A 47,249-nucleotide genomic window follows, 5' to 3' on the forward strand; every position below is an offset into this window, starting at 1 on the left:
TAAAGTTATTGCGTGTATTAAAAGTTTATTGTACTAAACCCCATTATAAATTGTAAGTTTACAAATTCGGTGGCGATGGAGTAAGGGTCACACCCGTAACCATCCCGAACACGGAAGTTAAGCCTTAAATCGCCGATGGTACTGCATGGTAGACTATGTGGGAGAGTAGGACGCTGCCGGATAAAATATACAAACCCCTGAAGAATTTATTCTTCAGGGGTTTTTTATTTTGTGGAATTGAATTTTGGGCTTGGACTTGTTGTGGGCTCGTTTCTCAGGCTTCAGCTTGGGAATCAGCACTCCAATCAGCAAACTCCAATCAGCAAACTCCAATCAGCAAACTCCAATCAGCAAACTCCAATCAGCAAACTCCAATCAGCAAACTCCAATCAGCAGACTCCAATCAGCAGACTCCAATCAGCAGACTCCAATCAGCAAACCCCAATCAGCGAAACATGGGGAACCAGCAGAAAAAATCAAAAAAAGTTGAATACTATCGTTTTTTTGGTTAATATAAACAGTTACTGAAAATCAAATTAAATATCTATAAGAATAAAGAAAAACCAATGGTGCTTTTCACTTCAATTGTATGTATGATTCTTGTTTATTATTATCTTGATTCAGGGCTTGCACTGGGATTTGCAATTGCTCTTGTAATTGAGATTTTTTTTCTGATGGGTTTGTATAATGTTTTAAAAAAGACTGAAGAAAAAGCAAAATTTTTTAATCAAAAAAAATTGGATGAACTGGGTAAAACCATTAAGGAAAAAGAAAAGTACATCAATAAAATAAAAGAAATTCACCCAGATATTGATTTGCAAATAAAATCAGGCGGAGAAAAAAAAGAAACTGAAGAAGAAATAGAAGCTGAAGAAGAAACCGAAAGAGAAACACAAGAGCCTCAAACTTAAATTTTGGGAACCAGCAGACTTCGATTAGCAGGCTTTTTTGTTTCAGACATGGGTTTTCAAGCCAGAGCTTGGGAACCAGCAAAAAAAAACAGCAAAAGAGCCTAAAGCTTAAAGCTCAAGAAGAAGAGAAACATCTTTGCCTTTGGCATTGGGATCTCCCAGGTTTGAAGCAATGGTTTTGATTAAAATTATTTCAAGGTTATTTTTTAAGGCATATTTTTGGATTTCGTCCTCTGATTTTGCAGTGATATAAACTATATTTATACCTGAGTTGTTTTTTGTAAATTGGATTTCAAATAAATATTTTAACTCAAACATTGTAACCTCTTAAATATTAACAATTTTTCCTGGAGCTAAAATTGAAAAACTCAAAATTGTTAGATTTTTCTTTACAGCATTATTTTTTATTCGGCCTTATATGTCTTATAGTTTTTTCAGTTTATACAATGTTAAAACCTTATATTAATTCAATAATTTTAGGAACCTTGCTTTCATTTCTTTTTATGCCTTTGCATACTAAATTTTTGAAGTTAACTAAAGGGAAAAAAAACTTGTCTGCATTTTTATCAAGTATTTCCCTTGCGTTTTTGGTTTTGATTCCTGCAGTAATTATTCTTACAAGTATAATTTTTCAGGGAATAAATTCTTTTGATGCAATTTATAAATGGTTTGCAGCAGGAAATTTTTCAAAATACATAGAAGATTTTGAAAGTAAACTCACATATATTAAAGAATATTTTCCAGTTGTTAATAGAATGCTTCCAGATACTGCCCTTGGTAATACAGATGTTGAAAAACAGATTCTTAATTTTTTCTCAAATCTTTTAAGATGGCTTATGGGACAGGGAAGACAGATCGCAGGAAGTGTTTTAAGTATAGGGATAAGCTTTTTTATGATGATGGTTGTGTTTTTTATAATGATAAGAGATCAGGAAAAAATACTTGCAGGCTTTTTTCATATAATTCCCCTTAAACAATCCCATGAGCAAAGAATTATTGAAAAAACAAGGCTGCTTTTTAAAACAGTGATTTTAGGTAATATCTTAACTTCTCTTGTCCAGGGAATTGCCGGAGGAATTGGATTTGCAATTGTTGGATTTCCTGCATTGTTTTGGGGTGCTGCAATAGCTCTTGCTTCTTTAATTCCAATTGTAGGTACAGGTCTTATCTGGGTTCCTGCCTGTATCTTGCTTTTTATCACAGGCAAAACAGGACTTGGGATCTTTATTGTTCTGTGGTTTGTTTTAATTGTTGGTTTGTCCGACAATGTATTAAGACCGGTTTTTATGAAAAGTGACGGAGGAATGGGGCCTGTAATGATATTTTTTTCAATTCTTGGAGGAATCCATGTTTGGGGGCTTTTAGGACTTGTTTATGGACCCATGGTTTTTGGGTTTGGGTTTATCCTTCTTTATATTTATGAAATAGAATTTTATGATTATCTCAAATATCAGGATGAAAATTAATGAAACAAATTAATGTTTTATATTTGTTTGTTTTAATTTTTCTTTTTTTACCGGGATGCTCAACAGCAGAACCTGGTCTTATTGAAATTTTAAATTCTGTAAACAAAGTTTATTTATGCGGTAAAGAAGTACCTTTAGATAAAAACAATTCCAGGGAAAGACTTGAAAAAGAATTGCTTCTTATTTCCAATAATAAGCCCCAGGTTATTTTGTGGCTGAAAAGGTCGGCAAGATATTTTCCCCAAATAGAAAAAATATTAAAAGAGCAAAATTTACCAGATGATTTAAAATATGTTTCTGTAATTGAAAGTGCCTTAATACCTCATATAAGATCTCCAAAAAATGCCCTTGGTTTTTGGCAGTTTATCAGTTCAACAGGAAGTTTATATGGCTTAAAAATTGATAGATCCATTGATGAAAGATGCGATTTAGAAAAATCAACCCTTGCTGCTTCAATGTATTTTAAAGATTTGTATGAAAAATTTGAAAACTGGGAACTTGCTTTTTCAGCATACAATATAGGAGAACTTAGGATAAAAGCCGAGCTTCAAGCCCAGTCAGCAGATAATTATTATGATCTTTGGCTTCCTGAAGAAACCATGAGATATGTTTTTAGAATAATTGCCGCCAAAATTGTTTTTGAAAATAGAGATAAATTTGGTTTTTCAATGGCAAAGTCAGACTATTATAAGCCTTTTAATACTAAAGAAGTAAAACTTGAACTGGAAAACACAATTCCAGGGTCAATTCCAGCCCATGCCCTTGGTTTGTCTTTATATGAGTTTAAATTATTGAATACAAAAATTGTTGGGGATTATTTAACCCAAGGTTCTGTAGATATTAAGATCCCTGAAAATATTAAAACTAAAAAGTTTTTAAAAAAATTTGAAAAACTCAAAAACAAATGGATTGAAGAGCACACAAGATTTTATTATTCAGTACAAAAAGGCGATTCATTAATAAAAATATCAGAAGAATTTCAAGTAAGAACAAAAGATATTTTAGAATGGAATGAGCTTAATTACAGGGATTTTATTTATCCCGGCCAAAAACTCATTATAAAAACTAATTTGAAAAACTTAAAAGATTAGTCTTTTGGATTTAAATTAAATTTTACATATACAGGAAAATGATCAGAAGGATATTTGCCGTTTTCATTGTATTTTATTATTTCTTTTGAAATTGGAGATAAATTTCCGCTGTATAAAATCCAGTCAATTCTTCCTGTATTTGGAACTCCTGTAAATCCATGGAAAGTTGCAGACTGAATTGTGGAAAAAGGATCTTTAAATTCAGGGGGATTTTTAAATATAAATTGATGATAGCATTTTCCCGTAGGATCTGCATTAAAGTCACCACATAAAATTTTAGGGATTTTACTGTTTAAGCAGGACAATTTATGGCGGATTAAATCAGCACTTTTCACTTGTACTTTGTCTTTAAAATCAAAATGGGCATTTGTAATTGAAACAATTGATTGGTTTTGCCTGAAAAGTGTGGTTACAGTTTGTCTTGGCCATTGGCTTTCAGTAAACTTGCTTTCTTTATAGGGAGTATCACTTAAAAAGAAATGTTCGCTTAAAATACATTCCCAGGTTTTTTTATAAAAAACAGGAAGCTGCTGCCAGCGTGGATTGTTTTTATTGTAGATTCCAGTTACTTTATAGTCTTTTAAATTTTTTTTTAAAAATTTGAGCTGGAAATCATTAACTTCCTGAATTCCTATAAAATCAGGATTTTTTTCTTTGATAATTTTAATCACACTTTCTTTTCTGTCTTCCCATAGATTATCTGAATCTTTGGCAAGGCCAAAGCGTATATTAAAAGTCATTATTGAAAAAGATTTGACATTCATGTTTAAAAAATATCTTTATAAAGGGTTAACAATTAACAACTTTTAAGATTAGAAATAATAACAAATAAAGTAAAGGTAAAATTATGGATTTATCTGATAAGGCAAATATTGAAAATAAAGAACTGGATTTAATAAAAGGAAATGATGATTTTTTTGATAATTTAAAAGTTTTTATGGAAGAACTTAAAACTCAATTTTCATGGATTGATTTTAAAGTAAAAAAGGGCAAAAATTCTAAAATTGAATTTAATGATTTATCTTTTTACGGAGTTCCAGAGGGCCATCTTTTAGATTATTTTATAAAATTTATAAATTTACCCCAAATAAAATCTCAATCAAAAGAATTTGACCAAAATCTTTTTGTATCATCAATGTGTCCAAATTGTCCCAAAGCTTTGGATTCTTTGATTAAATTTTTAGAAAAAAACACAATAAAAACAAATATTTATTTTTGTGATCACAGTCTTTATTATTCTCAAAAATATAATGTAATGTCTGTTCCCTGTCTTTTAATAAAAAAAGATAATAAAGAAATTCAAAGACTTGTAGGCGATTTAAGTATTGATGATTTAGAAGTTGTTTTTAAAGAAAAAAATAAAGAAGAGCTAAGTTCCAAATATTTTCAAAATATAATTGAACAGGGAAATGCAGAAGAAATTGCAGAAATGATTTTATCTGAAAAAAAGGTTTTTTCAGGGTTTGTATCTTTATTTTTTGCTTCTACTATGAGTCTTAGGGTTGGTGCTGTTGTAGCTGGTGAATATTTAATTGAAAAGTCGGCAGATTTATTTGAAGAACTTATAGAAAAACTTTATGAAAACTATTTGGATTCTTCTGTTGAAATTAAAGGTGATATTTTGTATTTGCTGTCTTTATCTGAAAACAAATCCAAATGGATAAAAGAGCTTGAAAATATTAAAAAAAATGAAACAAATATCCTTTTAATTGAAATGATTGATGATTCTTTAGAAACCCTGAACAATTGATTTTGTATACAAAAGTTTAAATTCCTGACTCTTAAACCAGAAAAACCCGGGCCAAGAGTCAGATTTTGTTATAAAAGATTTTTAAGAGCATTTTCTAAATTGTCATGGGAAAACTGAAATCCGCTGTTTAAAAGATTTTCAGGCTGAGCTTTCTGGCTCATAAGAAGATTTTGTCCAAATTCCCCTGCAAAAAGTTTTATAGCAAATTCAGGAATTGATAAAAACCCAGGCCTGCCAAGTACTTTACCAAGGGTTTTGGTAAATTCTTTTTGAGTAGAAAACCCTGGAGAAGTAAAATTAAAAGCTCCATTTGCATTTTTGTTTTCAAGAAGAAAAACACAGGCATTGGCCAAATCTTTAATATGAATCCAGGGGAAAAAGTTTTTTCCAGAACCAAGAACAGGATTTAGCATAAGTTTTGCAAATGGAAGCATCTGAAGCAAGGCTCCTCCATCTTTTCCAAGAACAATTCCAAATCTCATTATACAAACCCTGGTATTTTTTTCTTTTGCTTTTAAGGCTTCTTTTTCCCAGTCAATACAAACTTTAGACAAAAAGCCATTTCCAGGTAAACTTTCTTCATTAAGAAGTTCATTATTTCTATTTCCATAATAACCTGCTGCAGAAGTGTTTATTAAAACAGTTTCCCTGTTTTCATCAATGGCATTAACAATATTTTGAGTTGTAAGAATTCTGGAATTATAAATAAGATTTTTATATTTTTTAGTCCAAAACTTAAAAATGGTTGCTCCGGCAAGATTTATTACAGCATCTGAAGTTTTTATTTCTTCTTGCCAATCTCCTTTTGCACTTGTATCAGCAGAAACATATTTATAGTTTTTAATTTCAAACTCAGGTTTTGCAATATCTATTGAAACAATTTCATAATTTTTTTTAATTAATTCATTTATAATATTTTTTCCTACAAAGCCAAAACCTCCAACAATAGTGATTTTCATTTTATTTCCTCCCATGTCGTTTAAGTTCTTTTCCTCTGAATGCTGTGATTACAGCCGCAGACAGGGCAAGAACAGCGGTTGCTGTCATGGTGAACTGAAATGCTTCAATAAAAGCAGGATTCATTTCAGGGGAATAATTGCTCAGGTTTTTTCCACCTGAGGCAGATTTAAAATAAAAATTAAACAAAGAGCCTGCCATTGCAATTCCAAGAACCATTCCAAGGTTTCTTGCAGCTGCCATAATTGCCCCTCCTGTTCCTTTTATATTTTCTGGAATGGAAGTCATAAGAGCAGCACTGTTTGGAGATACAAAAATTGAAGTTCCAATTCCTATAAGACAAAGTCTTAACACAACATCTTTAATAGATGAATCAATATCTAGAAAAACACAAAGCAATACTCCAAAAAATATAATTATCATCCCAAGGGTACAAAGAATTCTTGATCCAAGATAATCAGAAAGATTTCCAGATATTGGTGAAACAACAAAAAGAAAAGCAAAAGGTGTCATCATTATATATCCAGAGGTAGTTGAATCCAGACCTTTTGCTTTTATAAGATAAAAAGGCATGAGAAAAATAATTATAAATAAAATCATAAAAAGAATAGTACTGGATAAAGAAGTGATTGAAAGCATTCTGTTTTTAAATATTTTTAAGTTAAGTATTGGATTTTTAACATTTTTTTCATTAAATAAAAACAAAGTGAAAAATATTAAAAACACCAAAGAAAAACCTATTAATTTAAATGATTTATATCCCCATTCATAACCATGGGTAAGCACAAGAAGAAAACTTCCAATGGAAATTGCCGCAAAAAAAGAACCTTTAAAGTCAAAATCCTTGTCCTGGGTGCTTAGTTTAAAGTTTTTAAGTATAAAATACGAGCCAATGGCACCCAAAATTCCAATGGGAACATTTATAAAAAATATCATTCTCCATGAATAAAGATCTACAAACAATCCCCCAATTGCAGGACCTGAGGTAAGTCCTAAGGCAACCACCATTGCATTTATTCCAAAAACTTTTCCCCTTTCTGATTCTGGAAAGGAAAAAACAAGAAGTGCAGGAGTACAGGCCATTATCATTGCTGAAGAAAACCCCTGAAACATTCTTGAAAAAATAAGAAAATAAATATTAGTAGAAAGTCCGCACATCAACGACGACAAGGAAAAAAGCAAAAGTCCTATTATATATATTTTTTTATGACCATAAATATCTGAAAGTTTTCCACACGCCAAAAGAAAAGAAGTAATGGTCAAAAGATAAATCATCACCACCCATTCAACTATGGCAAGTCTTTCATCAAAATCATCTAAAATTGCAGGAAGAGCTATATTTACAATTGAACCATCAAGAGTAGACATAAAAACCCCAAACGCAACAAGCACAAAGGTCAGCCATTTATTACCAGAAAACTGAGATTCCATTTTATCTCCCTAAATTTTATCAGTGTAAATGGATAGATAAATTCGTGTTTAAAGTCAAACAATATAACTATTCTAAGACCCCGGGCTCGTTTTCAAGTCCCAGAGAATCTAAGTATAGTCTCGAGCTATTACCAAGCCCCAGCCCAGAAACATAAAACCAAAAAAAACATCAAATTACATTTGACAAAAATAAAATAATCCTATACGTGTTCAAGCCGTGAACATAAAATAAATAAAAAGAAATACTCAACCCAGTTCCCAGGCCACAATCCCGGGAACCTAATTACAACAAGTCAGACTGCCCAGGTAGTCTGGTTTCCAGGCTCTAGCCCGGGAATATCAAAAAAATTGAATGTAATTCAAAGGGCGGAGCTATCTAAACCCATACCAATTTTCAAACTCCAATTAGACTAGCAGGGAGAAGCTGACAGGCACATTCGGCTCATTCCCCAAGCTCTAGCTTGGGAATGTAAAAACACAACAAATCAGCCAAAGGCAGACCAGGTCCCAGCCAACACGGCAACATAAAAAAACCATGTCAAAACTAAACCAAAAATCAAATATAGATAACCAAATAAGACTTAAACTTTTAAATCTTTTAAAATCAAACCCAGAGATGTCCCAGCGGGAAATGATGAAAGAAATGAAAGTAAGCCTTGGCAAAATCAATTATTGCATTTCCAATTTAACAGAAAAGGGAATGATCAAAGTTGAAAGATTTAAAAGCTCAAAAAGAAAATCAGCCTATGCATACAAGCTTACTCCCCACGGAATTGAAGAATTGGGAAGACTTACCCTAAGCTTTTTAAAATTAAAAATTAAAGAACACGATGAGATAAAAAACGAAATAAAAAAACTGGCCGAGCAACTAGGGCAGTTTGACTATAATAGCGAAGATAAATAAGAAGTCTCATACCTTCAAAATCAGGCAAAATTGTCTTTGGAAAACAAATAAATCCAATTTAAAACCAGTAAAAATACACGGATGCCCGTAGGGGCGGATTCCATATCCGCCCTATAATTATCAGGATCCCCGTATGGACAGATTCAATCTCCGTCCAACAATTACATGGATAACAAAAAATAAAAAAAATGGGTCGCACCTAAATTTAAGCACTAGTTTCGCTTTGACCCTGATACACAAATGTTTTTCTAAAAAAAGGACTGTTTAGATGACATTAAAGAATAAAGATATCCGCTGGGAACAGCGTTTTGGAAATTATAAAAAAGCCTTGAGCCAGTTAAAAAAATTTATTGATAAGGGAGAGTTGTCAGAGCTTGAAAATCAAGGACTTGTTAAAGCCTTTGAATATACTTTTGAGCTTGCCTGGAATACATTGAAGGACTTTCTCGAATACCAGGGGCAGACTGATCTTTTTGGTTCAAGAGACACTATTAGAAAAGCCTTTAATCTAAATCTCATTGAAAATGGTGATGGCTGGATGGATATGCTGAAAAGCCGAAATCAAACATCGCATACTTATAATGAAGAGACAGCAGAAGAAATCTGTAAAGCTGTTACAGTCGTTTATTACCCACTTTTTCATCAATTGAAAAGCCGACTGGAAAATTTGCAGTCCGGCATGACTTAAGCACTGATTTTATTATGTGCTATGGACTAAAACAAACAACAATAGAATCTATTAAAAATGTATTCAGCAGATATTTGCAGGTTGAGCAGGTTATTATCTATGGTTCCAGAGCAAAGGGAAATTATAAAAATGGTTCGGATATTGATTTAACTTTAAAAGGTGATGGCCTAAGCCTGATACTCATGAATAAAATTGCCATTGAACTTGATGATCTTTTGTTACCATATACCTTTGATCTTTCAGTCTATAATCATATTGAAAATTATGATTTAACAGATCACATCCAGCGGGTTGGAAAGATTTTTTATAAGCGAAAAGAAAAAATTGGGCAGCACCGCAAGAACATCCTAAAATAATAACAAAATAACTCATGCTCGTTCCCAAGCCAGAGCTACCAGTAAAAATATTGATAATATCTTTTGAATTATGTAGGCTTGTTTAGTTATTATTAATAAAAATGAAGGGTTAATTATGAAAAATATAAAATATGTTATTTATAAAGAAGGCGAATACTATATATCCCAATGCTTGAATGTTGATGTTGCAAGTTTTGGGGAATCTATTGATGAGGCGGTTGTTTCATTAAAAGAAGCCGTTGAACTGTTTTTTGAAGATGAGATAGATTTAAGTGGATATCAGCCTATTGGTGAAATGCTTCTTGGGGAAGATACAATAAATGTATAAATTGCTTTCATCAAAAACAATTATTAAAACTTTAATAAAACATGGTTTTGTTGAAGTTTCTCAAAAGGGCAGTCATGTAAAATACAAAAGTTAAAACAGAATTGTAATTATTCCACATCCTAAGAAAGAAATACCAAGAGGTACGCTTGCATCAATTTTGCGACAATCCGGTCTTCAAAAAGAAGATTTCCTAATTGATAATTAAATACTAATTTTGATAGTTCCCAAGCCAGAGCTTGGGAACCAGCAAAGCAATGCTCTAAGACTGAAAAAGATTGATTTTTAAAGCTTTTATTTTATAAATTCAGGCACTTGTTTTGGTCCGACCCTGATACAATACAAATCAAATAATAAGTGAACAAACAAATGGAAAATTCTAAAGAAGACGATAATAAAAAGATTATTTTATCAACCATAAAGAAGTACAATAAAAAGAATCAATACATACCAATAAAAAACAATTCTATTGAAATTGAATCGAATAAAAATATATATAAACTCATAAGAATAAGTGATGAAGAGTATAGTACGCTGCGTTGTAATTCTGTTCAGATCAAAGAAGATTTTATGCATTTTATGTCTTTGAGTCGCTCAAAAGATCTTATATACCCAAGCCTTTCTAAAATGTATACAATATTAAAAGATTTGTTCGGAGAGTCAGGTGAGCACTATGATGACTGGAAATGCTCTTTTTGTTTTCCGTTTTTAATGCAGTTTAAGTATAAAGATGTTGAATTTGAATATCTTATGAAGGTTATAGATATAAAAGGAGGTATTGAAATAATTTTTTATAAGATGGCGCATGAAGATGACGAAGAATGCAAAAGAAAAGAAATAATTTACAGGAGCTTTGAAGAACTACCAGAAGATGAAATGATATATATTATGAATTATTTCGCTGGCTATATGACAGGGGTTTTTAGTAACTTTGAGCTTCTATATAATACTTTTTATTTTAAAACAATAAGCAGTTTGAATATTGTATATGGTTATAAACAGCCTGATTTTTTTGATGAAAGTTTTGAAACTGACGAAGAATATCATTCATTTGTTTGTCAAATGGAAGCAATTCAAAATAATTTAAAAAATAAACCCATAAATAATGACGAAGAGTTTGGTTTAAATAAACAAAAAGTAATTTTGAAATTGATGAAGAAAACATTTAATATAACAGAGCAAGAGCAAGATAAAATATTATCCGAGCTTCCTTCTGATACAATTGATAGAGCCTTAGATAAAATAAAATATGCAAGTAAAAAAAATGAGGTTTTAGATATTTTGCAATAAAATTATTATTAAAGTTAAAGCCTGAAACATGCACTGAAGGGACTTGTCTTCTGATTGCCTCCTGGAGATGAAAAAAGCATATTGGCGAAAATTAGAAAAATTAGCGGCAAAAAAATCTAACCGAAGACCAGAATCTTATATATGAATGATTTCAATATAAAAAACTCACATGACAAGCTTTTTAAAGATACCTGGAGCGATCTGAATAATGCAGAAAGCTTTCTTAAAAACTATCTGCCAAAAAAAGTTTTTGATCTGACAGATCTTGATTCTCTGTTATCATAGATTTTTTCAAACAGGCAAATACCATAATTTAGATACATCTCCATAACAATTGAAATTTATTAAATATTTGTAATAATAAAACAAAATTCGAGAAAAACAGGAAAATTAAAAATGCCTGAAATATGCAGATTTTTTGGAATTATAATCAGAATGTTTTATGATGAACATAATCCACCACACTTTCATGCAGAATATCAAGGGAATAAAGCTGTTTTTGATTTTCAGGGGAATATTTTAAAAGGGAATCTAAATTCAAGAACAGCGACAAAACTTGTTCGGGAATGGGTTGATATAAATATTTTTGAGCTTGAGAAAGCCTGGGATGCTGTAAGAAATTATGAAAAAATAAACAAAATAGCTCCGTTAGACTAAGGAGGATAAATATGTGGAATATGAATGATGTTGTATCAATTGAATATAAGGGCGATTATACCTTTCGAATTACTTTTGATGATAAAATATCAGGGGATATTGACTTTTCATCTTATCTTAACAAAGGCCCTGTCTTTTCATCTCTAAAAGACCTTAAGCTATTCAAACAAGCTTTTATTGATGGTGGTACTATTGCCTGGCCAAATGGTGCTGATATTGCACCGGAAAGTCTATATGAAAAATGCGAACAATCGTTTCATAATTGACATCATTTTTGTGAATCTTCAGCTCGTTCCCAAGCTCCAGCTTGGGAATGTATATTATTAAATATATCAAATTCTTAAATTAAAATAGATCTAAAATACTTTGCCGCGAATGACACGAATTTACGCAAATGGCCTTTTTTGCAAAAAGCCATAACCCAAAAACAACTTAAATTAGATTTTTTTTACAAAGCTTTTTGTAAAAAAAGCAAAAATTAGAGCAAATTAGCGAAATTAGCGGCAAAAAAAATCAGGCCGAAGGCCCTCCAAAAACAAACAAATAAAAATAAAATAAAGAAATCCGAAACCCCAATCAAAAAACAGGCTTAAAATGATCAATCCAAAAATAGCAATAATAGGCCTTGGCTATGTAGGCCTTCCCCTGGCAGTGGAATTTGGCAAAATAATTGAAACAAAAGGTTTTGATATAAACAAAAAAAGGGTAGAAGAGTTAAAAAAAGGTAAAGATTCAACCCTTGAAGTAGAACCTGAAAACCTTGCCACTGCAACCAAACTAACCTACACAAACAATCTTGAAGACTTAAAAGACTCAAATTTTTTCATAGTAACAGTTCCAACCCCGGTAGATAAAAACAAAACACCTGATCTAAGTCCTCTTGTAAGTGCAAGCCAGATGCTTGGCAAAATAATAAAGAAAAACGACATAGTAGTTTATGAATCAACAGTATATCCCGGAGCAACAGAAGAAGTCTGCATACCAGAAATTGAAAAAGTTTCAGGACTAAAATTCAATAAAGACTTTTTTGCAGGATACAGCCCCGAAAGAATAAACCCCGGAGATAAAGAACACAGAGTTACAAATATTGTAAAAGTAACTTCAGGTTCCACGCCAGAAACAGCAGAAACTGTAGACAATATTTATAAAAAAATAATCCTTGCAGGAACCCACAAAGCAAGTTCAATAAAAGTAGCAGAAGCATCCAAAGTAATTGAAAATACACAAAGAGATTTGAATATTGCACTTATTAATGAGCTTGCAATTATTTTCGATAAAATGAAAATAGATACAGAAGAAGTATTAAAAGCAGCAGGAACAAAATGGAATTTTCTTAATTTCAAACCAGGACTTGTGGGGGGCCACTGTATTGGAGTTGATCCCTATTATCTTACTTTCAAGGCACAGGAAATAGGCTATCATCCTGAAATTATTCTTGCAGGAAGAAGAATTAATGACAAAATGGGTGCTTATGTTGTGTCAAGAGTTGTTAAAGAAATGGTTAAGAAAAAAATTCATGTTCATGGTTCAAATATACTTATTATGGGCCTTACTTTTAAAGAAAACTGCCCTGATTTAAGAAACACAAAAGTTGAGGATATGATAGAGGAGTTCAAAGACTATAATGCAGAAATAGATATTTATGACCCATGGGTTGACGAAAATGAAGCTTTACATGAGTATGGACTTTCACTGACAAAAGAACTAAAAGAAAATACCTATGACACAATTATCCTTGCAGTTGCACACGATGATTTTAAAAATATGGGAATTGAAAAAATAAGACAATTTGGAAAATCTGAAAATATAATTTTTGACTTAAAACATCTTTTCCCCAAAAATGATGTGGACAGCCGTTTATAATTTTTAAAATTCATGAATCTTTTGAGGCAGCTTATAGTTTTTTTATCGGTTACTTTTTATTGGAAAAGAAGCTGATTTAACTGATTTTTTATAAAAAAAAGTGCCTGTTTTTAGAACCTATCGAAAAAATGAAAATTTTAAGAGTTATGTGAAGGTCTCAAGTCTAGAAATGTTTAAGAAAGGTAGTGCGTGTTATGGGATATGAGAATATAGAATTTGATAAGCAAAGCGTGTTTTTAGTAACAGGAGGTGCAGGTTTTATAGGTTTTAATCTATGTGAGGTCTTGTTGGATAAAGGTTATAAGGTTAAATGTCTTGATGACCTTTCAATTGGTAAAAAAGAAAATATAGATTTATTTATAGATAATCCAAATTATACCTTTATCAAAGGTGATATAAGAGATTTAAATGTTTGTATAGATGCTTGCACCGGAGTAGATTATGTTTTACATCAGGCAGCTTGGGGAAGTGTACCCAGGAGCATTGAAATGCCTTTACTTTATGAAGAAATTAATCTTAAAGGAACGCTAAATATGATGGAAGCTGCCAGACAAAAAAAAGTTAAAAAATTTGTCTATGCATCCAGCTCTTCTGTTTATGGAGATGAACCAGAACTTCCAAAGAAAGAAGGAAAAGAAGGTAATCTTTTATCTCCATATGCCTTAACTAAAATGGCAGGCGAAGAATATGGAAAGCTTTATACAAAGCTTTATGGATTAGATACTTATGGATTAAGATACTTCAATATTTTTGGTAGAAGACAAGATCCAAATGGATCTTATGCAGCAGTTATTCCAAAGTTTATTAAGCAATTGTTGAATAATGAACAACCAACAATAAACGGTGATGGCAGGCATAGTAGAGATTTTACTTATATTGAGAATGTAATAGAAGCAAATTTGAAGGCATGTAAAGCACCATCAGAAGCAGCAGGAGAAGCTTTTAATATCGCCTATGGTGGTAGAGAATATTTGATAGATGTATACAACTCCCTTTGCAAATCTCTTGGTAAAAAAATTGAGCCTTTGTTTGGCCCTGAAAGAAAAGGTGATATAAAACACAGCAATGCTGATATCTCTAAAGCTAAAGAGATGTTAGGTTATAGTCCTGATTGGAGTTTTGAAAAAGGAATTGGAGCGGCAATAGATTGGTACAAGGAAAATTTGTGAGAATTTTAAAAAGAATCTCGGAATATTATCAAAACGGAAGAAATTGAGACCACTAAAGCCCCCTGTGTCAGAATAGTTGCCACATGAGTTAAAAAACAAAATTTAAGTCATGTGGCAGAAAGTAAGAAAAATGGTAGGATATGCAAAGTACTCAGATCAGCTTAAAAAAGTTATTGTAGAAAAGTTCCTGTCAAATCCGGAAAATTCTGTTAATTTCATAGCAAGAGAAGCAGCTATTCTAGCATCAACATTAAAAAACTGGTTAAATAAATCCAATAAATTTAAAGGTTTTCCTACGAATAAGAAGAACTCAAAAAAATTAAAGCCTGAAGAAAAGTTTGATATTCTTGTTTTAACGTTCTCAATGAATGAAGTACAAAAAAGTGAATATTGCAGAAGCCATGGCTTCTATCTTGAGGAATTGAAAGAATGGAAGTCTGAATGTATAAATCTTTTAAAACAGGTTTTAAAGAGAGCGATCATAAGAAAGACCGCAGTAAAGAAAAAGAGCTTGAAAGAGAAATTAAAAGTCTAGAAAAAGAGTTGAATCGTAAAGACAAAGCCTTGCCAGAAACAGCAGCGTTATTGGTTCTTAAAAAAAGCTCAGGCAATCTGGGGGGAGTCAGAGGAAGAAAAATAAGTATTGAAAATCGAAAAAATGCTGTTTTTCTTATTAAAGAGGCTAATGCGTCCGGTGCCTCTTTAGATAAAGTCTGTGAAATATTAAATATATCAGTTCGTACTTTTAAAAGATGGCAAAAGGAGGATACCGTGAAGGAAGATCAAAGATAAGCCTCTAGATAAACTTGGAGATAATGAACGTGCCAAAATTTTAAAATATGCAACAGCCTTGATTATCAAAGCTTGTCGCCATCTCAGATAGTGTCGACTTTAGCTGATAACGGATTATATATAGCATCAGAGACAACCTTTTTACAGAATACTTAAGAAAGAAGTTCTATTGGAACACAGAGGCAAAGCAAAGCTTGTAAGTCAAGGGGAACGAAGTTATTAAAAACAGGTTAAGAAAAAATAAACTCAAATAAGTTATTCTTTAGGAGAAAAATTTTATAAAAAATTACGACATAAACTTTCCATAAAAAAGGGGTTGACCCGAAAATTTGAGAGTTATGCAAAGGTTTTTCAAAATAACTATAGGAAAATTTTTTTATGAATAAAACAATTTTATACATTATGTCCGATGTACGTTCAGGTTCTACACTTCTGGATAATATTTTTTCTAATGCACCAAACACAATTTCTGTTGGAGAATTGCATCATTTAGATTCTCATCTATATAAAGGTAAATGGGGGAAAACTTGGAATTGGACTTGCACATGTGGTAAGAGTATAATTGACTGTGAATTTTGGAAAAAAGTATTAGATAATTTAAAAGAGAAAAAAGTCAAAATTGAAAACACATCTTTAAAAAAAATAAAAAAAAATGATACTGAAACTGAAAAAAATAAAAAAAAAGAGTTTAATGAAAAAGTAATTAAACTAATAAATGAAATTTATGATGCAATATTTGAAGAAACGGATTCTGATATACTTATAGATTCTTCTAAACATATCGAACATGGTATCGAACTGTATAAAACAAACAAAAAATATAATATTAAAATAATTTATCTGAAAAGAGATATCCGTGCTGTCGTACTGTCAAAATTAAAATGGGCACAGAAATTTGGAAGGGAAAAAAGCAGTGCTTATGAAATTCTAATCAGAACTAAATTTCATGATATTTTTCTCAAACAACAAATAAAAAAAATCTTAAAGGAAGATATAATACAGATCAAATACGAAGAGTTATCTAAAAAACCACAAGAAATAATAAACAAAATTACGGAGAAATTTTTATTGCCACATTTTGAAGTTCCAGAATATATGGATCTTACAAACAGTCATACAATTGGAGGAACACCCAGTAGATTTAAAAAATCAAAAATCAAATATGATAAAAATTGGGAAAAAAGATCAAAAAAAATGCCTTTTTTCCATGTTCTTGGCAAGATAGTTGATAGTATTTTATGACACTTGCAAGCAAACTAAAAAGTGCTGCTTTCTGGCAAACTCTTCAAATTGTCATTCAGGTAGTAGCCCAATTTGCATATATTGCCACAATGGCTCGCTTGTTAAGTAAAAATGATTTTGGTTTGATGGCAATGGCAGGTAGTTTTATAGGTATTGGTACAATTTTCAGTGAAGGTGGGATGGGTGCGGCTCTTATACAACGCAAAAATATCACACAAAAACATATGAATGCGGCATTACAGGGTGGATTCGTAATTGGTTTTGCCATATTTATTATGCTCTTTTTTTCAGCTAACATAATCGCGTTATTTTTTAACCAGCCGCAATTAGAATTTTTGATAAAGGTAATTGGTGTTAATGTTGTATTACATTCAATTAGCGGAATATCTATAAGCTTGCTTGAAAAAGAATTTCAGTTTAAATATACTGCTTCAATTACTATGGTAACATCTGTTATTGGTTATACGGTAGGGATACTGTGTGGTTATCACAATTTGGGTGTGTGGTCATTGGTTGTAGCTTCTTTAACCACCACTCTATTAAGTACTATTGCTTTTTTCAGTTTTGCACCAATAAAATTTTCTTTTAAATTACATGTTAAAGAATGGAAAGAATTGTTTTCGTTCGGGTTTGGTATCATCCTTCTCAAAATAAATAACTATATGGGAAATGAAGGGATAATCTTGGTTTTAGGAAAAATTTTTACACCTGGGTTGCTTGGTGTTTTTGAAAGGGCATTCAGGATTAAAACTTTACCAAGTATGTATTTGGGGAATATTTTAGACAAGATAATGTTTCCTGCCATGTCAGAAATACAAGACGAACACGATCGTCTTTTTAGGATATATCAGAACTCTCTTGGAGTTGTTAACTCGGTTTTAATGCCTCTGGCTGTTTTTTTAGTTTTTTTTTCAAAGGAAGTCGTCTTGATAATATTGGGTAATAATTGGCTTGAGGCAGTGTTCCCATTGCAGATCATGTTCATAGTTCTTCCCTTTAGTTCATCAAGCCGTATGGCCGACTCTGTTATACGTGCTAAGGGGTTAGTATATAAAAATTCGCTACGAAAATTTATATATGTAATTTTTCTTTTAGTTACTGTTTCTATCGGTGCATATTATTTTGGTATTGTGGGGGCATCAATAGCGGTGTCCATTAGTTTTTTGTTTAATTATACTATTATGCTTGTTCTGGTCAAAAGGATATTTAATAAAGGAATTCGAGAAATTTTTTTTTCGCCTGTTTTTGCAGGGTTAAAGATATCTTTAGTGATTTTAATAATTATTTATATTTTTTCAAAAATTCTGAATGGATTAAATGAAACTCCACTGTCTAATTTTTTTATTATTTCGTTATTTACTTGTGTTCTGATAGCATTCATCGCCTGGAAGAATCCTAAAATGCTTGGCAAATATTTATGTGGTACTATAAATCAAGTATTCATAAAAACAAAAAGTTAACAGTTTTACTTGAAACCTCAATTTAAAGATAAATGAAAATATATGAAAATTTTTTTTGCTGGTGATTACGCTCCTTGCCGAAGATATGAAAACATTGTGTTAGAAAAAAGAAAATCTATTTTTGGCAATCTGATGGATGACATTCTCGAATCAGATATCTCATTCGTCAACCTTGAGACACCTCTATCTATTACTGGTAAGCCCATAAAAAAATCCGGCCCAAACATCAAAGCACATCCTGACTGCATCCATGCCTTAGCTGATGCAGGATTTTCTGTAGTGGGTCTGGCGAATAATCATATTCTGGATTTTGGAGAAAAAGGCCTGGAAGAGACCTTGAATGCGTGTCGCAAGGTTGGGGTGTCTACATGTGGTGCTGGAAAGAGTCTGCACGAAGCACAGCAGCCGTTAGTTATTGAAAAAGATGGGATTAAGGTTGGGTATATTGCTGTTGCCGAGCATGAATTCAGTATTGCTGAAAAAGAAAGTGGTGGAGCAGCACCGCTTGATCCCATAGACAATTCCCTGTTAATTGAAAATCTACGAAAAAATGTCGGCCTCTTGTTCGTTACGATTCATGGTGGCAATGAATATTTTCCTTATCCCCGACCCGGGCTGAGAAAAATTTGCAGGTTTTATGTGGAAAAAGGTGCAGATGCGGTGATTTGCCATCATGCTCATGTGCCGGGTGCTTACGAAGTATATAAGGGCAAGCCTATTGTTTATAGCTTAGGGAACCTAATATTCGATCATCCAAATCCACCTAATGGTTGGAATCAGGGATATGCTTTTCGTTTGGAGTATGTAAAAAATTCTATGACATTATCTTCTTTTAAGCTCATTCCGTATACACAATCTGTTAAACAGGGCGGTGTATTGAGAATCGCAGATAAAGAGAGAGAAAATTTTTTACAGATCATTGAAAGTTATAGAGATGTTTTAACAACTGAAAAAAAGTATGAGAATCTTTGGCTGGAATTTTGTGAAAAGAAAAGAACCAGTGCCTTGCTTAATATGTTTCTACCCTTTCGTGTTAAAGGCATTGGTAGAGTTTATGATATTCTGAAAATCGAAGATATTATTGTTCCTGAAAAATATTTATTCAAAAGACAAAATATGTTGAGATGTGAATCACATATTGAATTATTCAATACAATACTGAAAGATAAAATTGAAAATAGAAAATAATAAAAAATTAAAGTTTCCGAATTTTGGTGTTGGTGCACTATTAGCTGGGGTATATTTTTATGTGGCTATTAACTTCAGCTATTCCGATGTTTTTGGTAACGAAAGTCGATATTACTTTCTAATTTCTCAATTGCTACTTATTTATTTTCCTGTTCATTTTTTGTTTAATAACAGGCTCAAGGTGAAATTAGATTACCCATTCTTTTTTTATTTTAGTTTGTTTGTATTTTCTTTTTATTCTTGTTTTTTATTGGGTATCGCACAGTCTAATTACAATACTCTAATAGCGTTTTTTAAAGTTTTCATTATTTTTTTCATTATTTTTTATTATGTAGACAATAGAAAAAAATTTTTAATTGTCCTTTTTAGCTTATTTTTATCGGGATTTGCTCTGTATTATTTTAATAAAGAAAGTGTACTGATTTCTAAAATGCTATATGAAACTTTTGGAGATACTTCCAGTAACTCCAGACTTTACGGGACTGCAGGCAATGCCAACCAATTAACAATTTTGGCTTTTTGTGCTTTGTGGGCTTCTACGACACTTTTTTTTTATTTTAAATCAAAAATTTATAGATTTATATTTTTATCACCGCTGCCTTTTTTATTTTATTTAATTATTTTAAGTGGTTCTAAGAAGGGTCTTTTGTCAATATTGATTTTTATGGCTTTTGTTTTATTGTTTCATGTAAAAAAAATATTGTTTAGGAGAAAGATATTTAAGGAACCACTTCTGATATTTTCGTTTTATGTTTTGGTTATTTTAATAATGGTTTTAATGTTTCAATATCTTACCGAAAGTTATTATGGACAACGATTATATAGTGCTTTGACCTTAGAGTCAGTGCATGGATATGATAAAGCGAGAGCCGATCTCGGATTTGCGGCTCTTAAAATGTGGATGGAATCTCCTTTATGGGGTAAAGGTTTTGATAATTTTCGTAATCTCTCAGCTCAATATGGTGCAAAGCCGGATACTTACTCGCATTCTTCATTATTAGGACTACTCGCTAATTTAGGTGTTTTTGGTATTTTTTTTTATTTTGGGTTTTTATTTTTGTTGATTAGAAAAAGCTTACTTTTTATGAAGAATATCAAAAATAACAAAGATATAATTCTACTTAAATTTGGCACTTTTTTTATTTTGATTGTCGTATTCTTCAATTTATTCGCTGTATTATTTTTTGATAAGGTTTTAATTCCACTGCTTGCTTCATATGCGGGATATCTTTTTTCACTCAACAAGAAGAACTTTTCAATCACAAAAGATAGATAGGGTTTTATCCCCTCTTCCTGTGGCTTTAAATCGTCCATTTGTTTTTAACTTGTATATGTAAATTTAAACAAGACATTTTAGCTTGAAATATATATGTTCAGCATGAAATTTTAATATTTAGAAGGATACTTCAGTCAGATCATATAATATTTACACTACACAAGAACAGTTAATTAATATCACACCAGAATTAAAATTTTTTTAAACGAAACCCGAGCAAAATTAAAAGGTGCAGAAAGAATGTTGTTTATGGCTCTGTTGTGTTACTAATGGGAAAAGGTGGTCAAAGAAGAGCTCTTAAGGAGCTTGGATGGAACCATGATACAATTCGTAAAGGTATCAAAGAATTTCAATCTAGTATAACCTGTATTGATAATTTTTTAGGAAGAGGCCGTAAACCTTTAGAAGAAAAATTTCCATCTTTACTTGAAGATATAAAAAATATTGTTGAACCCCTGTTGCCAAACTGATCCGACATTTCGATCTACTCAGCTGTATTCGCCAATAACAGCAAAAGAAGTACGCAGGAGGCTTATTGAAGAAAAAGGATACTCCAAAGAGGCCCCATTGGTATCAACGCAATAGCAGATTCGGACCTAGGTGTTTTAAGGCTTTCAATGGATGCAAAAGTTGCAGCCAAAGTTGGGCCGTTTTCACGAGGAGGTTACAATCGTCATTGTCTTCGTGCATGTGACCATGATTTTAAGTCTGATAAATACTAAAGCTTTTTGATATATCAATCCAGCTACAGATGAGACCTTTTTCTACTTTAGTGAGAGTAATGTTACAGCAGATTTTATGGTTGATATATTTGAACATTTATGGCCAAAGATCAAAGATGATTATGATCCGCATACCATAGTATTAAATCTTGACAATGGGCCTGAAAATAACAGCAGAAGAAGTATGAAACGGCTGGTTGAATTTCCAAATAAGTATTCCGTAAATATAAGTTTAGCCTACTAACCGCCGTATCACAGCAAATATAATCCTATAGAAAGAGTCTGGGGACGATTGGAAAATCACTGGAAAGGTGAATTCCTTGATAGTGTTGAAAAAGTTTTGGGGTTGGCAAGAACTATGTCTTGGAAAGGCTGCAACCCGATTGTTAATTTTGTCCAAAAAAACTATCAAAAAGGAGTCTCCTTAACAAAAAAAGCTATGGAGATAATTGAAACAAAAATTTGTCGAATTAATGGAATAGAAAAATGGGCTGTTGATATACTTTGCTATGATTAGTTTTTTGGACTAAATTATTATAAATTTGTGCCTTATGTGGTAAATTTATATTCTCTTGTTTAAAAGTATGTAAAGGAAAGAAATTAAAATGATTGCAATTCATCACAGGGAAAGTAGCTTTTCAGAATGTTGGATAGAGTATTGCCAGAAGCATGATATTCCATTCAAGGTAGTTAATGCTTATGCTGATGATATCATAAAACAACTTGCGGATTGTGATGGGGTTATGTGGCATTGGCATCAGAATGAATATCGGGACCAGCTTTTTGCTCGACAGCTCGTATTTGCATTGGAGTCAGCAGGAAAAAAAGTGTTCCCCAATTCAAATACATCTTGGCATTTTGACGACAAAATAGGACAAAAGTATTTATTGGAAGCCCATAATTTGCCTTTGGTACCTACTCATTGTTTTTTTGATTGTGAATCAGCAATGAAATGGTTAGATAATTCAAACTTTCCTAAGGTTTTTAAGCTTAGAAACGGAGCTGGCTCAAAAAATGTACAACTTGTGAAAAATCGTGTTCAAGCTGAAAAAATATTGAAAACAGCATTTGGGAGAGGTTTTGGGAGCAGAACCAGAAAATCTATTTTGGATGAAGCCTTCTGGCGGTTTAAAAGAGACAAAGATATAATCAATCTGTTGCGGATTTTCAAAACTTTAATGTTAATTGCAAGTCATCCTGCTACAAAATCTAAACTGCAGGTCCAAAAAAATTACTTATATTTTCAAGATTTTATCCCAAACAACCAATATGATGATCGCTTGGTTGTTATTGGTGACAGGTGTTTTTGTATGAGAAGGTATTGCAGAAGTGATGATTTTCGTGCATCAGGGAGTGGTGTATTTTCCTACGAAATTGACCAATTCCCTAAAGAGTCCATTAAAATTGCATTTACAGTTGCAAAGAAAATCAGATCTCAATCATGTGCCATGGATTTCGTATATAGTGATGATGGAATGCCTATGATTGTAGAAATTTCTTATTGTTTTACTCCAGGTCGTGTTTATGAAGATTGCCATGGATACTTTGATTCAGAACTTAATTGGCACGATTTGCCTGTCAGGCCTGAGGAATTTATTTTAGAAGATTTTTTATTTGACATAGCTGAAAGTACTACTATCAAATGAAAATAGTCCTTGTTAATTCTCATCTTGGCTATGGCGGTGCAGAGAGGGTCATTACCTTGATGGCCAACTATTGGGCCGAGCAAGGACATGATGTTTACCTGATGACTCTTGCCAGGCGTGATGTGCCATGTGCATATCCTTTGCATGTGCTAGTCAATCGGGTCAGTGCCCAGGATGGGACACGACATCGATTCGTTTTGCTCAAGCTTTTTGACTTTCGTAAAAATCTGGGCCGCCTTTCCCCTGATATAGTCATTTCTTTTCAGGATGAAACCAATATCATGACCCGACTTGTATCTTTGGGACTTGATTTGCCCCTGATTATTTCAGAACGGAGTCATCCACAGTATTTGCCGCTTGCCTGGTACTGGAAACTTGCCCGTCGACTTGTATATCCTTTGTGCGATTGCCTAGTAGTTCAAACTAAGTCCATTCATGATTGGTTTATGAGCCGAAAATATGATTTGTCTATTGAAATTATTCCTAATCCTCTTTTGAATGATGATAATCGAACTGATTTTGATGCAGAAATTATTCTTGATAAGAATGCTATTATTACTGTGGGAAGGCTGACAAAAGCCAAAGGGCATGACAGGTTGCTGGAAATTTTCAAAAAGGTTTCAAGCCTCAGGCCAGACTGGAAGCTTTATATTGTTGGCGAAGGTAATCTCCGGACAAGGTTAGAAGAAAAAATTCAAGATTATGGGCTTAACGGTAAGGTTATTTTAACAGGACATGTTAAAAATCCACTGTCTCTACTTAAGCAGGCAAAGATTTTTGTGTTTACCTCATATTGGGAAGGTTTTCCCAATGCACTATGTGAGGCAATGGCTGCTGGATTACCCGTGCTCAGTTTTGATTGCCCGTCAGGTCCTGCGGATATAATTGTAAATGGTAAAAATGGAGTTTTGATCTCCAGCCAAGAGCATGGAGCGTTTGTAGAGTCGTTGATTGAGTTGATAGATTGCTCTCAAAAGGCGAATAAACTAGGTGCTAATGCCAGGCAAATCACTGCAAACCTTTCTGTCGATTCTATAATGAAAAAATGGGCCGAGATGGTTTCTAGATACATACAAAAATGAGGAATATTGTGAATTATAAAGATAAAAAAATTTTAATTATTATTCCCTCTTTTCAAAAAGGGGGCGGTGCAGAAAAGATAGCAATTATTTTGGGCAATGAGCTATCAAAAAATTACGAATTGGCTTATTTGACATTTTACAACTCAGATAGTGAGCATGAATCCTACTTTAAAAGGTTTTCATTAAATGAAAAGCCTGGGAAAGTATTTTGCTCCAAGCTGATATACGCCTTGAAAAGGATACGTTTTATAAAAAGAATTGAAAGAGAATATCATCCTGATCTGATTATTTCTTTTATGTTTGATGCGAATTTTTTCACAATGCTTTCAGTACAATATCCTAAAAAAGTTATCCTGAGTGTGCATAGTGATATTTACAGATTTGGCTACATGAAAAGAAAAATTTTGGCATTTTTGTATCGAAGGGCAGCTTATACCCACGCTATAACAAAAAAAATGGAACTGAATCTCAAAGAAAATAAAATCAATAAAACAATCGTCATTTACAATACACATGATATAAAGCATTATCAGCAACTGTCTTTGAGTAACTCAGAAATTACAATCCCGAAAGAAAAATTCGTTTTCCTGAATATAGCTAGGCTTAATTATGCGAAAGGCCAATGGCACTTACTCAAATCTTTCAGCCTTGTCGCTAAAAACTATCCAAATGCATTTTTGATTATTTTGGGGGAAGGTGTCCTCAGAAACCAATTGGAAAGGTTGAGTGACGATCTGTGCATTCGGAAAAAAGTTTTAATGGCGGGCAATGTTGATAACGTATTTCCAGTTATTAAAAAGGCGGACTGCTTTGTTTTCCCAAGCTTGTATGAAGGTCTGCCCAACGTTTTGATTGAAGCATTGGCTGTGGGTACAAAGATTGTTTCTACCGACTGCATCAGCGGGCCGAGAGAAATTATTGCTCCTGAATTAGATATCAGTGCAAAAGTCTCTTATCCTTATCAAAACGAACAAGGTGTTTTAGTCGAACCGTTTCGAAAAGAAAAAATGGATTTCAGCAAAAACATAAGCACGATTGAAAAGAAACTTGCCTCGGTTATGATGGATTTTATGAAAGATAAGCCGGTAAACGAAAAATATGCATTTGATGTCGAACGATTTTCCATCGATTCTACAGTCAGAGAATGGGATAAGTTGGCGAAAGGAATAATTTATGATTAATCTCCGTTCTTTTATCAGAAAATCACCTTTGCTATATACCTTTTATCTGTTTTTGAGATTTAAAGGGAAATATTATAAATTACCAGATAGATATACTGATATTCACATAACGGCTTTTCAAAGAAGCGGTAATACATTTGCCGCCAATCTTGTCAAAAGAGTTTTACCTGACAAAAAAATCGTTACACATATTCATACCATAGCCTCATTAAAAAAAGCTTTGAAATATGATATCCCTGTTATTGTATTGATTAGAGACCCCAAACAATCTATCCCTTCGTCTTTACTCAAAAGGATAGAGGGGGGGGGGGGGATATTAGGAAAGCATTTAATTACGACGTGAATGACTATATAGCTTATTATGGTTTTGTTTTATCAAATATTGATAAAATTAACGTGGTTTCATTTGATTTGTTAATAAACAGTCCTGAAATTTTTATTAAAACAGTTTCAAACCAACTCAAAATTCCTATTCCCGATCATGATACAATAATTAAATGTATCGATGATACATACACAAATCTGAAAAATGATAAAAGAAAAGATGGAACAAGAAATTTTAAATCTGAATATAAAGAGAGGAAAAAAAGAGAGCTTATGAGTTATATTGAAAATGATGAACGCCTCGATTTTTGTATTTCACTTTATCAAAAAGTTATCGAAAATGCCTAAAATTTTATGGAGAATTTATTGAAACCTTTAATATTATTTAATTGTACAACAAATGTTGTTGGAGGAGGGGTTAAAAATTCGGCTATTTTTATTAAACATGCCTTAATTAAAAATCAAGAAAATTTTATTTTTGCTGTATCCCCTCAAGTTAATGAAATTTTAGAAAGATGGAATATAAAAAAAAATTCCGTTTTTGTTTTAAGCAAGTCACCTGCAAAAAGTTTAAAAATGCGAAAAAAACTTTTCAATATTAGCAATAAATTTAATGTAGATTGTGTTTTTACAATGGCTGGCCCATCTTATGTTAAATTTAATAAACCTCATATTATGGGGATAAGCAACGCTTATATAACACATCCTAGCTTTCAGGCAGTTTGTATGGGAAAAACAAAAATTCAAATTGTTAGAGAATTGCTACTTATTGTTTATAGAAGTTATTATTCTTTAAAGGCGGATTTTTGGATTTTTCAAACAAATACAGCTGCCTTTGAATTTGCTAAGAAATATTTAATAGATAAGAAAAGAATAAAAGTTGTTTCTAATTCTATCGGTCTCGAATTTAATGAGTATTTTTCAAGTAAGTCTGTTAAAAAAATTGATAGTAATAGGATCAAGGTTTTTTGCCCGTCCGCTGCCTACCCGCATAAATGCCTTGATTGCATACCTGAGTTATCAAGACATTTGATAGAATTATCTCCACATATGAATTTTGAATTTATATTGACTTTAGAAAAAAACTCAGACATGTGGGAAAAAATTGAAAAAAAAGCAAATAAATATTCTGTCGCTGATAAAATAAAGAATATAGGACCTTTTAATTACGCTGATGCTTCAGGGTTATATGAAAAAGCAGATATTATATTTGTTCCAAGTATTTTAGAAACTTTTTCTGCAAGTTATCTTGAAGCTTTTTCTTCAAAAAAACCACTCATTGCAGCCGATAAAAAATTTGCAAGGGATATTTGTAAAAATGCAGCTTTATATATTAATCCGTTTGAATTAGAAGAAGCTGCATTGAAATTTATTGAAATTGCAAAAGATGAAAAGCTTCTTGAAAGTTTGACTGAACGAGGTCTTAAAGTCTTGAATGAATATAGAGATCAACAGGACAGATTTAATAAAATTTATGATTTTTTAAAAAATGTTATTCGAACTAATTAATTTCAGGAAAATAAATGCTAAAAAATAAAATATTACTGATAACAGGAGGCACAGGCTCCTTCGGAAACGCAGTTCTAAATAAATTTCTCAATACAAATATAAAAGAAATAAGAATATTCAGCCGTGATGAAAAAAAACAAGACGACATGCGCCATAAGCTTAAAAATGATAAAGTTAAATATTATATTGGTGATGTAAGAGATTACAACAGCATAAATCTTGCAATGCATAAAGTAGACTATGTTTTTCATGCGGCAGCATTAAAGCAGGTACCATCTTGTGAGTTTTATCCAATGCAGGCTGTTAAAACAAATGTTGAAGGAACAGAAAATGTTTTAAATGCTGCCATAGCAAATAAAGTTGAAAAAGTAATTGTATTGAGTACAGACAAGGCTGTTTATCCAATTAATGTTATGGGCATGACTAAAGCACTTTCCGAAAAAGTTATGATTGCACGTTCCAGAGATGCAGACAATGGCAGTTCTTTATTTTGTGCAACAAGATATGGAAATGTCATGGCATCGCGAGGTTCAGTTATTCCTTTATTTACAGAACAGGCAATAAATGGTCAGCCTCTTACTGTTACAGATCCTAATATGACAAGATTTTTAATGTCTTTGGAAGACTCCGTAGATTTGGTTCTTTTTGCCTTTCAAAATATGAATCCAGGAGACATTTTTGTTCAAAAAGCACCTGCTTCAACAGTTATTGATTTAGCCAATGCTATAAAAGAACTTTTTAATTCAAAAAGTGAAATAAAAATTATTGGAACAAGGCATGGTGAAAAATTATATGAAACTCTTTTAAGCAGGGAAGAACTTATAAAAGCTCAGGATTTGGGAGATTATTACAGAGTTCCTGCAGATACAAGAGATTTGAATTATGATAGATTTTTTGTTGATGGCGATGTTAAAACTTCCGGAAGTGAGGATTATACTTCACATAATACAACAAGGCTAAATGTAGAACAGATAAAAGAGCTTTTGCTAAAACTTGATTTTATAAAAAATAAACTTGAAGAGCTTAACAAATGATAAAAAATATTCTCATCACAGGTGCAAAAGGTTTTATTGGATCAAATCTTTTTGTGAGGCTTAAACTGGAAAAAAAATACAATATTTTTTGTTTTGATATAGAAAACAGCGAAAATGATCTTGAAGAATATATTTTAAAATCAGATTTTATTTTTCATCTTGCCGGTGTAAACAGACCTAAAAATGAAAATGAATTTACAAAAGGTAATGTAAATTTAACAGATAAAACAATTAATATTTTAGAAAATAATAATAAAAATATTCCTGTTATTATGACATCTTCTGTTCACAGCGGCTCAGATAATCCATATGGCCAGACCAAACAACAGGCTGAAAATATTTTGCTGGATTATAAATCAAAAGGTGGAAAAGTTTTAATTTACAGGCTTTCCAATGTTTTTGGCAAATGGTGCAGGCCAAATTACAATTCTGTTGTTGCTACATTTTGCTATAATATTGCAAATGGAATTGATATTCAAATCTCAAATAGAAAAAATGAAATAAATTTTATTTATATAGATGATATTATAAATGATTTAATTGAAAAAATTAATTTTGATTTTTCTGTTTTGAATAAAGATTTTTTTTATATTAAACCAGAATATAAAGTAAGCTTAGGAGAAGTTGCAGACCTTTTATATGGTTTTCATAATATAAAACAAAGCCTGATGGTTCCTGATTTTTCAAATGATTTTGTAAAAAAACTTCATGCAACATATCTTTCATATCTTCCAAAAGATAAATTTTCATCAAAAGCAAAGCTTAATGAAGATGAAAGAGGTAATTTGTTTGAACTTATAAAATCAAGGCAGTTTGGCCAGATTTTTGTCTCAACAACAAAACCCGGAATAACAAGAGGAAATCATTATCATCATACAAAAAATGAAAAATTTTGTGTTATCAGGGGAGCAGCAGAAATTAAGTTCAGGCATATTTTAGAAGATGAAGTAATAACATATAAAGTAAGTGGTGATGAGCCTGAAATTGTTGATATACCCCCAGGCTATACTCATTCAATTATAAATACGGGCAATAGCGAACTTATTACTTTGTTCTGGGCGAATGAAATGTTCAATCAAGAGAAACCTGATACTTTTTTTGAAGAAGTTTAAAATGAAAAAATTAAAAGTTTTAACTGTAGTTGGAACAAGACCTGAAATTATAAGATTATCAAGAGTTATGAAAAGACTTGATGAAGTCATAGCTGTGGATCACATTATTGTTCATACAGGTCAAAATTATGATTATGAGCTTAACGAAATTTTTTTTTCGGATTTAGAGTTAAGAAAACCTGATTATTTTTTGAATGCGGCCGGAAAAAATGCTGCGGAAACAATTGGAAATACAATAATTAATATTGATCCAGTACTTGAAAAAGAAAAACCGGACGCTTTTTTAGTACTTGGAGACACTAATAGCTGTTTATGTGCTATACCTGCCAAAAAAAGAAAAATTCCTGTTTTTCATATGGAGGCTGGCAACAGATGCTTTGACCAAAGAGTCCCTGAAGAAACAAACAGAAAAATTGTTGACCATATAAGCGATGTTAATTTGACTTACAGTGATATAGCAAGAGAATATCTTCTAGCAGAGGGGTTCCCAGCTGATCAGATAATAAAAACAGGGAGCCCCTTGTTTGAAGTAATAAATTACTACAAAGCTAAAATTGATTCATCCCAAATACTCTCAAAATTAAACCTGAATAAAAATTCTTTTTTTTTAGTTTCTGCTCACAGAGAAGAAAACATAAATAATGACAAAAACTTTCATTCTTTAGTCAAAATTTTAAATTCCATAGCAGAAAAATACAATTTACCCATCATTGTTTCAACTCACCCAAGAACCTTTAAAAGAATTAATCAAGAAAAAATTAATTTTAATAGTTTAATTACACTTTTAAAACCCCTTGGCTTTTTTGATTATGTATTTTTACAAAAAAATGCAAAAGTTGTTTTGTCTGACAGCGGAACAATTTCTGAAGAAACTTCCATATTGAATTTTTCCTCTATAAATATTAGAGATGCTCATGAAAGACCTGAAGCCATGGAAGAAGCTGTAGTAATGATGACAGGTATGAATGAAGAAAGAATACTTCAGTGCATATCTCTGCTTGATCAAGAATTTATAAATAAAAGCAATAATTTACCAATATCTGTTAAAGATTATTCAATGCCAAATGTTTCAGAAAAAGTTGTAAAAATAATATTGTCTTATACAGATTATATAAATAAAAAAGTTTGGAAGAATTATTAAGTTGAATATTTTAATTATATCTCAATATTTTTGGCCAGAAAATTTCAGAATTAATGATTTAGCAACAGATCTTGTTGAAAAAGGTCATAAAGTGACCGTTTTGACCGGTCTTCCAAATTATCCAAAAGGAAATTTTTTCAAAGGTTACGGAATTTTTAAAAAAAAATATAAAGAACAATATAAAGGTGTTGATATTTATAGGGTGCCAATTATTTCCAGGGGGAACGGTAAATTTCAAAGGCTGTTTTTAAATTATTTGTCGTTTGCATTTACAGGCAGTATAGTAGCACTATTTTTACAAAAAAAAAAATTTGATAAAATTTTTGTATTTGAAGTTTCGCCTATAACAGTAGGTATACCTGCAATTGTATTTAAAAAATTAAAAAAAATCCCTATTGTTTTTTGGGTACTTGATTTATGGCCTGAAAGTGTTGCTTCAGTTGGTGCTGTTAAATCTCAGAAGTATATTGGTTATATAAAAATTCTGGTTAAATATATTTATTCTAAATGTGATAAAATACTTGTTTCTTCAAAAGGATTTAAAAAAAGTATTGAAAATATAGAACCAAGAAAAAATATAATATCATATTTCCCAAATTTTATAGAAAAGGTTGACAGAGGAAAAGTTTTTTACCCTGAATTAAGTCAAAAAATAAATTTTCCTGAAGGTTTTAAAATAATGTATGCTGGTAATATTGGTTACGCTCAATCTTTTCCTACTATTCTTGAAGCCGCTGAAGTACTAAGAGATTATAACATTTATTGGATAATTGTTGGAGATGGCAGGTGCAGAGATTGGGTAAAAAAAAGAATTAAACAATTAGGTTTGGAAAAAAAAGTACTTTTACCAGGTTCATTCCCTCAGGACACAATGCCATTTTTTTACAGCAAATCTGATGTAATGCTTGTTTCTCTAAAAAATGAACTAAATTTTTCTTTGACTGTTCCAGGTAAAGTTCAATCATATATGGCTTTTGGTAAGCCGATAGTTGCTGCTCTTGCTGGAGAAGGTGCTAATATAATTAAGGATTCATCTAGCGGTATAACATGTCGGCCCGAAAATTCGAAAGATTTGGCAGAAACTGTTCTACAAATGTATAATCTGCCTCAAGAACAGCTTATAAAAATGGGTCAGAGTGGTAAAAAATACTGTGAAAAAAATTTTAACAGAGACTTGCTGGTTGACGAGTTAATAAATATTTTCAAACAACTTTAAAATTAGTTTCAGGGTAAAATAGTGAAAAAAATTTTAATTACAGGTTCAAACGGGTTTATAGGAAGTTATTTAAACCAAAAAATATTAACATCAGATATCTTTAAAGCTTACTGTATAGATCTTAGTAATTCATTTAAATTTAAATTTTTTTACTCTGGTGATATAAGTGACTTTGAGAAAGTAAATGGAATTGTTCGAAAAATATCTCCTGATATTATAATTCATTGTGCAGGAGTTGCTCATCAAAAATTAGGTGGGGTGGATAAAAATAAGTATTTTATGATTAACAGTGAAGCAACTTTAAACCTTGCTGGTGCTGCAGCAAAAATAAATCCAGATGTCCATTTTATATTTTTGTCTTCCATTTCAGTTTATGGAGAAAATTTTACTGATGAAAAACCAGTTATTGAGGAATCTGATTTAAATCCATCCAGTGATTATGCAAAAAGCAAGCTTGATGCTGAGATAAAGCTGATTGATTTATATAAAAAAGGTGTATTAAAAAAATTAGATATATTAAGGCTTGCTCCTGTATATGATTCTGACTGGACACTAAATCTTGATAAAAGAGTTTTTGGGCCTAAAGAGCTTTTTTATTTAAAATTTGGAAGCGGTAAGCAAAAACTTTCTGCGGTTTCAAGAAAAAATCTTGTCGATTTTATTGAATACAGAGTTAAAAATGCTGGTTCAAAAGAAGATGAGTTTTTAAATATATTTAATGTATGTGATCTTAATCCTTATTCATTTAAAGAAATAATTAATATTTTTAAAAGATCTGATTTAAAACCTGAAAGACCAGTTTTTAGAGTTCCTTTAAGTTTTGTCTGGCTAGTAACAAGACTGGCAGGGATGGTAATAAAAAGTAAAAGATCGTGGATATATTCCTGTTACGATAAAGTTGCCAAAGATCTTGTTTTTGATAATACTAAAATGCTTGAAACCGGTTTTAAACCTGAAAAAAATTTAAAAGATATATTTTTAAAATAATATGAAATATTCAATTTTATTTATTGTTCCATTTATTATCAGTTTTTTCGGTTCATGGCTTATAAAATCATACGGTTATGAGCTTGGTATAATAGATGTTCCAAGCGAGAGAAGTTCGCATGAAAAAATTATTCCAAAAGGCGGCGGAATAGGGATTTTGTGTGCTTTTATTTTAGGGGGATTTTATTTTAAAATCTCCTTATTTTTTTTAGCGCCTTCTGTTTTGTTATCTTTGGTCAGCTTTTTTGGTGACAAGTTTGATATTAAGCCAAAGATAAGACTTTTTATTCAGTTTTTGTGCAGTTTTGTTTTTTTGTTTGGGATTTTGATATCCGCAAGTTCTGATATTGTAAATTATTTTACATTTTTATTTTTTGCTGTTTTTATTGTTGGAACTGCAAACTTTTATAATTTTATGGACGGTATTAACGGTATTGCCGGTATTACCGGAGCAATAGCCTTTTTTTTTCTTGGTTTTTTTGGGTATTTAAATGATTTTCAGTTAAGTCATGTATTATTTTGTTTTTCAGTTGCTGCTGCATGTGTAGGTTTTCTTCCTTTTAATATTCCTGATGCAAAAATTTTTATGGGTGATATTGGAAGTGTTTTGCTTGGTTTTGTTTTTGCCTGCTTTGGTGTTCTTTTTTCTACTACTTTTCTTGATTTTATTTGTATCTGCGGGTTTTTATTTCTTTTTTATGCAGATGAGATTTCTACTATGTATATTAGAATAAAAGATAAAGAAAAGCTTAGTAAGCCTCACAGAAGACATTTGTATCAATTATATGCAAACGAACTTAATATTAAACATTGGAAAGTCTCTTTTGTTTTTGGTATTGTGCAGATATTAATATCCATTGCAGTTTTAGCTCTTAAACAATTTGGAATAATTCCTGTTTTATTTTTTTATGCTTTTATTTTTGGATTGTTTATTTATGTTTCAACTCTGGTTAGAAAGAAAATAAGAAACCTTGCTTTTAATTAAAATACAGAGAAAAAATGATGAAATCATGGCCGTCATATACAGAAGAAGAAGCAGAAGCAGTAAAACAAGTGCTTTTATCCAACAAGGTAAACTACTGGACAGGGGAAGAGTGCAGAAAGTTTGAGGATGAATTTGCAGCCTATTGTAACTGCAAATATGGTGTTGCACTTGCCAACGGTACGGTTGCCATAGATTTGGCCCTGAAATCTCTTGGTATTGGCCCTGGACATGAAGTTGTTGTAACACCGCGTACTTTTCTTGCTTCTGCAAGCTGTGTTGTAAATGCTGGTGCTATTCCTGTTTTTGCCGATGTTGACCTTGTTTCACAAAATATTACTCCAGAAACTATTGAAAAAGTAATAACAGATAAAACAAGAGCAATTATCTGTGTTCATGTCACTGGTTGGGCTTGTGAGATGGACGGAATTATGAATCTTGCAAAGGAATATAATCTTAATGTTATTGAAGACTGTGCACATGCACATGGAGCAAAATATAAAGGTATTCCTGTTGGAAGTTTTGGAGATGTTGCTGCCTGGTCCTTTTGTCAGGATAAAATTATGACTACAGGCGGTGAGGGCGGAATGCTTACCACAAATAATAAAGAAATATGGGAAAGGGCATGGTCATATAAAGATCACGGCAAATCATGGAAAGCTGTATATAAAAAGGATCATCCCCCCGGGTTTAAGTGGTATCATGAAGATTTCGGTACAAACTGGCGAATGACAGAAATGCAGGCTGTTTTAGGAAGGATTCAGCTTAAAAAACTTGATTCATGGGTTGAACAGAGACGAAAAAATGCTTGTTTTTTAAATGAAAGTTTTAAAGAAACAGATGGGATAAGGGTTACAATTCCTCCTGAACATATTTATCATTCTTATTATAAGTATTTCATTTTTGTTGAACCTGAAAGGTTCAGGCTTAGATGGGACAGGCACAGGATGATGATGGAAATATTAAAACACGACATTCACTGCATGAGCGGCGGAGTGTGTCCTGAAGTTTACCTTGAAAAAGCTTTTGAAAAACATGGTCTTATGCCTGAGAATAGACTTGAAAATGCAAAAGAGCTTGGAGAAACCAGTCTTATGTTTCTTGTTCATCCAACTTTATCAGAAGCTGATATGGAAGTTACAGCAGGTGTTATTAAATCTGTTACTCAAAAGTCCTTTAGATAATAATAAAAAAATCTTTTAAGTGTTATTTTTCAGGCTCCCGATTTCAAATTGGGGGCCTGTTATTTTTGTGGCAGCTTGAGTCTGCTGGTTCCTAAACTCTTGCTTGGGAACCCACGTCTTAGATAAAGTAAGGGGTCAAGTCTAGGTTTGACTCATTTGTTGGAAAAGGTGTAGGGGCTGATTCAATATCCGCCCTGTTTTTTGTTTATGAAAAGGGCAGAAATGGATTCTGCACCTACGGCGTTTCCATTAAGAATACGTATTCGTGAGTGCTTTATTGTGTAGCTTCCTAAGGGAATGCGAGGCAGGATATGACCGACGATCTTGATATTTAAAGACATAATTGTTAAAATATTTTAAATGAATACGAAATATAATGCATTATTAGTAAAAGGGTAAATAATTATGAATACTGTAAAAAAAGAAGTTATTTCATTGCTTGAGACACTTCCGGATGAATGTACAATAGAAGATATTCAATATCATTTGTATGTTGCTGGAAAAATACAGAAGGGTATTCATAGGGCTAAAACTGAAGGAACACTCAGCCAAAAAGAAGTTGAAAGGAAATTCAGCCGGTGGACTTCACAATAAGCTGGTCTCCAGAAGCTGTTGAAGATATTGAATTAATAGCAGATTACATTGCAAGAGACTCTGAATTTTATGCCCGCTCAGTTGTATCAAATATACTTAATGTTTCTCGTAGCATCCCTGAGCAACCTTTTGCTGGCAGAATTGTTCCGGAATTTAATGATAACACTATCAGGGAACGTTTTGTTTATAGTTATCGCCTGATATATACAATTGATGGTTCAATTATCACAATGATTGCTATTATTCACGGTAAAAGATTGCTTGATAATGTTCCTGATAGATTTTAAATCCCAGTTGAAGGGGAGGGGTCAAGTCTACGCTTATTTACATTCTCAAGTTGGAGCTTGGGAACAAGCCGGGCCATCCAAATTATATTTCCAAGCTGGGACGGACCATCCAAACAAATTGTTGTGATTGACAAAGGTTTGGTTTAGGGATAATTGAAACGGGTTGTGTGCAAATGATAATTTAACTTATAATAATTATAGGAATTTAAGGTTTTTTAATTAGCTAATGAATAATCTACCCGCTAATCAAAGCAATGAGCATTGTAGAGAATATTATGAAGATGAAATTTCTTTAATAGATGTTTCAAAAATAATAATTAAAAGATGGAGATGGTCTTTAGGAGCATTTCTTTGTTTTCTTCTTGGAACATTTTTTTTGCTTTTTTATCCGGGAGCCAAAATTGTTACCTTGGATTATGTCTCAATATATAAGGCTGCAGAAAGTTCACCTGGTTCTCCAATAATATCTTTAGAATCAACAGGAGAAAAAGCAGAGCTATATTATATAGGCTTGGTTGTTCAAAATTTTATTGAACAGAAAAAAGTTGAAGAGCTTCCTTTTAAAATTGAAGTAGAAACTTCAGATCCTTCAGGCTTTGTGGTTATTAAATCTTCAGCTTCTGAAAATGATAAAGAAAAATTAAATGAGATTAAAGAATCACATAAAGAACTTGTGGAATTAATTTTTAAAGAAGAATCTATTTTAATAAATCATAAAAAGGAAATTTGGGAAAGAAATCTTAAAAATGCTAAACAAGCTCTTGAAATGTTAAAAACTGCCCAAAGTTTAAATGCTGTGGAACTTTCAGCAAAATATATGGATCAGATAGTTAAGTTTGAAAACGATTTGTCAGGCTTGCGTTCAGGAGAAATTCTTCAGCTTGCCTATGGAAATAAGCCTGAAAGTAAAAAAAAGCTTATAGGAGCACTTGGTATAATGAGCGGGTTTTTTATGGCTTTGATTATTCCGTTTTTTGTTGAGTTTTTTATAAGTGTTAGGCAAAGTCTTAAGGAAGAAGAAAATAATTAAATTTAAAATTTTATTATTAAATTAATTGGGCGGTAATTTGTTTACCGCCTTTTTTTTTACTTTTTTTATTTTACAACAAAGTTTGGGTTTAAAAGGTTTTTTTTGTTATAAATAAGGCTTTTACCTGATTCAAGATTTTTAACTTCAAGTCCAGCCCCTTCACAAACACAATGACCTGCTGCTGTGTCCCATTCCATTGTTGGTCCAGTTCTTGGATAAACATGGGCAAGGCCTTCAGCAATTTTACAAAATTTAAGGGAACTTCCAGCTGATATAAAATTTACTTTTCCATGAATTTTTTCTTTTTCTTTAATAAATTTTTTTAGTTCATCATTTTGATGTGATCTTGTTGCAATTATTGTATATTCTTTTGGTTTTGTTTTTGGAGACAAAACTTTGGCAGTTTTTATAAAATCTTTTAAATTTGATTTTAAATCTTTATTTTCAGATATATTTTCAATTTTATAGGATTTTTTATCATAGCCAAAATAAAGGGTTTTAAGTACAGGAAGATAAACAACCCCTGCAATGGGTTTGTTTTTATTTATAAGAGCTATATTTACTGTAAATTCATTGTTTTTTTTCAAAAATTCTTTTGTTCCGTCAAGGGGATCTACTAAAAAATAATAGTCCCAGTTTTTTCTTTTTTCATATTCAATGTTTTTTCCCTCTTCACTTAAAAGAGGGATATTTATTTTTTGCAAATGATTTTTAATAATTTTGTCTGCTTTTTTGTCAGCTATTGTTACAGGTGAATTATCAGATTTTTTTTCTATTTCAAAATCTGATTTTGGGTCATTGTAAATTTCCATTATTTTATTGCCGGCTTTTATTGCGGCAATTATTGATTCATAAACGCAGTTTTCAATATTCAAAATATTATCTCCTGTTTATTTAAATTTATCCGTGAAGTTTTATCCCTGAAAGTTTAAGTCCAGCCTCCATAATTATTTCTGATAAAGTGGGGTGGGCATGAACAGAATTTGCAAGTTCTTCATAAGATAAATTGTTTTGAACCATTAAGGCTGCTTCTCCGCATAAATCAGAAGCATTTGGCCCTATTAAGTGAGCTCCTAAAATTTTGTTTTTATTTTTATCTGCAACAAGAATTGCCTCTCCTGAAATTTCTCCAATTGAATGGGCTTTTCCAGATGTCCTGAAAAGGACTTTTTCTGTAAAAGGTTTATATCCTTTTTCTTTTGCTGTTTCTTCAGTTTCACCTATAAATCCAATTTCCGGGGAAGTGAAAATAGCAGAAGGAATTTTTGAATAATCAAGCTTTGTAAACTTGTTTCCAGAAATTTTTTCAGCACAAATTCTTCCTTCAAAATATGCAGTGTGGGCCAGCATGGAAAAATCAGGGCCCAAAATATCTCCTATGGCATAAATGTTTTTACAAGTTGTTTCATAATTTTCATCAACAATTATATATCCTGATTCATTGGTTTTAATATCTGCTTTATCAAGTTTAAGTTTACTTGTCATTGGTGTTCTTCCTGTGCAGACTGCAATTTTTTTGCAACTAATTTCATTTGTTTTTGCTTTTGTATTGCTGGGAATTGTTTCAATTATAAAGCCTGAATCTGTATTTTCTTTAATTTTAGCAAGTGAATTTGTAAAAACCTTTATTTTTTGTTTTTTAAATTCTCTTTCAAGATTTTTAGAAATATCTTTATGAAGATTTTTTATGGGAAGAAGTCTTTGTTTTTCTTCAATTAGATATACTTTTGATCCAAGTGAAGACAAAATTGAGGCAAATTCACATCCTATTATTCCTCCTCCAATAATTGCAATTGATTCTGGAATATAATCAAGTTTTAGAAGGTCATTGCTTGATAAAATATTTTTATGGTCAAATTCAAATCCTTTAAGCTCTTTTGTTTTAGTTCCTGCTGCAATTATAAGTTTTTTAAAATTTATTTCTTTTTCTTTGGTATCAGTTTTTATATTAACAGAGTTTTTCCCTGAAATTGAAGCAAATCCATTTATAATTTCTATTTTATTGTTTTTTAAAAGAGATTCTAATCCCTTTTTTTGAATATTTATAATTTTATTTTTTCTATTTTGAAGCTTAGCCATATTAAATTTTGGGCTATTGGTTAATTCAATCCCAAAATCATCAAAATCATTTGTTTTTTTAAATAATTCAGCACTTGCCTTAAAAATTTTAGAGGGAATACAGCCTTGGTTTAAGCAGGTTCCTCCAAGGGAATCTTTTTCTATTAAAATTACTTTATTTCCAAGTTGGGAAGCTCTTATTGCTGCTATATATCCTCCCGGGCCTCCGCCAATTATAATTATATCTGACATTTTTTTCCTAGTGTTTTAAAATTAATTGATAAATTAACAAAAGTTTGAAATATCTGAATTGTTTATTCTAAATTAAAAATTAAGTAAATATTTTAGATTTTATTTATTTAAACTATAAAATTGTTTAATTCTAAAGTCAGAATAAAATTTGAGCTGATCCGGGATTTTTAAAAGGAGAAATAATGGTAAAAAAAACAAAGATAAACAGCCGCCACCATGAAATGGGAGCAAATATGGCTGAGTTTGGCGGATATGAAATGCCTTTGTGGTATAAAACAGGGGCAAGAGATGAGCATATTTCAGTTTTAAGGGCTGCAGGTATTTTTGATACTTCCCATATGGCTTTTGTAAATGTTTTAGGAACCAATGCTCTTGAGCTTTTGCAAAAAACTTTTTCAAAGGATTTAAATGCTTGTATTGGCCCAAATAAGCTTCCCATTGCAGATAAAAGATGTGTTTATGGAGTTTTTTTAAATGAAACGGGTCATGTAATTGACGATGCTATTGTTTATAAATTTGCAGATAACAATTATGCTGTTGTTGTAAATGCGGGTATGGGCCGGGAAATAGCAGCTCATCTTGAAAAATATAAAGAAAATCTTGATGTAAAAATTATAGATTATTCAGATAATCTTGGAAAATTTGATATCCAGGGGCCTTTATCAGGAATAATTGTAAAATCTTTAATTAATCATCCAAAGGAAGTTTTTGATGGTTTTGTTTATTTTTCACACAAAGGTCATTTTGATAAATCTGTTCCAACTTCCTATGAAGTAACTTTAAAAGGCAGTAATATTCCAATTCTTCTTTCAAGAACAGGTTATTCAGGAGAATTTGGTTTTGAAATTTTTGTAGACCAAAAATATTTTCTTGAAGTCTGGGATCTTTTTGTTGAAGAAGGAAGAATTTTTGAGCTTACTCCCTGCGGTTTGGCAGCCAGAGATTCATTGCGGGCTGGAGCAGGTCTTCCACTTTCACACAAAGATATTGGAAACTGGCCATATATTAATCATCCCTGGGAGTTTACCCTTCCTTTTACTGATAACAAAAAAGGTTTTGGAAAAGAATTTGTTGGAAGCAAAGTTTTATTAAATTCTGATTATAAATATCACACTTATGCTTTTGTAGGTTCTGATTTAAGAAAAGTAAATCCTGAAGATGCTGTTGTTGTAGATGAAAATAACATTGAAATAGGCAGGATTTTAACTTGTGCCACTGATTTGGGCATAGACTGGGCCAATGGCAAAATCTTTTCTATTACAAGCCCTTTGGATTCTGGAAAGCCGCCTGGGTTTAGTCCTCGGGGATTAAGATGTGGATTTGTTCATGTTGATAAAAAATTAAATTTTGGCGACAAGGTTTATCTTAAATCCAAAAAAAGAAAACTTGATGCAATTATTGTAAATGAAATAAGACCCCACAAAACTGCTAGAAGGAAAATTAGTTCTATGCCTTAGGGGGATTTGGGTAATGGGCAGAGCCAGAGCTTGGGAACCAGCAGGCTTTGATTCAAGTATATGAAATAACAGAGTTTGTTTGCCCAGATTCATAGGGCTAGCAAATTAATCATCAGACTTCATACCTTAAAGGAGAAAAAAAATGAAAGAAATAAATGAACTTAATCTGCCTGAAAACATATTTTATACAGATCAGCATGAGTGGGTTGAAACAGGTGAAGTGGTAAAAGTTGGAGTTTCAGATTATGCCCAGGATCAGCTCGGAGATATTGTTTTTGTTGAGCTTCCTGAAGTAGGTGATTCTTTTGAAAAAGGTGATGAATGCGCAACTCTTGAATCTGTAAAAGCTGTTTCTGAGATTTATTGTCCGGTTTCCGGTGAAGTTGTTGAAATAAATGAGGCTTTAGAAGATGAACCAGGTCTTATAAATGAAGATCCCTATGAAAAAGGCTGGATGTTTAAAGTAAAAGTTGAAGGTTCCATTGACGGACTTATGGACAAAGCCGCTTATCTTGCCATGCTTAAAGGAGAGTAAATAATGCATTACATCCCACATACCAAAGAGGATGTTGAAAAAATGCTTGCTTCCATTGGAGCAAAAACTGAAGATGATGTTTTTAAGGGGATTCCTTCAAATCTTAGAAGAAAATCTCCCTTAAATCTTGATGAGCCCATGAGCGAGTGGGAAATCATTGACAAGATGAGAAAAATTTCATCTGAAATGATCCCTTCATCTGAAAAAACTATTTTCATGGGAGCAGGAAGTTATTTGCACAATATTCCTTCAGTTGTGCCTTATCTTGTTTCAAGGTCAGAGTTTACAACTGCATATACACCGTATCAGCCGGAAGTAAGTCAGGGAACTTTGCAGGCAATTTATGAATATCAGACTTTTACTTCTAATCTTCTGGGAATGGATATTGCCAATGCTTCTATGTATGACGGTGCAACTTCTCTTGCTGAAGCACTTTTAATGTCTTTAAGAATTAAAAAAAAGACATCAAAAATTGTAATTTCAGAAGCTGTTAATCCATTTTATAAAAAAGTTGTTGAAACATATTTTGAGCCCACAGAATTTGAAATAATTTATCTTCCTTTTGATGAAAATGGAAAAACAGATATTTCAAAACTTTCAAATTCAAAAGACATTGCCGGATTTGCTGTTCAGTCACCAAATTTTTTTGGAATAATTGAAGACAACGAAAAAATTTCTGAAATATGTGAAAAAAATAAAATCCTTTTTGTTTCATGTTTTAGTGAGCCTTTTGCTTTTGGGCTTTATAAGCCTTCCGGAGTTTACGGAGCAGATATTGTCTGCGGTGAAGGACAAAGTATGGGAATTCCCCAGTCTTTTGGAGGGCCGGGTCTTGGAATGTTTGCTGCCAAAGAAAAATATATGCGTCAAATGCCAGGTCGCCTTTGCGGACAAACTGTTGATAAAAACGGAAAAAGGGGATTTGTTCTTACAATTTCCACAAGGGAGCAGCATATAAGAAGGGAAAAAGCAACTTCAAATATTTGCTCCAATCAGGGACTTTGTGCTCTTACTTCTGCTGTATTCATGTCCTGTCTTGGAAAAACCGGTTTAAAAGAAATTGCTAAAATAAATCATAATAATGCTTCCTGGTTAAGAAAAAAACTTATTGAGCTTGGATTTGAGGACAAATTTAAAAACTCAGCTTTTTTCAATGAATTTGTATTAAAAGCTCCAATTGGTTTTGAAAATGTCTGGGAAAAACTTTGTGAAAAGCAAATTGTCTGCGGTCTTCCAATTTCTAAGTTTTTCAATGATTTTGAAAATAGTTATTTGTTTTGCGTAACTGAAGCTTTTTCAAAGGAAAATATGGAAAATCTTCTTGAAAATATTAAAAAGGAGGTAGGCAATGATTAATGATAAGCTTACCGGACTTGTGCTTGACGAGCCTTTATTGTGGGAAAAGGGAAGTAAAGGAAGAATTGGTATTTCTATTCCAAAACAGGAAATTGAAGCTTCTAAACCAGACCCAAATCTTATTTGGGACGGGCCTGATTTTCCAGAACTTTCAGAAGTTGATGTTGTAAGGCATTTTACAAGACTTTCAACCTGGAATTTTGGAGTTGATTCAGGAATGTATCCCCTTGGTTCATGCACAATGAAATACAATCCAAAGCTCAATGAAAAAACAGCTTCAATGGAAGGTTTTTCAAGTTCCCATCCTCTTTTGCCTGAAAATCTTTGCCAGGGTACATTAAGGCTTATCTATGACCTTGAAAGGCTTTTGTGCGAAATTACAGGTCTTGATGTGTTTACTCTACAGCCTGCTGCCGGAGCCCAGGGTGAGTTGTGCGGAATGTTAGTGTTTAATGCCTATCATAAAAAAATGGGTAAAAGGCGGAAAAAAATTATAATTCCAGATACCGCACATGGAACAAACCCTGCTTCTTGTGCTTTATGCGGATTTGATACCATTGGTCTTGTTTCAGGAGCTGATGGTATTTTGCATCCGGACGCTGTAAGAGAAATTATGGATGAAGACACAGCAGGAATAATGATTACAAATCCCAATACCCTTGGTCTTTTTGAGGAAAATATTAAAGAGATTGCTGAAATTGTCCATGAAAAAGGCGGTCTTGTTTATTGTGACGGAGCAAACATGAATGCAATCATGGGTGCTGTGAGCATGAGAGAAATTGGAGTTGATGTTATTCATTTAAATCTTCACAAAACTTTTTCCACACCACATGGAGGCGGAGGTCCTGGAGCTGGTCCTGTTGGAGTTGTAAAAGAACTTGAAGAATTTCTTCCTGTTCCAAGGGTGGAAAAAAACGGTGATAAGTTTATATTTAACTCTGATTTTCCTTATTCTATTGGAAAGCTTCATGCTTTTCACGGAAACTACGGGGTTCTTATCAAGGCTTACACCTATATTCTTTCCATGGGTAAAGAGCTTTTTGATGCAAGCACAAAAGCTGTGTTAAATGCAAACTATATAAAAGAAAATTTAAAAGATATTTATCATCTTCCATACAAAAAACCTTGTATGCATGAATGTGTTTTTACAGATAAAAACTTTGAAGAATACAAAGTAACAACACTTGATATTGCAAAAAGACTTCTTGATTTTGGATTCCATCCTCCAACAATTTATTTTCCCCTTGTTGTTAACGGGGCAATAATGATTGAGCCTACAGAATCAGAATCAAAAGAAGAAATAGATAAATTTATAAAAGTAATGAAGCAGATTGCAAAGGAAGCAAAAGAAAATCCTGATATTTTGCATAGTGCTCCAAATAATACCAAAGTTGGCAGACTTGACGAAACCCTTGCAGCAAGAAAACCAAAGCTAAAAGGTTAATGAAAAAAGAACTTGTATTTTTAGACATGGGGAGGACTTTTTATAAGTATTCCCTTTTGTTTCAGGAAAAAATTGTTGAAGAAAAAATAAAGAATTTCTTATCAAAAGATTTTCTTCTTTTTACAGAACATGAGCCTGTGATTACCCTTGGTAAAAGGGGAGGGAAAGAGTTTGTTTTAAGGGAAAAACCTTTTTTAAAGAAAAATAATGTAAGTATTATTGAGACTTCAAGGGGTGGACTTGCAACATGTCATTTACCTGGTCAGGCTGTTTTTTATCCCATTTTAAATCTTAGAGGTTTAAATATAGGAGTAAGAGAATATTCCAGTAAATTAATGGATACAATTGAGGATTTTTTAAAAAAATATAAAGTTAAATCTTTTAGAACTGAAAATTATCCCGGAGTTTTTGTTAATAATAAAAAGATTGCAAGTATTGGTCTTTCCATAAAAAAAAATATTTGTTTTCATGGATTAAGCATTAATATTAATAATGACAATTCTCTTTTTGACTGTATTGTTGCCTGCGGTTTGAAAAATGTGGTGATGACAAGACTTTGTGATGAAACAGATATGGAAATAAATATGGATAAGGTAAAAACTGATTTTTTGGATTCTTTTGTTAAAGTTTTTGAATTTGAAATTTTCCATTAAACTGATTATTTTCTAGGTTTGCAGTTGAGTATATAAAAAAAATTTTAGGAAAGAATAATGTCCCAAACCTATTCAAGAAAAATATTAAAAGACCAGGGTATCAGGGTTTCAAAACCAAAATGGCTTAGAAAACCCCTTCCTTCAGGGCCTGAATATGAAAAAATACAGTCACTTTTAAAAAAAGGCGGACTTCACACTGTATGCTCACAGGCAAAATGTCCAAATCAGTTTGAGTGCTATTCAAAGGGAACAGCAACTTTTCTTATTCTTGGGGAAAAGTGTACAAGAAATTGTAAGTTTTGTGCAATTGAACAGTCTTTTAACGAGGCTGTTGATAAAGACGAGCCAAAAAAAGTTGCAAATGCTGCAAAGGAAATGGACCTTAAATATGTTGTTGTAACTTCAGTTACACGAGATGACCTTGAAGACGGCGGAGCATTTCTTTTTGCAGAAGTTATTTGTGAACTTAAAAAAAATATTAAAAATGTTTTTGTAGAAGTTCTTATCCCTGATTTCAAGGGAAATGAAAAAGCTCTTGATATAGTTTTAAATGCCAATCCTGATGTTTTGAATCACAATGTTGAAACATCAAAAAATATTTATGAAAAAGCAAGACCCATGGCAGATTATGAGCAGTCTTTAAAGGTTTTGTCATATTGTAAAAACAAAAGACCTGATATTTATGTTAAGTCCGGACTTATGACAGGTCTTGGGGAAACAAGGGAAGAACTTGATAAAACAATAAAAGATATAAAAAATTCAGGAGCTGATTTTATAACAATAGGACAATATTTACAGCCTTCCCTAAATCATCTTTTAGTTGAAAAATTTTATTCTCCCCAGGAATTTGAAGATATAAGAAAATTTTGTGAAAATCTTGGTTTTAAAGGGGTTGCTTCCGGACCTTTTGTCAGAAGTTCTTATAAGGCTTTTGAGATGTTTGGTTTGAATAAATAGTTGGTGTTTGTCTTGGACTCGTTCCTAGGTTCTGATTTGGACTGGAGCTCGTTAGAGGCTCGTTCCCAAGCTCTGATTTGTGCTGGAATTTATTAGGGGCTCGTTCCCAAGCTCCAGCTTGGGAATGTAAATATTTGAAATAACAGATTTTATTGACACAGACTCATAAAGCAAGCTAATTAGCCAGCAAGCTTTTTTATCTGGGATATGGGTTCCCAAGCAATGAGCTTGGGAACCAGCAGGCTTCGAGTTTGATTTAGATTCATACTTATTCGAGGGCTCGTTCCCAGGCTCTGATTTGGACTGGAACTCGTTAGGGGCTCGTTCCCAAGCTCCAGCTTGGGAATGTAAATATTTGAAATAACAGATTTTATTGACACAGATTCATAAAGCAAGCTAATTAGCCAGCAAGCTTTTTTGTCTGAGACGAGGGTTCCCAAGCAAGGAGCTTGGGAACCAGCAGGCTTCGAGTTTGATTTAGATTCATACTTATTCGAGGGCTCGTTCCCAGGCTCTGATTTGGACTGGAACTCGTTAGGGGCTCGTTCCCAAGCTCCAGCTTGGTAATATAAGCTCATGAAATAATAGAATTTATTTGCAGATATTTATAAAATGCGTTAATTAATCATCAGGCTTTTTTTATTTGAGAGGTGGATTCCCAAGCAGGAATTAAAAAAAAACATAAAATTAAAAAGATAAAAATGGGCAGAACAAGATATAAAATTTACGAACCAGAAAAACCGTATTTTATAACATTTACAATTTTAAACTGGCTTCCTGTTTTCACAAGAAAAGAAAGTGTGGAAGTTTTAATCAACAGCCTTAAATATCTTAAGGAATCAGATGAACTAAAACTTTATGCTTATGTAATTCTTGAAAATCATCTTCATCTGGTTTTGAAAAGTAAAGATCTTGTTTTAACGGTTCAAAAGTTTAAAAGCTATACTGCAAAAGAAATAATAAATCTTTTAAAAAAATCAGGTGCATCAACCCTTTTGGAACAATTTGCTTTAAATAAAAAAAATCATAAAAAAGAAAGCAAGTATCAGATTTGGGAGGAAGGTTATGCTCCAAAGCTGATTCAGGGTGAAGAAATGATGAGAAATAAAATTGAATATATTCATAACAATCCTGTGAAACGCGGATTTGTTGATGAGCCTTGGTACTGGCGCTATAGCAGTGCTAGAAATTATAGGGGAATGGATGGGCTCATTGATGTTGAGATGGATTGGTATTGATTTTGGTTCGCTGGAGCTGGCTTGGGGTTGGTTTCAAGCTTTGTAGGTTCGTACTCATTTTGAGCTCATACCCGTTTTTTTGGGCTCGTTCCCAAGCTCCAACTTGGGAATGTAAGTATATGAAAGAACAGAGTTTATTTATATAGATTCATAGAATGAGTTGATTAGCCAAGAGACTTTTTTTGTTTGAAACATAGGTTCCCAAGCCAGAGCGTGGGAACTAGCAAAAAAAGAGTTTGGGCTTGGGAACCAGTAGAAAAACTCCTGCATAACCGGCATCAAGATCTTTTTCATGCTTTTCTATAACAAGATTAACATGTTCCCTGAGCTCATGTTTCAGTTTTTCGGGTATTGGAACAGTACGGTCTTTCTTTCCTTTTCCATCATGAACAGTCAGAATCATTGCATCAAAATTAAAATCCTGAGCTCTTAGCTTCATGCACTCCGACAGC

General features: G+C 32.2%; 51 protein-coding genes, 1 rRNA gene and 1 pseudogene. 46 read left to right on the top strand and 7 right to left on the bottom strand.

Features of this window, described 5'->3' with window-relative positions; all coding sequences use genetic code 11:
• The first annotated feature begins 65 nt into the window (after positions 1-65).
• Both rrf and RBR53_10875 read left to right on the top strand, forming a co-directional pair.
• Positions 66-182 (top strand): 5S ribosomal RNA (rrf, locus tag RBR53_10870).
• A gap of 384 nt (positions 183-566) precedes the next feature.
• Positions 567-911 carry a hypothetical protein gene (locus RBR53_10875; GenBank protein ID MDY0133156.1) on the top strand — a complete coding sequence of 115 codons (345 nt, stop codon included), beginning with the start codon at positions 567-569 and terminating at the stop codon, positions 909-911.
• A gap of 108 nt (positions 912-1,019) precedes the next feature.
• Here RBR53_10875 and RBR53_10880 read toward each other — a convergent pair whose 3' ends face one another.
• Positions 1,020-1,229, bottom strand: a complete 210-nt coding sequence (locus RBR53_10880) for a hypothetical protein (protein MDY0133157.1) — start codon at positions 1,227-1,229, stop codon at positions 1,020-1,022.
• Positions 1,230-1,285: 56 nt separating this feature from the next.
• On the opposite strand from RBR53_10880, the gene RBR53_10885 reads away from it, so the two are divergent.
• Together RBR53_10885 and RBR53_10890 are read left to right on the top strand one after the other, a co-directional pair.
• A complete protein-coding gene (locus RBR53_10885) occupies positions 1,286-2,377 on the top strand; it encodes an AI-2E family transporter (protein MDY0133158.1) in 1,092 nt (363 codons plus the stop codon).
• The gene (locus RBR53_10890; protein MDY0133159.1) at positions 2,377-3,468 is read left to right on the top strand and encodes a transglycosylase SLT domain-containing protein; all 1,092 of its coding nucleotides are present in this window, start codon (positions 2,377-2,379) and stop codon (positions 3,466-3,468) included. Before RBR53_10885 ends, RBR53_10890 begins: the two co-directional genes overlap by 1 nt.
• Here RBR53_10890 and RBR53_10895 read toward each other — a convergent pair.
• Entirely contained in the window at positions 3,465-4,232 is a 768-nt protein-coding gene (locus tag RBR53_10895) for an endonuclease/exonuclease/phosphatase family protein (protein MDY0133160.1), read from the bottom strand. The genes RBR53_10890 and RBR53_10895 overlap by 4 nt on opposite strands.
• 83 nt (positions 4,233-4,315) lie before the next feature.
• On the opposite strand from RBR53_10895, the gene RBR53_10900 reads away from it, so the two are divergent.
• Entirely contained in the window at positions 4,316-5,218 is a 903-nt protein-coding gene (locus tag RBR53_10900; protein MDY0133161.1) for a thioredoxin family protein, read from the top strand.
• A 68-nt stretch (positions 5,219-5,286) separates the two neighbouring features.
• Here the strand turns inward: RBR53_10900 and RBR53_10905 are convergent, their stop codons facing one another.
• Positions 5,287-6,177 (bottom strand): TIGR01777 family oxidoreductase, encoded by an 891-nt coding sequence (locus RBR53_10905; protein MDY0133162.1) that lies wholly within the window; start codon positions 6,175-6,177, stop codon positions 5,287-5,289.
• A gap of 1 nt (position 6,178) precedes the next feature.
• The gene (locus tag RBR53_10910) at positions 6,179-7,606 is read right to left on the bottom strand and encodes an MFS transporter (protein ID MDY0133163.1); all 1,428 of its coding nucleotides are present in this window, start codon (positions 7,604-7,606) and stop codon (positions 6,179-6,181) included.
• A gap of 535 nt (positions 7,607-8,141) precedes the next feature.
• On the opposite strand from RBR53_10910, the gene RBR53_10915 reads away from it, so the two are divergent.
• From RBR53_10915 to RBR53_11080, 34 genes and pseudogenes are all read left to right on the top strand, one after another.
• The gene (locus RBR53_10915; GenBank protein MDY0133164.1) at positions 8,142-8,510 is read left to right on the top strand and encodes a MarR family EPS-associated transcriptional regulator; all 369 of its coding nucleotides are present in this window, start codon (positions 8,142-8,144) and stop codon (positions 8,508-8,510) included.
• A gap of 268 nt (positions 8,511-8,778) precedes the next feature.
• Positions 8,779-9,198 (top strand): nucleotidyltransferase substrate binding protein, encoded by a 420-nt coding sequence (locus tag RBR53_10920; protein ID MDY0133165.1) that lies wholly within the window; start codon positions 8,779-8,781, stop codon positions 9,196-9,198.
• Positions 9,199-9,212: 14 nt separating this feature from the next.
• Positions 9,213-9,554: a nucleotidyltransferase domain-containing protein gene (locus RBR53_10925; protein MDY0133166.1), complete on the top strand. Its 342-nt coding sequence runs from the start codon at positions 9,213-9,215 to the stop codon at positions 9,552-9,554.
• A 115-nt stretch (positions 9,555-9,669) separates the two neighbouring features.
• Positions 9,670-9,882 (top strand): type II toxin-antitoxin system HicB family antitoxin, encoded by a 213-nt coding sequence (locus RBR53_10930; protein MDY0133167.1) that lies wholly within the window; start codon positions 9,670-9,672, stop codon positions 9,880-9,882.
• A 366-nt stretch (positions 9,883-10,248) separates the two neighbouring features.
• Positions 10,249-11,169 (top strand): hypothetical protein, encoded by a 921-nt coding sequence (locus RBR53_10935; protein ID MDY0133168.1) that lies wholly within the window; start codon positions 10,249-10,251, stop codon positions 11,167-11,169.
• A 141-nt stretch (positions 11,170-11,310) separates the two neighbouring features.
• On the top strand, positions 11,311-11,454 hold the full coding sequence (locus tag RBR53_10940) for an Rpn family recombination-promoting nuclease/putative transposase (GenBank protein MDY0133169.1): 144 nt from the start codon (positions 11,311-11,313) through the stop codon (positions 11,452-11,454).
• A gap of 111 nt (positions 11,455-11,565) precedes the next feature.
• A complete protein-coding gene (locus tag RBR53_10945; protein MDY0133170.1) occupies positions 11,566-11,826 on the top strand; it encodes a DUF4160 domain-containing protein in 261 nt (86 codons plus the stop codon).
• Between the two features lie 11 nt (positions 11,827-11,837).
• Complete coding sequence (locus RBR53_10950; GenBank protein MDY0133171.1) at positions 11,838-12,092, top strand: DUF2442 domain-containing protein; 255 nt, start codon at positions 11,838-11,840, stop codon at positions 12,090-12,092.
• A 328-nt stretch (positions 12,093-12,420) separates the two neighbouring features.
• Positions 12,421-13,689 (top strand): Vi polysaccharide biosynthesis UDP-N-acetylglucosamine C-6 dehydrogenase TviB, encoded by a 1,269-nt coding sequence (gene tviB, locus RBR53_10955; protein ID MDY0133172.1) that lies wholly within the window; start codon positions 12,421-12,423, stop codon positions 13,687-13,689.
• A 194-nt stretch (positions 13,690-13,883) separates the two neighbouring features.
• Positions 13,884-14,858, top strand: a complete 975-nt coding sequence (locus RBR53_10960) for an SDR family oxidoreductase (protein ID MDY0133173.1) — start codon at positions 13,884-13,886, stop codon at positions 14,856-14,858.
• A 130-nt stretch (positions 14,859-14,988) separates the two neighbouring features.
• The gene (locus RBR53_10965; protein MDY0133174.1) at positions 14,989-15,393 is read left to right on the top strand and encodes a hypothetical protein; all 405 of its coding nucleotides are present in this window, start codon (positions 14,989-14,991) and stop codon (positions 15,391-15,393) included.
• 8 nt (positions 15,394-15,401) lie between these two features.
• Positions 15,402-15,650 carry a helix-turn-helix domain-containing protein gene (locus RBR53_10970; protein ID MDY0133175.1) on the top strand — a complete coding sequence of 83 codons (249 nt, stop codon included), beginning with the start codon at positions 15,402-15,404 and terminating at the stop codon, positions 15,648-15,650.
• 378 nt (positions 15,651-16,028) lie between these two features.
• Positions 16,029-16,892, top strand: a complete 864-nt coding sequence (locus RBR53_10975; protein ID MDY0133176.1) for a sulfotransferase — start codon at positions 16,029-16,031, stop codon at positions 16,890-16,892.
• On the top strand, positions 16,889-18,352 hold the full coding sequence (locus RBR53_10980) for a lipopolysaccharide biosynthesis protein (protein MDY0133177.1): 1,464 nt from the start codon (positions 16,889-16,891) through the stop codon (positions 18,350-18,352). The genes RBR53_10975 and RBR53_10980 overlap by 4 nt, the downstream gene beginning before the upstream one ends.
• A 42-nt stretch (positions 18,353-18,394) precedes the next feature.
• Positions 18,395-19,540 (top strand): CapA family protein, encoded by a 1,146-nt coding sequence (locus RBR53_10985; protein MDY0133178.1) that lies wholly within the window; start codon positions 18,395-18,397, stop codon positions 19,538-19,540.
• On the top strand, positions 19,524-20,816 hold the full coding sequence (locus tag RBR53_10990) for an O-antigen ligase family protein (GenBank protein MDY0133179.1): 1,293 nt from the start codon (positions 19,524-19,526) through the stop codon (positions 20,814-20,816). Before RBR53_10985 ends, RBR53_10990 begins: the two co-directional genes overlap by 17 nt.
• A 269-nt stretch (positions 20,817-21,085) precedes the next feature.
• Positions 21,086-21,286, top strand: a complete 201-nt coding sequence (locus tag RBR53_10995) for a hypothetical protein (GenBank protein ID MDY0133180.1) — start codon at positions 21,086-21,088, stop codon at positions 21,284-21,286.
• 265 nt (positions 21,287-21,551) lie between these two features.
• A pseudogene (locus RBR53_11000) lies at positions 21,552-22,055 on the top strand (transposase).
• Between the two features lie 88 nt (positions 22,056-22,143).
• Positions 22,144-23,184, top strand: coding sequence for a hypothetical protein (locus tag RBR53_11005; GenBank protein MDY0133181.1), 1,041 nt, complete (start codon positions 22,144-22,146; stop codon positions 23,182-23,184).
• Positions 23,181-24,266: a glycosyltransferase family 4 protein gene (locus RBR53_11010; GenBank protein MDY0133182.1), complete on the top strand. Its 1,086-nt coding sequence runs from the start codon at positions 23,181-23,183 to the stop codon at positions 24,264-24,266. Before RBR53_11005 ends, RBR53_11010 begins: the two co-directional genes overlap by 4 nt.
• Before the next feature lie 8 nt (positions 24,267-24,274).
• Complete coding sequence (locus RBR53_11015) at positions 24,275-25,447, top strand: glycosyltransferase (GenBank protein MDY0133183.1); 1,173 nt, start codon at positions 24,275-24,277, stop codon at positions 25,445-25,447.
• The gene (locus RBR53_11020; GenBank protein ID MDY0133184.1) at positions 25,440-25,790 is read left to right on the top strand and encodes a hypothetical protein; all 351 of its coding nucleotides are present in this window, start codon (positions 25,440-25,442) and stop codon (positions 25,788-25,790) included. The genes RBR53_11015 and RBR53_11020 overlap by 8 nt, the downstream gene beginning before the upstream one ends.
• Positions 25,787-26,119, top strand: a complete 333-nt coding sequence (locus RBR53_11025) for a hypothetical protein (GenBank protein MDY0133185.1) — start codon at positions 25,787-25,789, stop codon at positions 26,117-26,119. The genes RBR53_11020 and RBR53_11025 overlap by 4 nt, the downstream gene beginning before the upstream one ends.
• An 18-nt stretch (positions 26,120-26,137) precedes the next feature.
• Positions 26,138-27,280 carry a glycosyltransferase gene (locus RBR53_11030; protein ID MDY0133186.1) on the top strand — a complete coding sequence of 381 codons (1,143 nt, stop codon included), beginning with the start codon at positions 26,138-26,140 and terminating at the stop codon, positions 27,278-27,280.
• A 14-nt stretch (positions 27,281-27,294) separates the two neighbouring features.
• Entirely contained in the window at positions 27,295-28,314 is a 1,020-nt protein-coding gene (locus tag RBR53_11035) for a polysaccharide biosynthesis protein (protein MDY0133187.1), read from the top strand.
• Positions 28,311-29,426 carry an NAD-dependent epimerase/dehydratase family protein gene (locus tag RBR53_11040; GenBank protein MDY0133188.1) on the top strand — a complete coding sequence of 372 codons (1,116 nt, stop codon included), beginning with the start codon at positions 28,311-28,313 and terminating at the stop codon, positions 29,424-29,426. The genes RBR53_11035 and RBR53_11040 overlap by 4 nt, the downstream gene beginning before the upstream one ends.
• Before the next feature lies 1 nt (position 29,427).
• Positions 29,428-30,567: a UDP-N-acetylglucosamine 2-epimerase (non-hydrolyzing) gene (gene wecB / locus RBR53_11045; protein ID MDY0133189.1), complete on the top strand. Its 1,140-nt coding sequence runs from the start codon at positions 29,428-29,430 to the stop codon at positions 30,565-30,567.
• Between the two features lies 1 nt (position 30,568).
• Positions 30,569-31,783, top strand: a complete 1,215-nt coding sequence (locus RBR53_11050; GenBank protein MDY0133190.1) for a glycosyltransferase family 4 protein — start codon at positions 30,569-30,571, stop codon at positions 31,781-31,783.
• Between the two features lie 21 nt (positions 31,784-31,804).
• Positions 31,805-32,770 carry an NAD-dependent epimerase/dehydratase family protein gene (locus RBR53_11055; protein MDY0133191.1) on the top strand — a complete coding sequence of 322 codons (966 nt, stop codon included), beginning with the start codon at positions 31,805-31,807 and terminating at the stop codon, positions 32,768-32,770.
• 1 nt (position 32,771) lies between these two features.
• Complete coding sequence (locus RBR53_11060; protein ID MDY0133192.1) at positions 32,772-33,755, top strand: UDP-N-acetylmuramyl pentapeptide phosphotransferase; 984 nt, start codon at positions 32,772-32,774, stop codon at positions 33,753-33,755.
• Positions 33,756-33,769: 14 nt separating this feature from the next.
• Entirely contained in the window at positions 33,770-34,936 is a 1,167-nt protein-coding gene (locus RBR53_11065) for a DegT/DnrJ/EryC1/StrS aminotransferase family protein (GenBank protein MDY0133193.1), read from the top strand.
• Positions 34,937-35,341: 405 nt separating this feature from the next.
• On the top strand, positions 35,342-35,530 hold the full coding sequence (locus RBR53_11070; GenBank protein ID MDY0133194.1) for a hypothetical protein: 189 nt from the start codon (positions 35,342-35,344) through the stop codon (positions 35,528-35,530).
• Positions 35,515-35,817 carry a type II toxin-antitoxin system RelE/ParE family toxin gene (locus tag RBR53_11075; protein ID MDY0133195.1) on the top strand — a complete coding sequence of 101 codons (303 nt, stop codon included), beginning with the start codon at positions 35,515-35,517 and terminating at the stop codon, positions 35,815-35,817. The genes RBR53_11070 and RBR53_11075 overlap by 16 nt, the downstream gene beginning before the upstream one ends.
• A 226-nt stretch (positions 35,818-36,043) precedes the next feature.
• A complete protein-coding gene (locus tag RBR53_11080) occupies positions 36,044-36,847 on the top strand; it encodes a hypothetical protein (protein ID MDY0133196.1) in 804 nt (267 codons plus the stop codon).
• Between the two features lie 65 nt (positions 36,848-36,912).
• Here RBR53_11080 and cysQ read toward each other — a convergent pair whose 3' ends face one another.
• Together cysQ and lpdA are read right to left on the bottom strand one after the other, a co-directional pair.
• A complete protein-coding gene (gene cysQ / locus RBR53_11085) occupies positions 36,913-37,722 on the bottom strand; it encodes a 3'(2'),5'-bisphosphate nucleotidase CysQ (GenBank protein ID MDY0133197.1) in 810 nt (269 codons plus the stop codon).
• Positions 37,723-37,747: 25 nt separating this feature from the next.
• Positions 37,748-39,157: a dihydrolipoyl dehydrogenase gene (gene lpdA, locus RBR53_11090; GenBank protein ID MDY0133198.1), complete on the bottom strand. Its 1,410-nt coding sequence runs from the start codon at positions 39,155-39,157 to the stop codon at positions 37,748-37,750.
• A 182-nt stretch (positions 39,158-39,339) separates the two neighbouring features.
• Between lpdA and RBR53_11095 the strand changes: the two genes are divergently transcribed.
• The 7 genes from RBR53_11095 to RBR53_11125 all read left to right on the top strand — a co-directional run bounded on the left by RBR53_11095 (position 39,340) and on the right by RBR53_11125 (position 46,797).
• Complete coding sequence (locus RBR53_11095) at positions 39,340-40,614, top strand: aminomethyltransferase family protein (protein ID MDY0133199.1); 1,275 nt, start codon at positions 39,340-39,342, stop codon at positions 40,612-40,614.
• 142 nt (positions 40,615-40,756) lie between these two features.
• Positions 40,757-41,149 carry a glycine cleavage system protein GcvH gene (gcvH, locus tag RBR53_11100; GenBank protein MDY0133200.1) on the top strand — a complete coding sequence of 131 codons (393 nt, stop codon included), beginning with the start codon at positions 40,757-40,759 and terminating at the stop codon, positions 41,147-41,149.
• Positions 41,150-41,152: 3 nt separating this feature from the next.
• Complete coding sequence (gcvPA, locus tag RBR53_11105) at positions 41,153-42,505, top strand: aminomethyl-transferring glycine dehydrogenase subunit GcvPA (protein MDY0133201.1); 1,353 nt, start codon at positions 41,153-41,155, stop codon at positions 42,503-42,505.
• Positions 42,498-43,949, top strand: a complete 1,452-nt coding sequence (gene gcvPB, locus RBR53_11110) for an aminomethyl-transferring glycine dehydrogenase subunit GcvPB (protein ID MDY0133202.1) — start codon at positions 42,498-42,500, stop codon at positions 43,947-43,949. The genes gcvPA and gcvPB overlap by 8 nt, the downstream gene beginning before the upstream one ends.
• Entirely contained in the window at positions 43,949-44,602 is a 654-nt protein-coding gene (gene lipB / locus RBR53_11115) for a lipoyl(octanoyl) transferase LipB (protein MDY0133203.1), read from the top strand. The genes gcvPB and lipB overlap by 1 nt, the downstream gene beginning before the upstream one ends.
• A 57-nt stretch (positions 44,603-44,659) precedes the next feature.
• Positions 44,660-45,559, top strand: a complete 900-nt coding sequence (lipA, locus tag RBR53_11120) for a lipoyl synthase (GenBank protein ID MDY0133204.1) — start codon at positions 44,660-44,662, stop codon at positions 45,557-45,559.
• A gap of 650 nt (positions 45,560-46,209) precedes the next feature.
• Positions 46,210-46,797 carry a transposase gene (locus RBR53_11125; GenBank protein MDY0133205.1) on the top strand — a complete coding sequence of 196 codons (588 nt, stop codon included), beginning with the start codon at positions 46,210-46,212 and terminating at the stop codon, positions 46,795-46,797.
• Between the two features lie 220 nt (positions 46,798-47,017).
• Here the strand turns inward: RBR53_11125 and RBR53_11130 are convergent.
• The coding region (locus tag RBR53_11130) for a tyrosine-type recombinase/integrase (GenBank protein ID MDY0133206.1) at positions 47,018-47,249 on the bottom strand (232 nt) is incomplete at its 5' end.

It is taken from the genome of Desulforegulaceae bacterium (genome assembly GCA_034006035.1).
GTDB lineage: Bacteria > Desulfobacterota > Desulfobacteria > Desulfobacterales > JACKCP01 > JACKCP01.

Bases quoted from the DNA above. Each gene is read 5' to 3' on its own strand.
- RBR53_10875 (MDY0133156.1), top strand. From the start codon at position 567: ATGGTGCTTTTCACTTCAATTGTATGTATGATTCTTGTTTATTATTAT.
- RBR53_10880 (MDY0133157.1), bottom strand. From the start codon at position 1,229: ATGTTTGAGTTAAAATATTTATTTGAAATCCAATTTACAAAAAACAAC.
- RBR53_10890 (MDY0133159.1), top strand. From the start codon at position 2,377: ATGAAACAAATTAATGTTTTATATTTGTTTGTTTTAATTTTTCTTTTT.
- RBR53_10895 (MDY0133160.1), bottom strand. From the start codon at position 4,232: ATGAATGTCAAATCTTTTTCAATAATGACTTTTAATATACGCTTTGGC.
- RBR53_10900 (MDY0133161.1), top strand. From the start codon at position 4,316: ATGGATTTATCTGATAAGGCAAATATTGAAAATAAAGAACTGGATTTA.
- RBR53_10905 (MDY0133162.1), bottom strand. From the start codon at position 6,177: ATGAAAATCACTATTGTTGGAGGTTTTGGCTTTGTAGGAAAAAATATT.
- RBR53_10910 (MDY0133163.1), bottom strand. From the start codon at position 7,606: ATGGAATCTCAGTTTTCTGGTAATAAATGGCTGACCTTTGTGCTTGTT.
- RBR53_10915 (MDY0133164.1), top strand. From the start codon at position 8,142: ATGTCAAAACTAAACCAAAAATCAAATATAGATAACCAAATAAGACTT.
- RBR53_10920 (MDY0133165.1), top strand. From the start codon at position 8,779: ATGACATTAAAGAATAAAGATATCCGCTGGGAACAGCGTTTTGGAAAT.
- RBR53_10925 (MDY0133166.1), top strand. From the start codon at position 9,213: ATGTGCTATGGACTAAAACAAACAACAATAGAATCTATTAAAAATGTA.
- RBR53_10930 (MDY0133167.1), top strand. From the start codon at position 9,670: ATGAAAAATATAAAATATGTTATTTATAAAGAAGGCGAATACTATATA.
- RBR53_10935 (MDY0133168.1), top strand. From the start codon at position 10,249: ATGGAAAATTCTAAAGAAGACGATAATAAAAAGATTATTTTATCAACC.
- RBR53_10940 (MDY0133169.1), top strand. From the start codon at position 11,311: ATGAATGATTTCAATATAAAAAACTCACATGACAAGCTTTTTAAAGAT.
- RBR53_10945 (MDY0133170.1), top strand. From the start codon at position 11,566: ATGCCTGAAATATGCAGATTTTTTGGAATTATAATCAGAATGTTTTAT.
- RBR53_10950 (MDY0133171.1), top strand. From the start codon at position 11,838: ATGTGGAATATGAATGATGTTGTATCAATTGAATATAAGGGCGATTAT.
- tviB (MDY0133172.1), top strand. From the start codon at position 12,421: ATGATCAATCCAAAAATAGCAATAATAGGCCTTGGCTATGTAGGCCTT.
- RBR53_10960 (MDY0133173.1), top strand. From the start codon at position 13,884: ATGGGATATGAGAATATAGAATTTGATAAGCAAAGCGTGTTTTTAGTA.
- RBR53_10965 (MDY0133174.1), top strand. From the start codon at position 14,989: ATGGTAGGATATGCAAAGTACTCAGATCAGCTTAAAAAAGTTATTGTA.
- RBR53_10975 (MDY0133176.1), top strand. From the start codon at position 16,029: ATGAATAAAACAATTTTATACATTATGTCCGATGTACGTTCAGGTTCT.
- RBR53_10980 (MDY0133177.1), top strand. From the start codon at position 16,889: ATGACACTTGCAAGCAAACTAAAAAGTGCTGCTTTCTGGCAAACTCTT.
- RBR53_10985 (MDY0133178.1), top strand. From the start codon at position 18,395: ATGAAAATTTTTTTTGCTGGTGATTACGCTCCTTGCCGAAGATATGAA.
- RBR53_10995 (MDY0133180.1), top strand. From the start codon at position 21,086: ATGGGAAAAGGTGGTCAAAGAAGAGCTCTTAAGGAGCTTGGATGGAAC.
- RBR53_11005 (MDY0133181.1), top strand. From the start codon at position 22,144: ATGATTGCAATTCATCACAGGGAAAGTAGCTTTTCAGAATGTTGGATA.
- RBR53_11010 (MDY0133182.1), top strand. From the start codon at position 23,181: ATGAAAATAGTCCTTGTTAATTCTCATCTTGGCTATGGCGGTGCAGAG.
- RBR53_11020 (MDY0133184.1), top strand. From the start codon at position 25,440: ATGATTAATCTCCGTTCTTTTATCAGAAAATCACCTTTGCTATATACC.
- RBR53_11035 (MDY0133187.1), top strand. From the start codon at position 27,295: ATGCTAAAAAATAAAATATTACTGATAACAGGAGGCACAGGCTCCTTC.
- RBR53_11040 (MDY0133188.1), top strand. From the start codon at position 28,311: ATGATAAAAAATATTCTCATCACAGGTGCAAAAGGTTTTATTGGATCA.
- wecB (MDY0133189.1), top strand. From the start codon at position 29,428: ATGAAAAAATTAAAAGTTTTAACTGTAGTTGGAACAAGACCTGAAATT.
- RBR53_11060 (MDY0133192.1), top strand. From the start codon at position 32,772: ATGAAATATTCAATTTTATTTATTGTTCCATTTATTATCAGTTTTTTC.
- RBR53_11065 (MDY0133193.1), top strand. From the start codon at position 33,770: ATGATGAAATCATGGCCGTCATATACAGAAGAAGAAGCAGAAGCAGTA.
- RBR53_11070 (MDY0133194.1), top strand. From the start codon at position 35,342: ATGAATACTGTAAAAAAAGAAGTTATTTCATTGCTTGAGACACTTCCG.
- RBR53_11080 (MDY0133196.1), top strand. From the start codon at position 36,044: ATGAATAATCTACCCGCTAATCAAAGCAATGAGCATTGTAGAGAATAT.
- lpdA (MDY0133198.1), bottom strand. From the start codon at position 39,157: ATGTCAGATATAATTATAATTGGCGGAGGCCCGGGAGGATATATAGCA.
- RBR53_11095 (MDY0133199.1), top strand. From the start codon at position 39,340: ATGGTAAAAAAAACAAAGATAAACAGCCGCCACCATGAAATGGGAGCA.
- gcvH (MDY0133200.1), top strand. From the start codon at position 40,757: ATGAAAGAAATAAATGAACTTAATCTGCCTGAAAACATATTTTATACA.
- gcvPA (MDY0133201.1), top strand. From the start codon at position 41,153: ATGCATTACATCCCACATACCAAAGAGGATGTTGAAAAAATGCTTGCT.
- gcvPB (MDY0133202.1), top strand. From the start codon at position 42,498: ATGATTAATGATAAGCTTACCGGACTTGTGCTTGACGAGCCTTTATTG.
- lipB (MDY0133203.1), top strand. From the start codon at position 43,949: ATGAAAAAAGAACTTGTATTTTTAGACATGGGGAGGACTTTTTATAAG.
- lipA (MDY0133204.1), top strand. From the start codon at position 44,660: ATGTCCCAAACCTATTCAAGAAAAATATTAAAAGACCAGGGTATCAGG.